The organism is Myceligenerans cantabricum, assembly GCF_054777735.1.
The window spans coordinates 1-57671 of record NZ_BAAHAJ010000012.1 but is presented as its reverse complement, the minus strand read 5'-3'; the positions used below and the strand labels follow the sequence as shown (position 1 = coordinate 57671).

Sequence of the window (57671 nt, the reverse complement as noted above, 5' to 3'; positions counted from 1 at the left end):
ACACGGCACACGGTACGCCCAGCGGACGGCGTCGGGCCCTCGTGCGATCGGCACCTTCAGGACGACACGGCACAATGTTCCTCATGGCAGCAGACCCCCGTCGCTCTCCGCGACCCCGCATGACCGCGAGCCAGCGCCGGGAGCAGCTGTTGTCCGTGGCTCGCGAGCTCTTCGCCGAGAAAGGTTTCGACGGCACGAGCGTCGAGGAGATCGCGGCACGCGCCAAGGTGTCCAAGCCGGTGGTCTACGAGCACTTCGGGGGCAAGGAAGGCGTGTACGCGGTCATCGTCGACCGGGAGGTGCAGGAGCTGACGACAGCGCTCACCGGCGCGCTCGACGCCGGCGGGCACCCGAAGGTCCTGCTGGAGCGGACGGCGCTGGCGCTGCTCGACTACATCGAGGACAGCGAGGACGGGTTCCGGATCCTCGTGCGGGACTCACCGGTGGCGCAGGCGACGGGAACGTTCTCCAGCCTCATCGGCGACGTCGCCACGCAGGTGGAGGGGATCCTGGTCGAGCAGTTCCGGATCAACCGCCTGGACCCCCGCACCGCGCCGCTGTACGCGAACATGCTCGTCGGGATGATCGCGCTGACGGGGCAGTACTGGCTGGACAACCGCGCGACGAAGAAGTCGGAGGTCGCGGCGCACCTGGTGAACCTGGCGTGGAACGGGCTGAGCCAGATGGAGAAGAATCCCGCGCTGATGAAGTCGGGGTAGGCGGACCGAGCACCGGCCTGTCCGTGCGCGTGATGCTCACGCGCGACCACGCTCGGCTCGAGAATCCGGCGGCGGCCCGCGCGACGCCGAACCACCTGGCGCCGATGCGGCAGACGTCGCCACCACCCCGCACCGGTCAAGACTCTTGACGTCAAGACACTTCGGGTAGTCTCACGCCATGGAGGAGTCCACCAGCGGACCGCCGGCCGAGGCTCTCGGTGACGGGCCGCACGACGCCGGGCCGCACGACGAGGTCGACCGGATCGTCGCCGCCTGGCTGCAGGAGCGGCCGGATCTCGACCTGGAGCCGCTGACCGTGTTCAGCCGGATCTCGCGGCTCGCCCGGCACCTCGACCTCGCCCGCCGCCGCGCGTTCGCCCGGCGCGACCTGGAGACCTGGGAGTTCGACGTGCTCTCCGCGCTCCGGCGGGCCGGCGAGCCCTACCGCCTCTCCCCCGGCGCGCTGGTCCAGCAGACGCTCGTCACCAGCGGCACGATGACGAACCGCATCGACCGTCTCGCCGACCGCGGGTTCGTGGAGCGCCACCGCTCCCCCGACGACCGCCGCGGCGTCCAGGTCGAGCTCACCCCCGCCGGGCGGAAGCAGGTCGACGCCGCGATGGCCGATCTCCTGGCCGTCGAGGCGGAAGTCCTGTCCGCCCTGACCAAGGACGACCGTCCCCGCCTGGCAGCCCTCCTGCGCACCCTGTCCACCCAGTTCGAGGGCTGACGACTCCCCCTCCCGCCCCGGGCGGCCGCACCCTCGGCGACACGGTCGGCACGGTGGCGGGCCCGGAGCGTCGGAGCAGGAGACCGGGGCAGAGAGCTCGCGTGGGGTCAGCGGGTCGTGGTGGGTGACGTCCGGGGCCGGCGGGTGGCGATGGCGAGCGCTACCCCCATCCCCGTCAGCACGACCAGCACCACGGTCAGGGGCAGGTCCCAGCCGCCGACGGCGTCGTGCACCGCGAACAGGGTCGACGGCCCCGTGAACGCGATGACGTAGCCGCACGACTGGATGGTCGCCGCCATCCGCCGGGCCGCGACCGGGCCGCCGGCCCGCTGCGCGACCAGCGTGAAGATCACCGCGAAGTTCCCGCCCTGCGCCAGGCCGGCCAGGGAGCACCAGAGCGCCCACCAGCCGGGTGCGAGCAGCAGCCCGAGCGGCAGCGACAGCCAGCACGCGCTCACCACCGCCGACGCCACCCCGATCGGGAGCCGGAGCGCGTGGGTCGCGGGCAGCACGAGCGACCCGAGGATCGCCAGGCCCTGGAACAGCGAGGCCGCGACCCCGGCCTCGGCGGGCGTGAACCCGATCTTGTCGCCGAGCAGCTCGGGCAGCACCCCGGTCATCGCGAAGTAGGAGAAGGACTGCCCGACGAACGCCACGGACAGCACCCAGGTGATCGGCCGCCGCAGCACCCGGTCACCCGCATCGGACGCCCCGTCGGCGCGGTCGGACCTCGCACGCCGGTCCCCACGCATCCCGTCGCTGCCGCCCCTGACCACCCATGCCCAGCTGACCAGCGCGACCACGGCCAGGACCGACCAGGCCGCGAGCGCCGCCTGCCAGCCGAGCCAGGCGGCGAGCGGGACGGTCAGGGTGGTGGTGAAGACGGAGCCGAGGTTCATCGACGCCGTGTAGAGCCCGGTGGCGACGGGGGCGCGGCCGGTGAAGTCGCGGGAGACGATCACGGGCGCGGCGACGTTACCGATGGTGATCGAGGCGCCGATGACGGCGGTCCCGGCGACGGCCGTCCACACGCCTGCCGGGCCCGTGAGCGCGGAGCGCAGGAGGGTCCCGAGGAGCACGCCGCCGACGGCGATCGTCATCGCCCGGTACGGGCCCACCCGGCCGATGAGCCACGAGGCCACCGGCGCGAGCGCCGCGAAGCACAGGATGGGCAAGCCGGTCAGCAGCCCGGCGGCGACGGACGACATCCCCAGCCCGGCGGCGACGTCCGACAGGACGGGCGGCACCGCGGTGATCGGCGCGCGGAAGTTCAGTCCGACGACCAGCAGGGCCACGAGCAGCGCGCCGGTGGAGACCGCACGGCGCGAGGAGGTCAGGGAGGTGGTGGTGATCACGATGCGCCCCATTGTGTCCGACGAGGGCACCCGCACGCCCTGCTGTCCACCGGGTGCGGCCGCGCGGGCGTGCTCAACTCGCGACGCGGGGCGTGAAGACCTGGCCGAGCTCCGTGTGGGTGGCGAGCCACCGCTGGTAGGTGTGCTGGCGGGCCGCCGGGTCGGAGCCGTCCATGACGCGTTCGACGACGTCGGGGGGCGTCGCACCCGAGAGCTCCGCCACGATCTGCGCCGAGTGCGCACCCCAGGCCGCGAAGACCTCCGGCGCGCCGGCACCGGGCCCGAGCAGCACCGGCGACGACGCGCGGCGCGCGAACGCCCGGAGCGCGGGCGCGTGCGGTCCGTCGAGCGGCGCCTCGACGATCACGCAGGCGACGTCCGGCAGCAGCCCCGCGGTGGCCACGGCGGCGGCGCCCGCCCCGGACCTGCCCAGCACGGCGACGCGCGACGGGTCCACGCCCGGCAGGGAACGCACCTCCTGGACGGCGCGGACGGCGTCGGCGGAGATCTCGCGGTTGTACGGGTCCGCGGGATCGCCGGCGTGCCGCATCTCGATCAGGAGGTGCACGTAGCCGGCCGACGCCGGCCAGGCGTGGTCACGCGCCTTGCCGCCGCCTCCGGCAGGGACGAGCTCGACGACGCCCGGCAGCGCGCCCGAGCCCTCGGCCGGCGTGAGGAACCAGCCCTGCAGCGGGTGGTCGCCGAAGCCCGACAGGGTCACCGCGTCGGTCGTCAGGCCGCGCGCGGCCGGCTTGGCCGGCTCGAGCCGCGCGGCGTCCCTGCTGCGCGACCGGACGAGCAGGCCGGACCAGAAGTCGTCGAAGGCCGGCGGTTCGTCGACGGCGGGTGGCGCGGCGGGCGCGAGCGCGACCGGGGGGATGTCGAACTCGGACACGGTGAGAGTCCTTCTGTCGGTGTGCGATGGTGCGCCTGGCAGCGTACTGCCCGGCGATGACCTGCCCCTACCCAGGCCGTTGCTCCCCCAGGTGCTCGCGCAGGAACTCCAGGTGCCGCGCGAAGCGGTACTCCGCCCCGCCCTCGTGCCCGTTGTACGGGTAGACGTCGATCTGCGGCGGCTCCGTCGACGCGCTCCCGGCCGACGCGCCCCAGGCGTTCCGCGCCGCGTACACCGTGGACGGCGGGCAGGTCTGGTCCATCAGCGCGGTGGAGAACAGCGCCGGCGCGGTCGCCCGGCGCGCGAAGGAGACGCCGTCCAGGTACGAGAACGTGCGCCAGGTGCGTGCCTCGACCTCCGGGGCGCGGTGCACGTGCAGGTACTGCGTGATCTCGCCGTACGGCATGTTGTCGGAGATCTCCACGGCACGCCGGTAGTGGCAGAGGAAGGGGACGTCGGGCAGCGCGGCGGCGACGTCGTCCCTGAGGCCGGCGACGGCGATCGTGATGCCGCCGCCCTGGCTCGTGCCCGCGACGGCGACACGCGACGGGTCGACGCCGTCGATCGCACGCACCGCGTCCACGGCGCGCACCCCGTCGGTGAAGACGCGGCGGTAGAAGTGCTGCCGCGGGTCCTCGACGCCGCGGGTCATGTATCCGGGAGCGGTGGGGCCCGCGCCGACGGGGTCCGGGGTCGCGCCACCACCGCCCCAGCCGGATCCCTGGCCGCGCGTGTCCATCATGAGGTGCGCATAGCCTGCCGCGGCGAACCCGAGGTGCTCGTGCGGGAGCCCGCGGCCGCCGTTGTAGCCCTGGTACTGGACGACGGCGGGCAAGGGGCCCTCGGCGTGCGCCGGCCGGGTGAGCCAGGCCTTGATCGGGTGACCACCGAATCCGGGGAAGGTCACGTCGTCGACCGTCACCTGGGTCAGGCCGGCGTCGACACGCTCGAGGCGCGGGGAGCCGCCGCCGGGCAGCGCGGCACCGGCCGCGCGGGACTCCGCGATCGTCGTGGACCAGAACTCGTCGAAGTCCTCGGGCTCGTCGATCTCGGGCCGGTACTGCTCGAGATCGTGGACGGGCATGTCGAACTGCGCCACTGCTACCTCCTGCGCCGGTGCGAAAGCGTCGGTCGGGACCGGGTCTGCGGTGAGCATAGGCGGTGCGGGCGACCGGGCGGCGCCGCGCAGCCTCTAACCTTGCGGGGTGGCACATCTCCTCGGCGCCGACGGCATCTCCCTCCGGATCGCGACCCGCACCCTGCTCTCCGACGTCTCCCTCGGGCTCGACGACGGCGACCGGGTCGGCGTCGTCGGCCCCAACGGCGCCGGGAAGTCCACGCTGCTGCGGATCCTGGCCGGCCTGTCCGAGGCCGACGACGGCCGCGTCACCCGGGTGGGCGGCTCCACGCTCCGCATGCTCGACCAGCGCGACGAGGTGCCCGAGGACGTCACCGTGCTCGACCTGGTGCACGGCTCCGCCGACACGCACGAGTGGGCGGCCGACGCGCGCATCCGCTCCCTCCACGAGGGCCTGCTCGCCGACCTGGACCTGGGCGCCCCCGTCACGACGCTGTCCGGCGGCCAGCGCCGCCGCGTCGCGCTCGCGGCCCTCCTCGCCGACGACCCGGACGTCCTCCTGCTCGACGAGCCCACCAACCACCTCGACGTCGAGGGCGTGGCCTGGCTCGCCGAGCACCTCGCCACCAGGTACGGCCGCCCGGGCGCGCGCGGCGCGCTCGTCGTCGTGACCCACGACCGGTGGTTCCTCGACGCCGTCTGCACCCGGATGTGGGAGGTGCGCGGTGACGGGTCCGGCGCCGTCGACGGGTACGAGGGCGGCTACGGCGCCTACATCCTGGCCCGCGCCGAGCGCGCCCGGCTGGCCGCCGTGACCGCCGAGAAGCGCAACAACCTGCTGCGCAAGGAGCTCGCCTGGCTGCACCGCGGCGCCAAGGCCCGCAGCTCGAAGCCCAAGTTCCGGCTCGACGCCGCCGCCGCGCTGATCGACGACGAGCCGCCGCCGCGCGACACCCTGGAGCTCACCCGGATGGCGACGAGGCGCCTCGGCAAGGACGTGCTCGACCTGGAGGACGTGACGGTCCGCGTCGGCGGCCGCGGCCCGGGGTCCGACGGCGCCACCCCGGTGCGCACCCTGTTCGACGGTGTCACCTGGCGGCTGGGGCCCGGCGACCGGTACGGCGTCGTCGGCGTGAACGGCGCCGGCAAGACGACGCTCCTCGCGCTGCTCGCGGGCCGTCGCCAGCCGGACTCCGGACGGGTGCGGCGCGGCAAGACCATCGAGGTCGCCGAGCTGAGCCAGGAGATCCGCGAGCTCGACGACGTGGGGCACCTGACGGCCGTCCAGGTGGTCGAGCGCGAGCGCGGGCGGATCGAGATCGATGGCAAGGAGCTCACCGCCGCGCAGCTCACCGAACGCCTCGGGTTCACGCGCGAGCGCGCGTACACGGTGGTGGACAGCCTGTCGGGCGGTGAACGACGCCGGCTCCAGCTGCTGCGCCTGCTCGTCGCCGAGCCCAACGTGCTGCTGCTCGACGAGCCCACGAACGACCTGGACACCGACACCCTGGCGGCGCTGGAGGACCTGCTCGACGGGTGGCCGGGGACGTTGATCGTCGTGTCGCACGACCGGTACCTGCTGGAGCGGGTCGCGGATCGGCAGGTGGCGCTGCTGGGGGACGGGACCATCCGGGACATGCCCGGGGGTGTGGAGGAGTACCTGGCGCTGCGCCGGGCGGCCGGGGCCGCGGGACCGGGGGCGGCGGCGTCCGGGGGGTCGGGGGCCGAGCCCGCCGGCAGCGCGGTGGGTTCTCACGACCAGGCGGAGATCCGGGCGGCGCGGAAGACGATTTCCCGGATCGAGCGGCGGTTGGGGAAGATTGCCGAGGAAGAGGCCCGGCTGCACGACGAGATGGCTGCGCAGGCCACGGACTTCACGGCGGTCGGGCGCCTGGACTCACGAGCGAAGGAGCTGGCCACGGAGAAGGACGAGCTCGAGATGGCTTGGCTCGAGGCTGCGGAGGTGGCCGGATGACCCTGGAAGACGACGTCGACCGCACGATCGTCAGTGCCCTGCGGGCGGACGGACGCACCACCCTCGCCGCGCTCTCCGAGGCCACCGGACTGTCGCTGTCGGCCGTGCAGGTCCGCGTCCGCAAGCTGGAGTCGCGCGGAGTGATCTCCGGGTACCGCGCCGTGGTGGACCCCGAGGCGATCGGGCTGCCGCTGACCGCGTTCATCGAGATCACCCCGCTGGACCAGGCCCAGGAGGACGACGCCCCCGAGCACCTGAGGAACCTGCCCGGCATCGAGGCCTGCTACTCGGTGGCCGGAAACTCGAACTATCTGCTGCTGGTGCGCGTCGCCGCGCCCCGCGACCTGGAGCGCCTGCTGGGCCAGATCCGGCGTACGGCCCAGGTCAGCACCCGCAGCACGGTCGTGCTCCAGACCTACTTCGAGGGGCGCCCGGTCGAGTCGGCCTGACCGGGCCCCGCACTCCTCGACGCGCCGTCCAGCGCGGCGCTTCCTCCTGATCCAGGGAGATTGCTAGTCTCGGCGCGACAAATCGGCATTTTTGAGGAAGCCTCCCATGGTGAGCACGAAGACCTGGCTGCAGGTCGCGGGTGGTGTCGTGATGGTCGCGCTGGTCACTGCCGCGTTCCTGCAGGGGCGCGCCGCGGGGGACGCGTGGACCGCCAACGATCCCGTGGGTGAGTGCGGTACCGGCGCGCTGGGCGGCGCCGTCGGTCACGACAGCGGCGGCGAGGTGCTCGCGGTACAGAACGTGCTGTCCGCGACGCATGCGCTCAGCACGGCGGACAGCACCTGGGACGCGGACTCCGAGCAGGCTGCCAGGGCCTTCCAGGCCTGGACCGGCCTCCCCTCCGACGGCTGCGTCAACACGAACACGTGGGTGACGATGCGCGCGATGGTCATCCCGGTGTGCGCGCCCGAGTACAGCTGCCTGGGCCCGGACCAGGTGCTGCGCTGGGGGCCGGCGCGCGACGCGCGGGACGCCTGGTTCCTCGACGCGAACTGCGACTGGGCGACGTGGGTCCTGCCCGGCGTGGCCGCGAGCCCGGTCGCCTCCAAGGAGCCGTACGAGTTCGGCGGCGACCCGCTGGAGAGGCTCGGGTGCGAGGGATGACGAGGTCCGCGGCATGACGATGATCACCGACTACCGCAAGGCGACCCGGCGCAACGAGCTGATCCTGGGTGGTGCCGTGGGGCTCGTCGTCGTGCTCGCCGTCATCGCCGTGACGTTCGCGGTCACCATGCGCGACGACCAGGACCCGCAGGCCGAGGAGACCGCGGACGCCCGGCGGCTCACCGAGGAGACCTGCGCGGCCGACCTGCGCCAGCCCACCTGGGTGCCGGACGGCGTGATGCGCGCCGTCGTCTCCTGCCCCGAGGACATCTCGAGCCGGCTGGACGACAGCACGTCGCCGGACCGGCTGGGCACCTGGATCGTCTACGACCTGCACGGCGCGCAGAACGAGGAGACCGTGCCCGGTGCCGCGCCCGGCTCGTGGCCCGAGGACGAGGTCGCGTCCGGCGCGATCCACCCGGCCACGACGATCACGTACGTCGCGTACCCGGGGTCGGAGGCGCTCACCGGCGAGCTGAGCGGCGACACGGTCGAGATCGAGTGGCTGGAGTTCCCCGAGGGCGGCGGCGATGCCCGTGTGACCCGCGTCGAGAACAACGGCTTCGGACCGGTGCGCGTCGAGTGGACGGACGAGGGCGGCTCGTACGTGCTCCTCACGGTCCTGGGCCGCACGCCCGAGGGCCGGTCCGGCGTCCCGGTCGACGACCTGCTGCAGATGGCAGGCAGTCTCGCCGGTTGAGGATCGTCGCTTCGCACAAAAAATCTCCCGATCAAGCCTGTACTGACAGAATTTTCTCCCGTAGCGTGGCGAGCATGACTGAGACGATCCTCTCTCCTTCCGGGGCGCTCCCCACCCTTCGCGAGCACCTCCTGGTCGACGGGTTCGACCTTGTCCTCGACCTCGAGAAGTCCCACGGCTCCACGCTCGTCGACGCGCGTGACGGCCGTGAGTGGACGGACCTGTTCACGTTCTTCGCGTCGTCGGCGCTGGGCATGAACCACCCCGCCCTGTCCGAGGACCCGGAGTTCCTCTCCGACCTGACCCGTGCCGCCCTCAACAAGCCCTCCAACTCCGACATCTACAGCGTCGAGATGGCGCGGTTCGTCGAGACCTTCGCGCGCGTCGTCGGCGACCCGGCGCTCCCGCACCTGTTCTTCGTCGACGGCGGAGCGCTGGCGGTCGAGAACGCCCTGAAGACCGCCTTCGACTGGAAGTCCCGGCACAACGAGGCCCACGGCCGCCCGGCCGGGCTCGGCACCAAGGTGCTGCACCTCGAGCACGCCTTCCACGGCAGGTCCGGCTACACGATGTCCCTCACGAACACCGAGCCGGGCAAGGTCGCCCGCTTCCCGAAGTTCGACTGGCCGCGCATCCCCTCGCCCTACCTCGCCGAGGGCAGGGACATGGACGCCGCCGAGGCCGGAGCGCTCGGCGCCGCCCGCGCCGCCTTCGAGGCCAACCCGCACGACATCGCCTGCTTCATCATGGAGCCCATCCAGGGCGAGGGCGGCGACCACCACTTCCGCACCTCGTTCCTGCGGGGCATGCAGGCCCTGTGCCGCGAGTTCGACGCCCTGTTCATCCTCGACGAGGTGCAGACCGGCGTCGGAATGACCGGCACCGCGTGGGCTTACCAGCAGCTCGACGTGCAGCCCGACGTCGTCGCGTTCGGCAAGAAGGCCCAGGTGTGCGGGATCATGGCCGGCGGCCGGGTCGACGACGTGCCGGACAACGTGTTCGCGGTCTCCAGCCGCATCAACTCCACCTGGGGCGGCAGCCTCACGGACATGGTGCGCTCGCGCCGCATCCTCGAGGTCGTCGAGTCCGACGGGCTCGTCGAGCGCGCCGCCCGGATGGGCGAGTCGCTGGTGACCAGGCTGCGGGAGCTGGCCCGCCGCCACCCGGACCTCGTGTCGGACGTCCGCGGCCGCGGCCTGATGTGTGCGCTGAGCCTGCCGTCGCGCGAGGTGCGCGACGCCGTGCTCGCGGCTGTCGCTGACGACGACGTCCTGCTCCTGGGGTGCGGCACCCGCTCGGTCCGCTTCCGCCCGGCACTCACGGTGGACGAGACGACCCTGGCCCGCGGCGTCGAGGTGCTGGACAAGGCACTGGCGGCGCAGCCGGTCTGAGGCCGGCCGACCGCTTGTCGGGGACGGGCGGACCCCAGAGCCGCCCGGCCCTGACAAGCCTCTCCGCCGCTCGCGGGCGGCGGGCGGCGGCAGGAAGCCCCGCACCGTCTCACGCGACGCCGTGCGGCGGAACTCGGGCCGGCCCCGCAGAGCGCCGGGATCAGGCGATGATGCGAGCCCCCGGCGCCGGGCCCGTGGCCGTCCAGACCGAGTCGACGACGCCCGCCGCCGTCCAGACCGCCGCGATCGCCAGGGCATGCCGGCGGGAGCGCGCCAGCGCCGCGACCGTCGGGCCCGATCCCGAGACCACGGCGCCGAGCGTCCCCGCGTCCCGCGCGATCTCCAGCACCCGGCCCAGCTCGGGACGCAGGTCAAGCGCGGCGGCCTGCAGGTCGTTGCGCAGGGCGGCGCCCAGCGCGGTGGGGTCGCCCGCCCGCAGGGCGGCCAGGAGCCCGGCGTCGTCCCCCGGGTCCGGGCCGCGGGCGACGTCACCGGGGTCACCGGGTTCCGCCGCCCCGCCGTTCCACCAGTCCTCCCCGGGAAGGTCGTGGCCCCCGTCCGGCATCGTGCGCGACAGCTCGTCGAAGCGGCCGAAGACCGACGGCGTGGACAGGCCCTCGGCCTGGACCGCGAACGCCCAGTGAAACTCGCCGCGGGTCAGGACCGGGGTGAGGATGTCGCCGCGGCCCGTACCGACCGCCGTGTGGCCGAGCAGCGAGAACGGCACGTCCGCGCCGAGCTGCGCGCCCAGCGCCGTCAGCTCCTGGCGGGACAGGCCCGCGTCCCAGAGCGCGTCGCAGGCCACGAGCGCGGCGGCCGCGTCCGCGGACCCGCCGGCCATCCCGCCCGCGACGGGCACACCCTTGGTGATGTGGAGCGACACGTCGGCGTCGAGCCCGGTGTGGTCCGCCACGGCGCGGGCCGCACGCCACGCGAGGTTGGTCTCGTCCCGGGGGACGGCGTCGGCCTGGGAGCCGCTCACCGTCAGCGAGATCCCCGACCCGGGCTGCACCTGGGTCGCCGTGACCTCCTCGAACAGGGCCACCGCCTGGAAGACCGTCGACAGGGGGTGGTACCCGTCGTCGCGCACGGCGCCCGACCGGAGCACGAGGTTCACCTTGCCGGGCGTCCGCACGGTCACCGCAGGTTCCGGCGCCGCGTGCAGGTGCCCGCTCACGTGAGGTGCTCCGCGATCCGGGCGAACTCCTCGACGGTGAGGGTCTCGCCGCGCGCACCCGGGTCCACGCCCGCCGCACGCAGGGCCGTCTCGGCCGCGACGCCCGAGCCCGCGAGGCCGCTCAGCGCCGCGCGCAAGGTCTTGCGGCGTTGCGCGAAGGCGGTGTCCACCACCCGGAACACGTCCTCGCGCCGCGCCGTGGTCGACGGCGGCTCCCGGCGCTCCAGCGCGACGAGGGCCGAGTCCACGTTCGGCACCGGCCAGAAGACGTTCCGGCTGATCGCGAGCGAGCGGCGGGCGTCCGCGTACCAGGCGGCCTTCACCGAGGGGATGCCGTAGACCTTGGACCCCGGCCGCGCCGCGATCCGGTCCGCGACCTCGGCCTGCACCATGACGAGCACGTGCTCCAAGGACGTGACGCGCTCCAGGAAGCTCAGGAGGATCGGGACCGCCACGTTGTACGGCAGGTTCGCGACGAGCGCCGTCGGCGGGTCGCCGGGCAGCTCGGTGACATCCATGGCGTCGGCGCGGACGACGTCGAGCACGGCGTCCGGGAAGTGCTCGCCCGCCGTGAGGGGAAGCTGCGCCGCGAGCACCGGGTCGATCTCGACGGCCACCACCGAGGCGCCCGCTTCCAGCAGGCCGAGGGTGAGGGATCCGAGCCCGGGGCCGATCTCCACGACCCGCTCCCCCGGGCCGAGACCCGCCGCGCGCACGATCTTGCGGACGGTCCCGCCGTCGTGCACGAAGTTCTGCCCGAGGGTCTTCGTCGGGCGGACACCAAGGCGCCCTGCCAGGTCGCGGATCTCCGCGGGCCCCAGCAGGGCGCCTTGACGTGTCTTCACGTGGCCGAGCCTAGTCGAGTCGGTACTCAGTACCAGCCGACGGACGAGGAGTGGCTCCAGGCAGCGCACGGGCTGCCGTAGCGGTCCGCGATGTACCCGAGGCCCCACGCGATCTGGGTGGCCGGGTTGCTCGCCCAGTCGGAGCCCGCGCTGACCATCTTCGACCCGGGGAGGGCCTGCGGGATGCCGTAGGCACCCGAAGACGGGTTCGACGCCGTGTGGCTCCAGTTGGACTCCTTGGTCCACAGCGCCTCGAGACAGGTCCACTCGGAGCCGGACCAGCCCTTCGCCGCGGCCATCTGCTGCCCGACCTGACGGTTGGAACCGGCCGGGACGGCCTTCGTCGTCACGCTCTGCTCGGACGTCGAGGACGACGAGGACGGCGAGCTCGGGGACGAGGACGACGTGTCGTCGCTCGTGGTCGCGGGCTCCACCGGCTCCTCGGGCTCCTCGACCGGGCGCGCCTTGGTGCCCTCGGCGACGACGCGGGTGACCGACTTGGTGGTCACCTCGTTCGACAGCAGCTCGCGGTCCACCACGACACCGTCGACGGTGGTCACCCGGTACCTCTTGGTGCGCTCACCGTCCTTGCCCGCGGTCCTGACCACGGGGTCGAGGTCCTCGAAGCGCGACGCGTCGGTCACGGTCCTCGAGTCGTGGTCGATGTCGATGGTCTTGGTGACCTTCTTGGTCTCGACGCGCTCCACCTGGAGGGCGACCTCGGCGTCGGACTTCTTCGTGGCCTTGACGACCTTGGCTTCCTCGACGACGTCGCCACCGTTCTCGGTCAGGTCGTCCACGGAGACGACGCTCACGCGGTCGTCCTCGTCGAGCTCGACGTCGAGGCGGTCGAGGATCGCCGCCACGCCGTCGCCGTTCCCGTCGACCACGCGGGTCGAACCGTCGGCGACGACCGCGACGGGTCCGTCGTCCTGCAGCCGGAGCGGGAACTCGGCCCGCTCTCCGCTGCGGGAGGCGACGAGCCGCACGTCGGAGCCACGCGAGGCGAGGGTGTCCAGCGCCTCTGCCGAGTCTGTGACGTTGAGCCAGACGTCGGACTCCTTGCCGTCGGCCGCGACCGTCACCTGACGGCCGTAGCGGACGACGACGTCGGAGCCGTCACGCAGGTTCGTGTCAAGAGCTGGTGCGACCTCGTCCTGGTCGTCGAGCCGGACGCCCTGGGCGGCGAGGAGTCCCTCGACGTCGCCGGCGAACGTGCTCACGGAAGTGGTCGTGCCGTCCACGTCGAGCGTGACGGTCTTGTGCGCCTTGGCGAACGCGACCGATCCTGACGCGGCGATCGCGGCGGCCGCGAGGCCTGCCACGATCGGCCAACGGCGACGGCGACCATGGGTTCTGGGGTTGCTGGGGAGGGCCGAGCCGGAGCTCAGTTCAGAAACGGTGTTCACTCGCGTCCAGTCTTCGGACTTCCCGGGCACGAACGGTGAGAACAGGCTGCCGCGCGTACGCGAGAGCCCTCCACGACAGCCGCAGCTACGGCCACTCGGGGCCTGCGGTCCACCCGCGGACCTCACGGGTGGGCGTCGGGGTCTCGACCGGCCGATCCGGCGGTCTGGACGCCGTCCCTGCTCCTGTGGGAGCGAGCCGGGGCCGGCGCCATCCTGCCAGTGGAGCGAACCGGACACATATACCCATCCGGTACGCCGCCGCAAGCGAGGACACTAGACCGTAACCGATCCGTTATCGCTATCCCTAATCGGAGAGGCTGTGTTTCCGGTCACGGCCCTGGATCGTGCGCGGCCCGTGCGTTCCCGTTGCGGCGGGGGAAGCTCTCCGTGCCTCAGAGCAGGAGGCCGGTCCCGAGCACCGTGCGCCCGGGAAGGGGCGCGCGACAGCGCCGTGGTGCGGCGGTCCGGTGGCCGCCTGCGCCGCGCTGCCGTTCTCGTCACCACGGACATCTACGACCATGCCCTGAGAGGGGTGCCGTCGAGCGCGCGCCGACTGCGCGGACCCCGCCCCGCCCGAGCGAGGCACCGGTGCGCGACCGCTCCCCCGCGGCGCCCGGGAGGACGCGGGACTCAGTACCAGCCGACGGACTCCGAGTGCGACCAGGCGGCGCACGGGCTGCCGTAGCGTCCCGAGATGTACTCCAGACCCCAGGCGATCTGGGTGGCGGGGTTGGTCTCCCAGTCCGAGCCGTGGGTGGCCATCTTCGACCCGGGCAGGGCCTGCGGGATGCCGTAGGCGCTCGACGACGGGTTGTCGGCGTTCCAGCGCCAGCCGGACTCGCGGTCCCAGAGCGCCTCGAGGCACGACCACTCCTCGCCGGTCCAGCCGCGCTCGGCCGCCATCGACTGACCGAGCGCCTTCGCCGCGCTGGGGTCGGCCTGCGCGGTCGCGATCTGCATGGTCCCGACGGCGACCACCTGGGTGACCGGCTCGCGCGTGACCGTGCGCTCCAGCACCGACTTCTCGACGACGGCACCGCCGAGCTCGGTGATGGCGTACTTGACCTGCGCCTCGCCCGCCACGCCGGCGGTCTGCACGATCTCCTCGCCCTCAAGGAGGTCCGGGGCCGCGATCGTCTTGGTCTCGAACGGGATCGTCTCCGTGACGGTGGTCTTCGACGACGCGTCCCGGTTGATCATGACGACCATCCCGTCCACGGCGGCGGCGCCGAGCGGGACCGACGACACGTCCTTGTCCTTCAGGACGATCCCCGCCTCGGCGAGCATGCCGCCGACGGTGGGCTGCGTGGACTTGACCGGCAGGGTCTCCCCGTCCACGGAGACGTGGACGGTCTTCATGGTCGAGATGCGGATGGGCTCGCGGCCGAGGGGGTCCGAGCGCGACGCCGAGGCCACCGCGCCCCGGCCGCGCTCGCCGATCAGCGCGAGCAGCTCGCCGACGTTGCCCGCTGTCGTGTCCATCGTGGTGGTCTGGCCGTCAATCTCGACGTCCACCGTACGCATGGAGCGCACCACGATCAGGGAGCCGTCCTTGGCGTCCGCGTCGACGGCCGGTGTGACGACGTCCGCGCGGCCCGGGGTGATGTGCTGGGACTTGAGGATCTCCGCGACCGAGGTGCCGTAGGCGTCCACGGTCTTCACCTCGCCGTTGTAGTCGATCGTCACGGTCTTGGCCTGCGCCGCGTAGGTGCCGGTGACAGCCACGAGGCTGCCGAGCACGGCGGTCTGGACACCGATGCGGACGGGCGCCTTCGCCAGCCACTCCGGCGGCCTGATGCTCAGCGGCTCCGCGGGTGCGGTGTGCGCCCCCCGGGAGCGGCGGGGACTCTCCGCCTGGCGCGGTGTCTCGGTCGACCGGGGACCACCGGCTTCGCCGGAGGAGCGCCTGGGGGACGCGGTGCGGGAGTCCGCGAAGCGCGCCGCGCCGAGCTCTCGCCGCGATCTCACGGTCGTATGGTCTGCCACGAACACAAGACGGTAACGGAACGCAGGCCGTCTGGAAAGCCCGCGGAGGGAGACTTGTCCCCCTGTCACCAATTGCCGTAGACGGCCTCCGAGTTGGCACTGATCGCCGAGCAGAGTTCCTCCAGGTCAGCCCCAAGAAACTCGGCCATGGAACGCGCCGTGTGCGCTGCCGCGAACGGAGCGTTCGGCTGGCCTCGAAACGGGTGCGGAGTGAGGTACGGGGCGTCGGTCTCCAGCAGCACGAGCTCACGAGGGGCCACGGCCAGCGCCGTGCGGAGACCGTCGTTCGGCCGGAAGGTGACCGGCCCGGCGAACGAGAGGTACCAGCCGTGCTCGGAGCAGGTCCGGGCCATCTCGGCGTCGCCCGAGAAGCAGTGGAAGACCGTGCGCTCGGGGGCCCCGTCGGCCAGCAGGACCTCGATGACCTGTGCGTGCGCGTCGCGGTCGTGGATCTGCAGGGCCAGCCCCAGCTCCTTCGCCAGCGCGATGTGCGCCCGGAACGACGCGCGCTGCACCTCCTCGCCGCGGGGCCCGGTGCGGAACAGGTCCATCCCCGTCTCGCCGACCGCGCGGATCCGCTCGTTCCCCCGGGCAAGGTCCGCGATCTCGGCGATCGCGTCGTCGAGCGACACCGCGTGCCGCGCCTCGGGCTGGGGCACCAGCCCGTCGGGCCCGGTCTCGTCGACACCGCCGTGCAGCGTCGCCTCGTTCGGATGAATCGCCACGGCCCCGAGCACCCTGACCACATCCGCCCCGAGCCGGGGGGCGGAGCTCGGAGCGGAGCCGGGGGGCGCGAGGAGGGTGGCCGTCCAGCGGGCCGAGTCGAGGTCGCAGCCGACCTGGACCACCCGGTCCACGCCCGCGGCCGCCGCGCGAGCGAGGTGTTCGGCCGGAGCCGGCGCGCGCACGCCGTCCGGCAGCACCGCGCCGATGTGGTCCAGGTGCGTGTGGTTGTCGACGACGGGCACGGGCAGCGGCTCGGGATCCTCCGGGAATCCCCGGTCACGCTTGCGGGCCATGGTTCTCCTCGCTCTGCGGTGTCGCGGGGCCGGAGGCCCGCGACACCGGACGGTCAGCTCGCGTCCGCGCCGCCGAAACGCTCGACGAACCCGGCCAGGTCGTCGTCGGACACCTTGGCGAACAGGACCGGCGGGACCGTCACGCCGACGCCGGCGGGCACCGCGTCCAGGGCGCGCGCGGACTCCGGGGCCACCCAGGTGGCGTCGTCGTCCATCGCGAACACGTTGCGCAGCGTCGCCGCGGTGGCGGGGATGAACGGCTCGGAGACGACCGCGTAGAGCCGGATCAGGTTCATCGCGGTGCGCAACGACAGCGCGGCGGCCTCCGGGTCGGTCTTGACCTGCTTCCAGGGCTCCTTCTCGACCAGGTAGGCGTTGCCGGCCGACCACAGGGCACGCAGCGCGGAGGCCGCCTTGCGGTACTCGAGCGCCTCCATGTGCTCCTCGAGCTCCGCGAGCAGCCGGGACACCTCGGCGCCCAGCCCGTCCTCCGCCTCGCCCGGCGTCCCGCCCGCCGGCACCGTGTCGCCGAACTTCTTGGCGGAGAACGTCAGCACGCGGTTGACGAAGTTGCCGAGGGTGTCGGCCAGGTCCTTGTTCACCGTGGAGGCGAAGTGCTCCCAGGTGAACGAGGAGTCGTCCGACTCCGGCGCGTTGGCGACCAGGAAGTACCGCCAGTAGTCGCTGGGCAGGATCTCCAGGGCGGCGTCGGTGAAGACGCCGCGCTGCTGCGAGGTGGAGAACTTCCCGCCGTAGTACGTCAGCCAGGAGAAGCCCTTGACGAAGTCGGTCATGGTCCACGGCTCGCGGACGCCGAGCTGCGTCGCGGGGAACATCACCGTGTGGAACGGGACGTTGTCCTTGGCCATGAACTGCGTGTAGCGGACGTCGCCGGCCTCGTACCACCACGACCTCCAGTCGCGCGCCTCGCCCTCGGGAGCGGCGTCGGACCACTCCTTGGTGGCACCGATGTACTCGATCGGGGCGTCGAACCAGACGTAGAAGACCTTGCCCTCGGCCGCCAGCTCGGGCCAGGTGTCCGCGGGTACGGGCACGCCCCACTCCAGGTCGCGGGTGATCGCGCGGTCCTGCAGGCCCTCGGCGAGCCACTTGCGGGCGATCGACGTCGACAGCAGCGGCCACTCCTTGCTGTTCCCGTCGAGCCAGGCCTCGACCTCGCCCTGCAGCTTCGACTGCAGGAGGAAGAGGTGCGTGGTCTCGCGGATCTCGAGGTCGGTGGAGCCGCTGATCGCCGAGCGCGGCTCGATCAGGTCGGTCGGGTCGAGCACGCGCGTGCAGTTCTCGCACTGGTCGCCGCGCGCCCTGTCGTAGCCGCAGTGGGGGCAGGTGCCCTCGACGTAGCGGTCCGGCAGGAACCGGCCGTCCTGCGGGGAGTACACCTGACGGATGGCGCGCTCCTCGATGAACCCGTTCTCGTGCAGCTTGCGGGCGAAGTGCTGCGTGATCTCCGCGTTCTGCTCGGACGAGCTGCGGCCGAAGTAGTCGAACCGCAGGCTGAAGCCCTCGTAGATCGCCTTCTGTGTCTCGTGCGCCTGCGCGCAGAACTCCGCGACCGGCGTGTTCGCCTTCGCCGCGGCCAGCTCGGCGGGCGTGCCGTGCTCGTCGGTGGCGCAGATGTACAGGACGTCGTGACCGCGCTGGCGGAGGTACCTGGCGTACACGTCCGCCGGGAGCATCGAGCCGACCATGTTCCCCAGATGCTTGACGCCGTTGATGTACGGAAGCGCACTGGTCACAAGGTGGCGAGCCATCGCTGGATGCTCCATTTCATAGGGTCGGACGGCCAGAAAAGGCCTCGCCCAATCCTATGGCCTGCGTCGCGCCAGAGCTCACACCGGTCAGATGAACGACCACCGTGTCCGGACCCGGAGCTCCGCGAAGTGGGACTCCCACTCCTGGCGGCACTCCTGCGGCAGGTTGAGCACGGGCCACATGCGGATCAGGACCTCCTTGTTCAGGAGCTCCCGCTGGTCTCGCACGGTGCCGTCGCGCACGGTGACGGAGTACAGGTCCCAGAGCTGGGACTCGTCGTCGACGTCGAACGACAGGTATCGGGTGCCGGTGATGTGCGAGCCGGCCTTGACGGTGCCTGACACCGGCCCGGCGAGCTCGTCCAACGAGCCGGGCCGCACATAGGGCGACTGGTAGGAGAAGCCCGCTGAGGCGAGGGAGTATCCGGGGTGACCGTCCATGCGTCGACATTAAGACCGAGATGGCACGAAGCATACGTCTGGCTGTGATATAACCTGCTACTCCACCTCATCGCGCCTGGAGCGCCGCCGCGTAGAGGTCACGCTTGGGCAGTCCTGCCGCCTCCGCGACCTCGGCGACCACCGTCTTCAGCCGCTCGCCGCCCGCCACCCGGTCGAGGACCTCTCCGACGACGTCGTCCACGCTCGCGGGCGGCGCGGGCGGGGCACCGGCGACCACCACGCAGATCTCCCCGCGCAGCCGTCCGTCGGCGGCCCGGGCGGCGAGCTCCCCGAGGCCGCCCCGCAGCACCTCCTCGTACGTCTTGGTGAGCTCCCGGCAGACCGCTCCCGGACGGTCCGCACCGAACGCCCGAGCCATCGCACCGAGCGTGTCGGCGATCCGGTGCGGCGCCTCGAAGAAGACCATGGTGCGCGGCTCGGCCGCGAGCGCCGCGAGGGTCCGGTCCCGCTCGCCGGGCTTGCGGGGCGGGAAGCCCTCGAAGGTGAAGCGGTCCGTCGGCAGGCCGGACAGCGCGAGCGCGGTCAGGACCGCGGACGGGCCGGGGGCCGCGGTGACGCGCAGTCCGCGTTCGATGGCACGGGCGACCACCCGGTAGCCCGGGTCGCTGACGGAGGGCATGCCGGCGTCGGTCACGACGGCGACGGTGCCGCCGGACTCGACGGTGTCGAGCAGGTCGTCGGCACGGGCGGTCTCGTTGTGCTCGTGGTAGCTCACGACGCGGCCGCCGATCGTGGCCCCGACCCGGGCGGCGAGGGCGTGCAGGCGGCGGGTGTCCTCGGCGGCGACGACGTCGGCGTCGGCGAGCAGGCGCAGCAGGTGGCCGGAGGCGTCGTCGGCGTTGCCGATCGGGGTGGCGGCGAGGACGAGCGCGCCGCCGCCGGACGGCGTTCCCGCTGGACCTGTCGAAGTTGTCACGGTTCCCACGATCCCACGCCCTATGCTGTCCCGGTGCCTCAGCACGACGAGAACATGGCCGCCGGCGCCATGCACCACGACACCGCTCCCGAGGTGGCGACGGAGGTTGCGCTCGCCCCGGCGCCGGTCGGCGACGACCGGCCCGCCCGGGAGCGCCTCCTGACCACGCTCCTCGGTGCCCGGCGCATGCGCCTGGACACGACGTTCCGGGTGCGGTTCTGGGGGTGGGCCGGCACGGTGGCGGTCGTGCTCGTGGCCGCGGTCGCGCGGCTGTGGGACCTGGGGCGTCCGGCACGGCTGGTGTTCGACGAGACGTACTACGTCAAGGAGGGCTGGTCGCTCGCGAGCCTCGGCTACGAGGCGTCCTGGCCGGAGGAGCCGAACCCGGCGTTCGAGGCGGGCGACGTCAGCTCCTACCTGACGGACAAGGCCGAGTACGTGGTCCATCCGCCGATCGGCAAGTGGATGATCGCGCTGGGGATGCGGCTGGCGGGCGGCGCCGACGCGTCGTGGCAGTGGCGGGTCGCGAGCGCGGTGGTCGGCATCCTGGCGGTGCTGCTGCTGGTGCGGATCGCCCGCCGGCTGTTCGCGTCGACGGCGCTCGGGGTGCTGGCGGGGCTGCTGTTCGCCGTCGACGGCGAGGCGATCGTGCATTCCCGCACGGGGCTGCTGGACCAGTTCCTCATGTTCTGGGTGCTGGTGGCGTTCGGCTGCCTGGTGCTGGACCGGGAGTGGGGGCGACGGCGGCTCGCCGAGCGGGTGGCTCATCTCGTGGACGCGGGCAGCGAGGTCGGGCTGTACGGGCCGCGGATCGGGTTCCGCTGGTGGCGGCTCGCGGCCGCGGTGTCGCTGGGCCTGGCGTGCGGGGTGAAGTGGTCGGGGCTGTGGTTCGTCGTGGCGTTCGCGCTGCTCATCATCTTCTGGGACCTGGGGGCGCGGCGCGCCGCCGGGATCCGCCGGTGGTGGGAGGACGCCTTCCTGGCCGACGTGCTCCCGACGGCGCTGATCATGCTGCCCACCATCGTGGTCGTGTACGTCGCGTCGTGGACGGGCTGGTTCGTGAACCGGATGTCGTACATGCGCGACTGGGCGGAGTCGAACGGGCACGCGGCGCCGGGCTGGTGGCCGGGCTGGGCGGACGGGGTCTGGCAGTCGGGGCGGTCGCTGTGGCAGTACCACCGCCAGATGTGGGACTTCCACACATCGCTCGACTCCGACCACAACTACGCGGCGCACCCGCTGGGGTGGATCGTGCAGTCACGGCCGACGTCGTTCTTCTGGGAGAGGTTCTCCCCCGGTCAGGGGCCGTGCCCGGCGGACGCGGCGCACGACTGCGCGACCGCGGTGACCTCGCTCGGCAACCCGATCATCTGGTGGCTGGGGGCGGTGGCCCTGCTCGTGTCGCTGGTGCTGGCGATCATGCAGCGGGACTGGCGGGCGTCCGGCCCGCTGGCAGCCGTCGCGGCGGGCTGGCTGCCGTGGTTCCTGTACTCGTGGCCGGTCGCGGAGGCGCTCGGCGGGGTGTCCCGGACGATCTTCACGTTCTACACGATCGTGTTCGCCCCGTTCCTGATGCTCGTGATCGTGCACGTGGTGGCGGTGCTGCTGGACATGACGCACGACGACCGGCCCGCGCGGCGGGCCATCGGCTGGGTGACGGGCGTGGTGACGGCAGTGATCGTGGGCGTGAGCGTGCTCTTCTACCCGATCTGGACGGCGATGCCGGTCCCGTACGACTACTGGCACAGCCTGATGTGGCTGCCGAGCTGGATCTGACGCCTGGCGGTTCGTCGACCGGGGCTACCGCACCGGGTCCCTGCGGTGGCAGGCTAGGTGCATGGACGACATACGGCCTCAGACCAGCCGCTTCGTGACGAGTCGCCCCAGGCGGGCCCTCGTCGTGGTGGACGTGCAGCCCACCTTCTGCGAGGGCGGCGAGCTCGGCGTCGAGGGCGGGAACGCGGTCGCGGAGCGGGTGGCCGCCTACGCCAGGCAGCATCGCGACCGGTACGACGCGATCATCACCACCCAGGACTGGCACATCGACCCGGGTGAGCACTTCAGCGAGACTCCCGACTACGTCGGCTCGTGGCCCCCGCACGGGATCGCGAACACGCCGAACGCGGAGCTGCACCCCGCTCTGACCGGCGTCGACGCGGACGCGCACGTGAAGAAGGGCCAGTACGACCACGGGTACTCCGGGTTCGACGGCGCCGACGACGAGGGGCGCTCCCTCGAGGCCATCCTCACCGAGGCGGGCGTCGGCGCGATCGACCTGGTGGGCCTGGCCGAGTCGCACTGTGTGAAGCACACCGCGCTCGACGCGCGCCTCGCGGGCCTCGCGACCCGCGTGATCACCGACCTGACCGCGCCGGTCTCGCCCGGACAGGGCGAGCAGGCGCGCGCGGAGATGCGGGCCGCGGGGGTCCAGCTGCTGCAGACCGGCGATTTGTAAAGACACTTTCAGTATTCGCCGCTATGCTCGCCGCCCATGACGGCCAACGACGTCGCCGCGGCGATCATCCCAGCCCCTGTCCGCATCGAGCCGGGTCCGGGGGTGGTGGACCTACGGCGCGTGCGCGTCGCCGTGCCCCACGACGTCCCCGGTGCCGGCCGCACCGCCACCGGCCTCGCCGAGCTCGCCGCCGAGCTGCTCGGGCCCGCGGGTGTCACGGTCGTGGAGACCCCGCAGGACGGTCCGTCCGACGGCACGCCGGTGGAGCTGCGCGTCGACGCCGACGCCGGCCCCGGGCCGTCGTCGCACCCCGAGCGGTACACGCTGACCGTGGCCGCGGACGGCGTGGTCGTGGCCGCCCCCGAGCGGTCCGGGCTGCTCCACGGTCTGCGGACGCTGGGCCAGCTCGCCGGCGCGGCGCAGGCGGCGGGACGGCCGGGCGAGGTGGCCGCCGCCGTCGTGCACGACGAGCCGCGGTACGGGTGGCGCGGACTGTCCCTCGACATCGCACGGCACTTCTTCGAGCCCGCGGACCTGCGGGCCGTCGTCGACCTGCTGGGGCGGTACAAGCTGAACCGCCTCGGCCTGCACCTCACCGACGACCAGGGCTGGCGCCTGGACATCCCCTCGCGGCCCGACCTCGTGACGCACTCGTCGAAGTCCGCCGTGAACGGTGACCCCGGCGGGTACCTCACCGTGGACGACTACGCGGAGCTGCAGGAGTACGCGGCCGCGCGCGAGATCGTCGTCGTCCCCGAGATCGACCTGCCGGGGCACATCAACGCCGCGACGCACGCCTACGGCGAGCTGACCCCGGACGGGCGGCCGACCGACGCGTACGAGGGCATCGAGGTCGGGTTCTCCCGGCTGTACCTCGACCTGCCCGCCACCGAACCGTTCCTGCGGGACGTGCTGGGCGACGTCGCGCGGATGACCCGCGGCGCGTGGCTGCACTTCGGCGGCGACGAGGTGCACCGGATGCCGGCCGAGGAGTACGCCGGGTTCGTGGCGCTGTGCCAGGAGATCGTCACGGCGTCGGGCAAGACGCCGGCCGCCTGGCAGGAGGCCGCCGGAGCGAGGCACGGCGACGCGGAGTCCGCCGCGGCCGCGATGGCGACGGTCGGGAGCACGGCCGGGGGCGGCGCGACCGCGGGCGGCACGCCCGGTCCGACGACGGACGCCGGCTCCACCACCGCCACGGCCGTCATGCCCGACGACGACGCGGACTCGCCCGTGCGGCCCGGGACCGTGCTGCACTACTGGGACTCGCGCGCCGACGCGGGCGTGTTCCGGAAGGCCGCCGCGGCGGGCGGCCGGTTCGTCATGGCCCCGGCCGAGCACACCTACCTGGACATGAAGTACACGCCCGAGCACCCGCTGGGCCTGCAGTGGGCCGGGTTCGTGGAGCTGCGCGACTCGTACGAGTGGGACCCGGGCACCGTCATCGACGGGCTGCCGGCCGACGCGATCGAGGGCGTGTCCGCGTGCGTGTGGACAGAGACCCTGGTGACCCGCGACGACCTGTTCTCCATGCTCCTGCCCCGCCTCACGGCCGTGGCCGAGGCTGCCTGGACGCCGCAGGACGGCCGCGACTGGGAGGCGTACCGGGCACGGGTCGCCGTCGAGGCGGCCTCCTGGCGCCGCGACGGCGCGGCGTACCACCCGACCCCGCAGGTGGACTGGTAGGCGGCGCGCGGTCCGGCTAGTCCGTCGTGATCAGGAGCGGTGCCGTCGGCTCCGCCGGGGGGATCCCTCCGGCGGCCGGGCCCGTCCAGCCCGTCCTGGCGCCCGCCGGGATGTCGGTGGCGACGTCGTCCCACACGCCGTTCATCGTGGTCTCGCCGCTCGCCGGGCCTGCCGCGGTGAACACCGTGGCGACCTCCGGGCGCGGCCGCAGCGTCGCCCGGTCCGTGACCGAGGCCGCCGTCGACTGGTGCACCACGACCATGGCCTGCGGCAGCCGCCGCTCGGACACGATCCCGGCGACGCGGTCCACGGCACCCTGCAGCTCCGTGACGGTGACCTGCCCGTCGATCGCCGCGCCGTTGCCCGCCCTGCGGAACTCGGGGTGCAGCGCGAGGCCGACCCCCGGCTTCCCGAGCAGCGGCTCCAGCGGGGCGATCTGGTCCCCGAGCGGCCGGTTGCCCGGCGCGACGTCGAGCAGCACCACGACCCCGGCCTGGCGCAGGCCCTCCACCGCGGCCGTGAGGTCCTCGATCGGCTGCGGGTCCACGTAGTCGCCGTCGTCCCCCGGGCTCCCGGACTTGACGCTCGCGACGACCGAGACGACCGGCACACCGCCGTAGCCGTCCGCGGTCGCGCGGGCGTCGGCGGCCGCCTCGGCGGTCACGGCAGGATCGGCGCCGGCGGGCACCGTGAACGACGTCGCGACGTAGGTCTCCCCGGCCAGACGCTGCGTGCCGTGCGGGTAGGTGATCTGCTGCCGCGCGGCGCCGACCTGCCAGGCGAGGTGGTCGTCGTCGGTGAACCCGGGGCCGATGGCGACGACACCGAGCGGGTCGGCGGTCGCGATCCGGCTGATCACCGCTTTCTGCGCACCAGGATCACCACCGGGCACGACGAGCGGGACCGCGCCCGCCGCGCGCGCGGTGCCGATGGCTGCCTCCTGGCCGGCCGCCGGGTCGATCAGGAGCATGACCTCGGAGAGCTGGTCCGGCTCCTCCACGTCGGGGACGCTCTCCCGCAGGGTGCGCAGCCTGGTGGCGTCGATCATCCCGGCCTCGGGGACCCGGGCCTCGGTGCCGGCCGACCGGTCGGCGGAATGCTCCACGCTCGCCCCGACGGACGCCCCCTTCCCGCCCGGCTGCACGGCCTCCTCGGCCGCCTCGCTCACCGCGTCCGGGTCGAAGCGCACGACGTCCACGTCACCGGCCAGGCCGGCGACGTCGGCGACGTCCTCCTCGTCGCCGACGACGACGATCGACTCGGTGCCCAGCCGCTCGAGCTCCTTGCGCAGGCCGGCGTCGTCGATCACGCCGTCGTCGAGCAGCACGGGTGCGGCGAGCGCCTCGCCGGTCGCGCCGGCGGTCAGGCGGTCGCGCGGGTCGTCGACGTCGGCGATCACGGTCACGGGCGAGCGGTCGAAGAGGGCCTGGCTGGCATGGAGGGCGAGCTCGGCGGGGTTGTCCGAGACGAGCGTGAGGACGCCGTCCTCGGGCGCGCGCACCGCGGGCGGGGTCTCGTCCGCCGCGGCGTCGTCACCTTCCGCAGCGGGAACGGAGCAACCGGCGAGCGTGGTCGCTGCCAGACCGGTGACCAGGGCGGAGACCGCGACGCGAGCAATGACGAATCGGGCGTTCCGGAGATCCACGCGTCACATCCTCGCGTACTCCACGCGGGGGTGATCCCCGGTGACGTGAATGGTGAGTGAAAGTTCGCTCGCAGGTCCCGGCGCCCAGCGTGAACGGCACGATGTGCGGCGGCTCCTCGCCCCACCAGCCCACCGGCCAGGGTCCCACTGCCCGCGGCCGGGGCTGAACACGTTGCGACCCGGGACGAACGCTCCGGCACGGACGTTCTTGCAGTCCCGAAAGACCTCGTGACCGGAGGGTCTCGCGCGGCTACCGTCGAGCGATGCGACTCTTGGTGGGCACGGAGCATCCTGGCCGTCGCGATCCGGGCAACGATCCACCGGCCGGCCCGGAGCCGGGCAACGTCGTCGGGAAGGAAGCAGAGATGAGCACCGAGCAGGCAGAGGTCGTCGTCGTCGGGCTGGGCGTGGCCGGAGAAGCGGTCGGGGGCGCGCTCGCCAGGGCGGGCATGGACGTGGTCGGGATCGAGGCCGAGCTGGTCGGCGGCGAGTGCCCCTACTGGGGCTGCATCCCGTCCAAGATGATGATCCGTGCGGGGAACCTGCTCGCCGAGGCGCGGCGGGTCCCCGGCACGGCGGGGGACTCCACCGTGACGCCGGACTGGGCGCCGGTGGCCCGGCGGATCCGCGAGGAGGCCACCACCTCGTGGGACGACACGATCGCCGTCGACCGCTTCACCGACGCCGGCGCACGGTTCGTCCGGGGCCGCGCGGAGATCCTCGGCCCGGACCGGGTACGCGTCGGCGACACCGAGTACGTGGCGTCCCGGGGCCTGGTGGTCACCACGGGCACCGAACCGGTGGCGCCGCCGATCGACGGGCTCGCGGGCACGCCGTACTGGACGAACCGCGGTGCGATCGAGGCGGAGACCCTCCCGGAATCCCTGCTCGTGCTCGGCGGCGGCGCGATCGGCCTGGAGGTCGCGCAGGCCTGGGCCCGGTTCGGGGTGGCGGTCACGGTGGTCGAGGCCGCGCCCCGCATCCTGCCCCTGGACGAGCCCGAGTCCTCGGAGCTGATCGCCGGCGTCCTCGAGAAGGAGGGGGTCACCGTGCACGCCGGTGCGCCCGTCACCCACGTCGCGCACGACGGCGAGACGTTCGCCGTCACGGCGAGCGGCGTCCCCGACGCCCTGCGGGCCGAGAGGCTCCTGGTCGCCACCGGTCGCCGGCCGCGCCTGTCCCCCGGGACCCGCGCCGCGCTCGGCGCCGCGCCCGACGGCGAGCTGGTGGACGACCGGCTCCGCGTGGCCGACCGCGTGTGGGCGGCCGGCGACGTCGCCGGCAAGGGCGCGTTCACCCACGTGGCCACCTATCACGCCGAGATCGTGGTGCGAGAGATCCTCGGTGAGGACGGCCCGGCCGCCGACCACCACGCCCTTCCCCGGGTGACGTTCACGGACCCGGAGGTCGGCGCGGTCGGCCTCACCGAGGCCGCCGCCCGCGACGCGGGGATCACGGTGGCGACCGGCATCCAGCAGGCCTCGTCCACCACGCGCGGCTGGATCCACGGGCCGGGCAACGAGGGCTTCGTCAAGCTGGTCGCCGACGCCGACGCCGGTCACCTGGTCGGTGCCACCTCCGCCGGCCCGCACGGTGGCGAGGTGCTCGGGATGCTGGCGCTGGCTGTCCACGCCCGGGTCCCGATCACCGAGCTGGAGTCCATGATCTACGCCTACCCGACGTTCCACCGCGGCGTCCGGGAAGCCCTCACGGACCTGCGCTCGGCCCGCTGAGCCCCGGTCCCGGCACGCGCGGCCGGAAGGTCCGTGGTGCCGGGCAGGCGCCCACCCGATCACCCGGGCCCCGGACCAGGCCGGTCAGAGACGTCATCAGGCTGTAAGGCGCTCTCCCCGGGAGAACGCCGGTTTCCGGCGGACACTGGTCTCATGCGCCGCATACTCGTACCGCTGATCGCCAGTGCCCTCCTCGTCGCGGGCTGCGCCTCCGGGACCACCGAGACGGAGCCCGACGACGTCGGCGCCGGTCCCGAGACCCGCTCGGAGGCCCCGGCCGACGCCGACGCCTCGACCGACCCTGCCGACCCGGAGTCCGGCGACGCCGCCGAAGCCGGCTCGGGGAGCGACATCGACACGGCCGCCTGGGACTTCTCCGCCGAGACGCTGGAGGGCGGCACCTTCGAGGGTGCCTCCATCGCGGGCACCCCCACCGTGCTGTGGTTCTGGGCGCCGTGGTGCCCGACCTGCCGGGCCCAGATCCCGGCCGTGACCGGCCTCGCCGAGGAGTACGACGGCGAGGTCGAGTTCGTCGGCGCCGGCGGGCTCGCCTCCGGTGACGAGATCCGTGCGCTCGCCGAGGAGATCCCGCACGTCACCCACCTGGTCGACGTCGACGGCGTCGTCTGGCAGAAGTTCGGCATGACCGAGCAGTCGACGTTCGCGGTGATCGACGAGAGCGGGACGGTCGTCGAGGAGGGCTACCTGGACGACGGCTCGCTCGAGCAGGCCGTCGCGGGCCTGGTGGGCTGATGCCCGGCGCCGACGCCTTCGCGGTGGCGTTCGGGGCGGGGGTGGTGGCCGCCGTCAACCCGTGCGGGTTCGCGCTGCTGCCCGCGTACCTCTCGCTGTTCGTCCTCGACGAGCAGCGCTCCCGGTCCGCCGCCGTCGGCCGGGCACTGCGCGCGACGGCGGCGCTCACGCTCGGTTTCGCCGGGGTGTTCCTCGTGTTCGGTCTGGCGGTCGCGCCGGTCGCGGCGGCGGTACAGGCCTACCTGCCCGCGTTCACCGTGGTGCTCGGCCTGGTCGTCGCGGCGGCCGGGGGCTGGCTGCTGGCGGGCCGGAGCCTGCCGTCCTTCACCGTGGGGCGGGCGGGCAAGCAGGGCGCGCCGACGGCGGGCTTCGGGTCGATGACGGGGTTCGGTGCCTCGTACGCGATCGCCTCGCTGGGGTGCACGATCGCACCGTTCCTGGCGGTCGTGGTGACGGCGTTCCGCGTCGAGTCGCCGCTGGCGGGAGTGCTGCTCTTCCTGACCTACGCGGGAGCGATGGGCCTGATGGTGGGCACCGCGGCCGTCGCGGTCGCGCTGGCCCGGGGCGGCCTGATCAACCGGGCGCGCCAGGCCGGAAGCTGGCTGCCGCGGGCGGGCGGCGTGCTGCTCCTGCTCGCGGGCGTGTACGTCGCCTGGTACGGCGTCTGGGAGCTCCGCGTGCTGCACGCGGGCGCGGGTACCGATCCGGTCGTCCAGGTGGCGGCTTCCGTCCAGCGCGTCTTCGTGGACATCGCCCCGTGGATCGCCTGGGCGGGCCTCCCCCTCCTGGCCGCGGCCCTGGCCTACCTGGCGCTCCGCCGGGTGCGCCGCACCCGCGACGCCCGCCGGGACACCGCGTCCGGGGACACCGCGTCCGAGGGCGCCGCGTCCGGGGACACCGCGTCCGAGGGCGCCGCGTCCGAGGGTGCCGCGCACCCCGGGCCGGACCAGCGCCCCAGGGTGGACCGCTGAGCGCGGAGCATCGGCGGGCCCGTGCGCGTCCGGGCCACCGATGCTCCGCGCCCAACGGCGTTCAGGGGGTCACGGGAACTCGGTGACCTTCGACGGGACCGTGTCGGTGCCCGAGGTGGGCGCTCCCGTCTCGTTGATGACGTGCGCGAACTGGCCCACACCGCCCAGCGACACGGTCTGGACGTGGTGGAACTTCACGTCCGGGTGCACCGGTGTCTGGAAGCCGTGGTCCTGCACGATCGACGGGTCGGCCGAGAAGTTGCAGTAGGAGCCCAGGGCCCACGCCTCGTGCGAGGTGACGTGGTCGGCGACCTTGTACGCCGCCCACCCCACGATGCCGTCGTGCGTGATCGCCTCGGCGCTGGGGGCGTCGTAGGCCTTCTCGTTCTGCAGGAAGATCGTCCGCCCGCCGTTGCCGTTCCAGAGCACGTCGTACGTGTTGAAGTGCTCCACGAACAGCCCCGTCGCGAGGACGTCGTCGCCGTTCACGATGAAACCGACGTCCGACCGGTTGGTCTCCCAGCCGACGCCGGCCCCGTGGTCGGCACGCCAGATCCACGTGTGGTCCACGAGGACGTCGTCGCTGTTGACGACGACGGCGTTGGTCGCCAGCCCCGGACCGGCACCGCCGACGCGGGCGAACACGTCCTGCACCGTGGTGCGGTTCGCGCTGTGGTCCGCGGACGAGCCGGGCTCGCCGACCTGGAGCAGGTTCTCGGAGTTCTGCGCGCCGGCGTCGATGAGGAACCCGGCCAGCCGGACGCCGTCGACGTCGGCCACGTGCATGGCGTCGACCCCGCCGTCCGGGATGATCGTGGCCAGGCCGAGGCCGAGCACGATCGTGTCCGGGTTGCCGACCTCGATGGTCTCGTCGACGTGGTAGACGCCCGGCGTGATCAGGAGGTTGAGGCCCTGGTCGAGAGCCGCGTTGACCTCCGCGGCGGTGTGCCCTTCCCGCATCACGAAGAACTCGTCGAGCGGGATCGACTCCCCGCCCGCGTTCTCCGGCCAGGTCACGCCCCGGCTGTCGGTGCGCTCCGCGGGGTTCCAGACCGCGTAGTCGTCGCCGTCCAGGTAGAGGAACGGCTTCTCCCGGGAGATCGGCGTCGTCTCGAGCGTGGTGTACGGGCCGCCGTTCCCGAAGTCGGTCGCCGGGGCGCCCTCGACACCGGTGAACGTCATGTTCCACACGCCGTTCGTCCAGCCACCGACGGACGAGTCGCGGGTGTACCACTGCTGCTGCGAGTACGGGCCGACCTCGCCGTCGATCCGGCTGTCCGCGATGTACCCGCCCGACGCCCACCCGTAGCCGTTCGGCGCGAGGTTGAGACCGCCGGTCACGTGCATGCGGCGGAACGGTGCCGCCTGCGCGACGGCCCAGCGGTTGGTCCCGCTGACCGGGTTGACCGAGAGGTTCTCGGCAGACCGCCAGAAGTTCTGCGTGGCGTTCCCCTCGAACCAGCCGGCGTCGACCGTGAGGTCGCCGTTGAGCCGCACGTCGTCCGGGTTCAGGCCGAGGCCGGAGACCGACGTGTAGAACCCGATCTGCGCGTTGATGTCGTTGTAGGTACCCGGCTTCAGCAGGAACTGATAACGCTCCGTGCCGAACTGGTTGGACTCCATCTGCTCGAACGCCGCGTCGAACTGCGCCTGGACGTCACTCATGGAGGGGTCCAGGACGTGGACGTTCGGCCCGAGGTCGCCGCCGCCCTCGACGGGCGGCTGGGTCGAGGTGCCGTCGCCGGTGTGCACCGTGACCTCCCACAGGGACACGCCCCACTCGGTGCTGCGCTCGAGCCCGGCCACCCGTACGTACCGGCCGGTGCCCGACACGGCGTGCGTGACGTCGCCACCCGTGCCGTCCTCGACCCGCTCGATCGTGGTCCAGGACGCACCGTCGTCGGACACCTGCAGCTCGTACACGCTGGCGGCCGCGGCCTCCCAGCTCAGGTCGATGCCACAGACGTCCTGCGACTCGCCGAGGTCCACCTGCACCCACTGGTCGTCGGCGAACTCCGACGACCAGCGCGTGCCCGGGTCCCCGTCGAACGCGGCGGACGCCGGGTAGGCCGCGCTCTCGGTGGACGACGCGTCGGCGGGCCGGTCGAGCGCCGAGTTCGTGCTGGAGCAGTCGGCCGCGGCGACGCCGGCGTCCTCGGACGGCGACGCCGCCGTACCGGACGTCTCCGCCCCGGCGAGCGGCCCGGCCGTGGCGACCGGGACCAGGAGAGCGGGTGCGGAGACCAGCGCTGCCGCCAGGGCGAGCGCGATCCCCCGTGATCTGTACCTCATGGCAACTCCTCCAGCCCGCGACACTGCGAGCAATAGGTTACTTACCTGTCAGTTTGTTCACTGTAGCGGAACACTCCCCCGAGCAACACCCCCGGTCCGGGCAGGGCAAGGCCGGCGGGCAGGGCAAGGCCGGCGGGCAGGGCAAGGCCGGCGGGCAGGGCAAGGCCGGCGGGCAGGGCAAGGCCGGCGGGCAGGGCAAGGCCGGCGGGCAGGGCAAGGCCGGCGGTCATGGGCCTCGGGTCCGGCGACTGCCGCTACAGCCGGTCGTCCTGCTCCTCGCTGCGGGCGTCCGGCGGGCCGGCGGGCCGGCGCACGGCGCCGATGCGTTCCGCGAGGGCCGGGAACAGCAGCACCGACAGCACGCCCGAGAAGACCAGGGCCGCCGCCTGCGCCTCGTCGAGCGCGCCGCTCGACACCCCCGCCGTCGTGATCACCACGATGAGGGGGAGCGCGGTCGAGGCCATGGTGGACAGGGCGAGCGCCTCGCGGCGCGGGAGGTCCCGGCGGTGGAAGAGGAACGTCGGGACGCCGCGGACCACCAGGAGGAGCAGGAGAAAGATCGGCACGCCGGCCAGGACCGCCGGGTCGGAGAACAGCGACACCACGTCGAGGCCGACCCCGGTGACGACGTAGAAGATCGGGATCAGGAAACCGAACCCGATGCCCTCGAGGCGGGACCCGACGACCCGCGCCTCGGCGGGATCGCTCGACTCGAGGAAGATGTGCACCAGCAGGCCGGCCGTGAACGCACCGAGCACGGGATCGAGACCGAGCCACTCGGTGATCGCGAACAGGACGATCACCAGGAAGACGCAGAGCCGCACGGCGACCTGCGAGCTCGTGCCCAGCGTGGCCGCGACGAGGCGGCCCAGCCGGGGATGGCGGGGCTTGCGGGCGAGCCACGCCCCGGCCAGGGCGAGCGCGGTGAACGCGACGAGCACGGCGAGGGTGTGGGCCGGACGCTGGCCGCTGAGGACGAAGGCGATGGCGAGGATCGGGCCGAACTCCCCGATGGTCCCCACCGCGAGCACGCCGTCACCGAAGCGCGTGCCGGCGAGGCCGGCGTCGCGGACGAGCGGGAGGACCACGCCGAGCGCGGTGGTGGTCAGCGCGAGCCCCACCACCAGGCCCGTGTCGGTCCCGCCCACCACGAGCCCGACGGCGAGCCCCATCCCGAGCGAGACCAGCCAGCTCCAGGTCGCCCGCCGCAGGGGCCCGCCGACGACGCGCCCCACCTCGATCTCGTACCCGGCCAGGAACATGAGGAACGCCAGCCCGAGGTCGCTCAGCGCGTCGACGACGTCGGTCCTGGCCACCAGCCCGAGGAGCGCCGGGCCGAGGAGAACTCCCAGCATGATCTCGAAGACCACCGACGGCACCCGGAGCCACTTCTCGACCCGGTCCGCGAAGAACGGTGCGGCCACCGCGGCGAACGTGATCAGCGCCAGCATCATCAGACTCTGCTCGTCCACCGTCCACCCCCGTCGGCCCGCCCGTGCTCCCAGGATGCTGGCCGCGACGCCTCCCTGCCATCGCAGCGCAGCCCGGCACCCGGGCGCCGGGCTGCTGCCGTGAGCCGGGCCGAACCTTCCGGAGGGCCCCGGCTCACGGCACGGCGTGCTCCTCGCCCGCGACCTCGGCCGCGCGCAACCGGAGCGCGTGCTCGACCTGGAAGATGCGGATCGTCATCGCCTCCTGCTCGGCGAGGACCGTCTCCGCGATGGGCACCACCTCAGGGTGGTCGACACGATAGGTGCGCCCGTCGAACCGGAGGACGGCGGAGCCGGCGGCGCGGAGGTTGCGCATCCAGTCGGTGTCCGGCCCGTACGGCAGGACGACGGCGAACCCGCCGGGTACCGGGCTGGGCCCGATCGGCGTGACGTACTCGCGCCCGCTGCTGCGCCCGCGGTGGTGCAGCAGGCCCATGGTGGCGCCCGCGCTGCCCGCCGTGCGCACCTGGGCCCGGTTGGTGACGGAACGGTTGAAGCGGCGCACCACGCCCAGCATCCAGGGGTTCTGCGTGCGGATGCCGACCACGACGAAGCCCATCGCCAGGGCGAGCACGAGCAGGATCGCCGCGACGGCCGCGCCGAGGGCCGTGAGGACCCCGCTCATCGCGACCGCTCCTCGCGCACGCGGGACCCGGGCAGCACCGGGCCGTCGGTGACGCGGCCGGGCGTGCCGTCCGGGCCGGGGCCCGCGGGCCTCCGGCAGGTGGTGGGGGGCGGTGGGGCAGTACTGGTCATCGGGGCGTCCCTCGAGTCGATGTTTATCTTGTAAACATGTTTACCTTGTAAACGGGGGGCGCCGCAAGCCCCGTGAGGGTGAACCGCCGGGAGAGAATGCGAACGTGACCGAGACACAGAACCGGCGTCGTCCCCTGAACCGCGGCCGCGTCCAGGCTGCCGCCGTCGAGGTCGCCGACCGGGACGGACTGAAGGGCATCACCATGCGGTCCGTCGCCGACCTGCTCGGGGTCGAGGCGATGGCGCTGTACCGGCACGTCTCCGGCAAGAACGATCTGCTCGACTCCCTCGTGGAGGTCGTCGTCGCCGAGATCAACGACGCCTGCGACGCCCTGCCCGCGCCCGAGGACCCCGCCGACTGGCGCACCAACCTGCGCCGCCGCGTCCTGACCGCCCGGTCCACCCTGCTCACCCACCGGTGGGCACCGGCCCTCATCAGCTCCCACGGCACGATGGGGCCCGCGATGATGCGCTACTTCGACGAGTTCGGCACGATCCTGGCCGACGGCGGGTTCACGCTCGACACCATCCACCACGCCCTGCACGCGTTCGGCCCGCGGGCCCTCGGTTTCTCGCCCGAGCTCTTCGAGCCCGAGGCCCCCGCGGTGACCGAGACCGACGTGGACGAGGAGGCAGCGCTCGCCGACCTGGCCGCGCTGGCCGACGCCTTCCCCTTCCTCGCGCAGATGGCACAGCACCTCTCGCACGACGCGTCCACGACCCTCGGCTGGTGCGACGACCGGGCCGAGTTCGAGTTCGGCCTGGACGTCATGCTCGACGGCCTGGCCCGACGCCGGGACGCCTGACCCACGGAGAGACGGCGGATCCGCCCGGGCCCGCCACCGGCGGCGTTGTTAGGGTTTCTGACCATGGACGAGATCGTGGCCGAGGTCCCCGCAGCACCCACACCACGACAGACGGCCCGGGCGCTCGCCCGCGCCGAGCGGGGCGCCGCGCTGGACGTCGAGGAGACCGCGGCGCTGCTCGCCGCCACCGGCGACGAGCTGGACCGGCTGTGCGCCGTCGCGGCGCGCGTCCGCGACGCCGGCCTGGTGGAGACGGGGCGGCCGGGCACGACGACGTACTCCCCGAAGGTCTTCATCCCCGTCACCCGCCTGTGCCGCGACCGGTGCCACTACTGCACGTTCGTGGAGACGCCCGGGCAGGCCGCCCGCGAGGGCCGCGAGCCGTTCCTGTCGCCGGACGAGATCGTCGCGATCGCCGCCGAGGGCGCGGAGCTCGGCTGCCTCGAGGCGCTCTTCACCCTCGGCGACCGGCCCGAGGACCGCTGGCCGGAGGCACGCCGGTGGCTCGACGAGCGCGGCTACGACTCCACGCTCGCCTACGTGCGGGCGATGGCGGTCCGCGTCCTGGAGGAGACCGGCCTCCTCCCCCACCTGAACCCCGGCGTCATGAGCTGGGAGGAGCTGAACCGGCTCAAGCCCGTGGCCCCGTCCCTGGGGATGATGCTGGAGACGACGTCGCGCCGGCTGTACGAGACGAAGGGCCTGGCCCACCACGGCTCGCCCGACAAGGACCCCGAGGTCCGGCTGCGGGTGCTGGAGGACGCCGGGCGCCTCTCGATCCCCTTCACGTCCGGCCTGCTGGTCGGCATCGGCGAGAACCTCACCGAGCGCGCCGAGACGATCTTCGCGCTGCGCGCCACCGCCCGCCGCTACGGCGCGCTCCAGGAGATCATCGTCCAGAACTTCCGCGCCAAGCCCGACACCGCGATGCGGCACACCGACGACCTCCCGCTCGACGAGTACCGCGCGGCCATCGCGGTCACCCGAATCGTGCTGGGCCCGAAGGCCCGTGTCCAGGCCCCGCCGAACCTGGTCGACCTCGCCGAGTGCACCGCCCTGCTGGACGCCGGGATCGACGACTGGGGCGGTGTCTCGCCCCTCACCCCCGACCATGTGAACCCCGAGCGCCCGTGGCCCTCCCTGGACCGGCTGCGCGAGACCGTCGAGGAGCACGGCTTCACGCTGCGCCCGCGGCTCACGGTCCACCCGCGGTACGTCCTGCAGGGCGAGCCGTGGCTCGACCCGCGCATCAGCGCCCACGTCGCCGCCCTCGCCGACGACGACGGCCTGGCGCGGCCCGGCGTCATCCCGTCAGGGCTCCCGTGGCAGGAGCCGGACGGCGGATTCACCGCCGTCGGCCGCACGGACCTGCACGAGACGGTCGACACGGAGGGCCGCACCCACGACCGCCGGGCGGACTTCGACTCCGTCTACGGCGACTGGCAGGGCCTGCGGGACGAGGTAGCACACCGCAACGAGGCCACCTCTGCCGACCACGCCGTCGTGCGCGGCGATCGCGCTGCCACCCCGCGGGATGGCGTGGTCGACCAGGATGGCGGGGCTGCGGCAGAGGTCACGACGGCTACTGCGACGGCTGCTGCGGCAGCGGTGGCGGTGACTTCTGCGATCGGTGCCGAGGGGATGGCCGCGCTGGCGGCTGCCGAGCGGGATCCGGGCGGTTTGTCCGACGAGCACGCGCTGACGCTGATGACCGCCGAGGGCGAGCTGCTGGACCGGGTGTGCGGGCTCGCCGACTCGCTGCGGCGCGAGACCGTCGGCGACGACGTCACCTACGTGGTGAACCGGAACATCAACTTCACCAACGTCTGCTACGTGGGCTGCCGGTTCTGCGCGTTCGCGCAGCGCCGCACCGACGCCGACGCCTACTCGCTGTCCCTGGACCAGGTCGCGGACCGGGCCGAGGAGGCCTGGGGGCTCGGCGCCACCGAGGTGTGCATGCAGGGCGGCATCGACCCGCAGCTTCCGGCGACCGGATACTTCGACCTGGTCCAGGCGATCAAGCAGCGGGTGCCGGACATGCACGTGCACGCGTTCAGCCCGATGGAGATCGTGAACGGCGCCTCGCGCACGGGGCTGAGCTTCGAGGACTTCCTGATCAAGGCGCGCGAGTCGGGCCTCGACACCATCCCCGGCACGGCGGCGGAGATCCTGGACGACGACGTGCGATGGATCCTCACGAAGGGCAAGCTGCCCACGAGCACGTGGGTCGACGTCGTCTCCACGGCGCACCGGGTCGGGCTGCGGTCGAGCTCGACGATGATGTACGGGCACGTCGACCACCCGCGGCACTGGGTGAAGCACCTGCGCGTGATCTCCCGCGTCCAGGACGAGACGGGCGGGTTCACCGAGTTCGTGCCGCTGCCGTTCGTGCACAACAGCTCACCGATCTATCTCGCCGGCGTCGCCCGCCCCGGACCGACCCTGCGGGACAACCTCGCGGTCCACGCGATGGCCCGGATCATGCTGCACGGCCGCATCGACAACATCCAGACGAGCTGGGTGAAGCTGGGGGTCGACGGGACGCGGGCGATGCTCCGGGCCGGGGTCAACGACGTGGGCGGGACGCTGATGGAGGAGACGATCTCCCGGATGGCGGGCTCGGAGCACGGCTCGGCCAAGACGGTCGCGGAGCTCGAGGAGATCGCTGCCGGCATCGGCCGCCCCGTGCGCGAGCGGACGACGACGTACGGGCGGACGTCAGACCGCCCTGTCCCACGGGGCGCGGGCCGAGCCTGACGTCCGCGCGCCGTCGACCGCCTACGGCCTGCCGACCCGCTCACCGTCGACGTACAGCTCCATGTCGGCGCTCTTCTCCGGCCAGAAGCAGACCAGCCCGGTGAGCCGCGTCGACTCGGGCAGCGGCGTGTCGTACCCCCAGACCACGTCGGAGAGCTCCGTGCCCCCGGCGTCGACGGTCCAGTACGACGCCTCGCCCTTGTACGGGCAGTGGCTCGTGGTCTCCGTGGGGGTCAGCAGGTCCATCCGCACGTCGACCCGCGGCAGGTAGTAGCGGGGAGCCAGCCCGGTCTCGGTCAGGACGACCGGCCGCCGCGACTCGGCGACCACCTCGCCGCCCACCACGACACGGACGTGCCGGCTGGACGGCAGCGCGTCGGTCCGCACGTACGGGCTGCGCGGGTGGGTGTGCATCACCTCGTCCTCCTCCAGCCAGGTGTCGAAGGACGACCAGGTCAGGGCGTACGCCTCGCGCATCGCCTCGACGGGGGCCTCCGGGTACCGGCGTGCCGCCGCCGGCAGCGTGCGCTCCCCGACGACGACGTCGAACAGCTCGCTGGGCCCCAGCGCCTTGGACCGCGGGCCCTTCGTCCCGGAGGGGCGCACCTCGACCTCCAGGTCCTGCGGCGCGAAGAAGTGCTGCGGGTAGTAGGGGTGCTCCCAGACCAGCAGGGGCTCCACGGCGTCGACCACGAGGTCGCCCTCGGAGAAGGCGCGGATCCTGGTGCGGCCTCGCTGCACCGTTCCCGGGGTGATGGCGAACGGGTTCTCGACGATCTCGGACATCTGGAGGTCACCTCTCGCTGCGAACTGGCTACCGGGAGCCCGGAGTGCCCGGACCCTTCACCATCAGAACCCGGCGGGCCCGTGCGGTTGTTCCTGCCACGTCGGCAGGTAAGCACCTCGTAAGAGCCGCCTGGTCACGCCAGGCCCCGCCCAGCCCTGCCGCCGCGCTCACCGGCGAGGCTCCCAGCGGAACATCCGGGACGCGAGCGCGACGGACACGACCACCCAGCCGAGCGTGGGCCCCAGCAGGAACAGCGAGTCGGCGAGCGGGACGCCGCCGTTCCAGGCGTTGACGACCAGCTCGGTGGCCGAGCCGCCCGGCAGCAGGCGCTTGAGCAGCGCGAGGTCCTCGGTCCCGGTGAGACCGATCCAGCTGGCCACGACCACGACTCCCAGACTCAGCGGCAGGGCCGTGACCTGGGCGTGCTCAGGAGAGTTCGTGACGCCTGCCGTGGCGATCCCCAGGGCGAGCATCATCGCGAACGTCGCCGGCACGGCGACGACGAGGAGCGCGGGGTCGGCGGGCCCGCCGCTGAGCGCCCCGAGGACCGCCAGGACGAGACCCACCTGGACCAGCGAGATGACGCTGACCGGGAGCACCAGGCCGGACAGGATCGCCGCGTCCCCGGCGGCGGTGGACCGCAGCCGCTTGAGGAACAGGTTCTGGCGGCGTGCGGCCAGGGTCGTCACGGTCGTGGAGTACAGGCTGAACGCGGCGATGGTGAACACGATGATCGCGCCGATGTAGCCGAGGCTGCCGAGGCTCTCGAACGTGTCGCGCCGGTAGATGAAGAAGGCGCTGGCCGCCACCGGCATGACGAGGCTGGTGACGAGCACGGCCCGGTTGCGGAGGATCTGGGTCAGCTCGCTGCGTGCGATGGACAGCATGGTCGCGGGTTCCCTTTCTCGGGAGGGCCGGGGACCGGCCCGTGCGGATGGTGCGGAGAGTGGTTCAGAGCGCCGGCTCGGCGTGCGCCGGCGGGGCGTCGATGGAGCGGAAGACGTCGTCGAGCCGCGTGGGCGCCGCGGACAGGCCGCGCAGCTCGACCTGGTGGGCGGCCGCCCAGTCGAGCAGGTGCTTGAGGTCGGCCTGGAGGTCGAAGGTCTCGATGACGTAGGACCCGTCGGCGACCGGTGCGGACTGCACCGGCGGAGCCGGGGACCGGGCCGGCAGGGAGAACCGGATGGCGGCGGGCAGGGTCCGGGTCAGCTCGGACACCGTGCCCTGCAGGTGGAACTCCCCCTGGTGCATCAGCCCGACGCGGTCGGCGCGCTGCTGCGCCTCCTCCAGGTAGTGGGTGGTCAGCACGATGGTGGACCCGTCGCCGCGCAGCTGCTCGACCGCGTCCCAGAGGGCGTCGCGGGACTGGATGTCCAGCCCCGTGGTGGGCTCGTCCAGGAAGACCAGCTCGGGCCGTCCGTGGACGGCGGTGGCGAAGTCGAGCCGCCGCTTCTCCCCTCCGGAGAGCTGCGCCACGCGGGTGCCGGCCTTGCCGGCGAGGCCGGCGACGGCCAGCAGGCGGTCCACGGTGTCGGTACGGCCGGTGAGCCCGCCGATCAGCCGGACGGACTCGGCGACGGTGAGGTCCGGCGCGAACCCGCTCTCCTGGAGCATGATGCCCACCCGGGGCCGGACCGTGCGCCGGTCGGTGGGGCTCGCGCCGAACACGCGGACGGTGCCGGCCGAGGCCGTCCGGTGGCCTTCCACCACCTCCAGCGTGGAGGTCTTGCCCGCCCCGTTCGTGCCCAGGAGGGCGTACAGCTCCCCCTGTTCCACCTGGAACGAGAGGTCCTTCACGGCGTGGAAGTCGCCGTAGGTGACGTTGAGTCCGGCGACGTCGATGACAGGTGTCGTGGTCATGCCTCCCATCACACGTCGCGCGGCCCGTACCGCCCAGTGCGACCGCGTCACCTCCCGGCGGTGACTTCCGGACGGGCCGACCCATGACGTGGCGTCACTGGTGGGCGGAGCCGCGGCGGCAATACTGGGGAAGGACACCACCGCCGACCCGGAGCCCTCTCCATGAACGCTGGAACCGCCCGCCGGTCACCCGCTCCGCTGCCCGTGGCGCCCTGGGCGACCCCCGCGGTCCAGCGGTCACGCCGCCGGTTCCGGGCGATCAACCTGGCCACGACGCTGCCGCTGTTCATCGCCGTCGGCGCCGTCGCGGTGGTCCGGCAGGCCCAGTCCTGGCAGGACGGTCTCGTGCTGGGACTGGGCATCGTGGCCGTGGTCGTGGCGTTCGAGCGCTGGACCGTGGGCGAGATCGGGCGGGTGGCGGTGCCGTGCCTGGCCGTCGGCGCCGTCGTCTGGCCGTACGGGGCGCTCCTGGCCGGCAGCGAGGCCCAGGCCGCGTACTACGCGCTCGCCGTCGTCGGCGGCCTGGCCGTGCCTCAGATGCCACGCCGTCGCGCCGTCGCCGCGGGCGCCCTCGTGGGCTACGTCGCGGCGATCGGCACGCTGGGGCTGGTCCTCTCGGACGACGTCGGGACCACCGAGGTGATCACCGCGCTCGTCGTGCCGACGGGGGTCACCGCGGTGCTGATCGGCGTCATGTTCCCCAACCAGCGGTTCTACGACGTCGTCGCCGAGGTGGAGGAGGCGCGGGAGCGGGAGGCAGAGCTCGCCGTCGTGCGCGAGCGGGTGCGGTTCGCCGGGGACCTGCACGACATCCAGGGGCACACCCTGCACGTGGTGAAGCTGAAGATCGCGCTGGCCCAGAAGCTCCTGCACAGCGACACCGCCCGGGTGGAGAAGGAGCTGCGCGAGATGTATGCGCTGGTGGGCGACACCATCGCCCAGACCAAGGACCTCGCCTACGGACAGCGCACGCTCAACCTCACCGCCGAGCTGGAGAACGCCCGCAACCTCCTCGAGGCGGCGGGCATCCGCGTCCGCGTCGAACGCCACGTCGAAGGCCGCCCCGGCGAGTCCGCGACACCGGACGTCGCCCTCCTGGCCCAGGCCCTGCGGGAGACGACGACGAACATCCTGCGCCACTCGCGCGCGACACTGGTCCGCGTCGAGGTGTCCACCCACGGCATCACCGTGGTCAACGACGGGGTCGCCGACGACTCCCCGCCCGAGCTGCGCGGCCTCGCCGCCCTCGCGCGCCGGGTGTCGGACAGCGGCGGCGAGCTCACCGCGCGGCTCACCGACGCGCGGTTCGTGACCTCGGTGACCTTCCCACCGGCACCAGGAGAGGCGGACCGATGACGACGAGGGTCGTGCTGGCCGACGACGAGGCGCTGCTCCGCTCCGCGCTCGCGGCCCTGCTGCCCCTCGAAGGGGACATCACCGTGCTGGCGGAGGCGGTGGACGGGGCGGACGCGGTCCGGGCCACGCTGGCCCACCATCCGGACGTCCTGGTCATCGACCTGGAGATGCCGGGTCTCGACGGCCTCGACGCCGTCGCCGAGATCCGCCGGGCGCTCCCCGGCCAGGTCGTCCTCATGCTCACCCGGCACGCCCGCCCCGGGGTGCTGCGCCGGGCGCTGCGGCTCGGTGTCCAGGGCTTCGCCAGCAAGTCGGCCGAGCCCGCCCACATCGCCGAGGTGATCGGCACCCTGCGGGCGGGCAGGCGCTGGATCGACCAGGAGGTCTCGGCGGCGGCGATCGTCGACGACAACCCGCTGACCGAGCGGGAGGCGGACGTGCTGCGCGTCACCGGCGAGGGCTACTCGGTCGCCGAGATCGCCGCCCGCCTCCACCTCGCCCAGGGCACCGTGCGCAACTACCTCTCCAACGCCATGCAGAAGACGCAGACCCGCACCCGGCACGAGGCCGCCCGCTACGCCCGTGAGCACGACTGGCTGTGACCCGCCGGCTCGCTCCTGGTCCGTGAGCCGACGCCCTCCGCTCACCGCCGCTACCGCGGCGTGGCCGCTCGGATCACGAGCGGTCACGCCGCGGGCGTCCCGGCCGCGTCAGAGACGCGGATCCTCCAGGACCGCGAGGGAGCTGAGGATCGGGTGACGTCTGCCGGTCTCGCCGATCAGCTCGACCGTCAGGTCACCTCCCGGGTGCTCGACCGTGGCCGAGTGCTCGTCGGCCGTCAGCACGCCCGCCTCGGCCCGGACATCGTGCTCGTAGAGCACGACCTCGCCGTCCACCAGCACGTCGAAGCTCCGTGTCCCGAGATCGAGCCTGCTGAGCTCCGCGAAGCCGAGGTCGACGCGGTAACCGCCCTCAGGGACGTCCTCGAACACGTAGCGGAACGTGCGGCCGGTCCGCTGGGTGCGGAACAGGTCGTCGTCCTCCGTGCCGTCGATGGCGGCCCAGGTGGATCGCTTCGTGCCGCCGACGTGACCCCAGGCGCCGGTACCCGGCCGGAGCGCCCGGTCCGCCGACCACGTGAAGCCGTCGGACCCGACGTGCCCGCGTCCGCCGACGTCGACCCCCAGCCAGTACGCCGACGTCGCCATCCGGGCCCGCTCGTACTGCTCCGGTTCCCGGCCGGTGCCGGCCGACACCAGCACGTCGCCGACGAGCAGGCCGGGACCGGCCTCGGCGTTGTCCACGGACACGGTGACCGTGGTGGAGTCCCCGACGGCCAGCTCGACGACGCCGTCCGCCGCGGCACCGGCCATCGTGAGCCAGGGCAGGTCGGCGGGCACCGGGTCCCCCTCCTCGTCCCGCGCGTGCTCGGCCAGCTCCACCGCCATCGACGCCGACCCCGTGTTGGTCACGGTCAGCTCCGAGGAGGCGTTCCCGTCCGGTCCGAGGAACCACTCCAGCTCGTCGCCGGAGATCTCGGCGACCCCCGTGGCGAGCGCCGTGTCGAACACCTCGGCGCGGCCCGGCCCGGCGACCCCGACCGTGTCGCTCACCGTCTCGTAGTGCGGCGACCGGACCTCCACGGTGTGGTCCCCCACCAGGGCCTGGGCCTTCCAGAGGCCCTGCGCGTTCGTGGTGATCGTGCGGGAGCTGCCGTCGCCGGCAGTGAGCGTGACGGCCGCCCCCGCGACCGGCTCACCGTCGTTCGCGTCGGTGACCTCGCCCTCGATCGTGCCCGACGCCGGCAGCACGTACTCCAGCCCCGTCCCGGCCGTCAGGACCGGCTCGTCGAACGAGTACTGCTGCGCCCGCAGGCCGTCGAGCCGTTCGACACCCACCGTGGCCGACGCCCCGTGGGTCCGGGGGTTCTCGCCGCCGAAGCCCTCGCCGTAGCCGAGCTGGATGCGCCCGTCCTGCACGAGCGTGACCGAGAAGCTCACGCGCTCGGACCGCTCGTCGTTGAACGTGACGTCGCGGTACTCGATGATCTGCGCGTCGAGCCCGTCCACCTCGGTCACGCCGACGTAGATGCCCGCCTCGTCGTCGACCACCAGGTCGTCCCAGAACGGATAGACCGCGTCGGCGGGCGACCGGGTCGGCAGCGCCGTGTTGACCGCGCTGGTCCGGCTCCGGTCGAACGTGAGCATCCCGTTCATCGCGACGCACACACCGTCCCACGACGTGTCGTAGAAGGGCAGGTCGAACCCGAACCACAGCACACCGCAGCCGAACCGGCCGGACCACCCGGTGTCCGTGGTGCCCTGGCGGTACAGGCCCGTCGTCTCCGTGACCGTGTAGGAACGGTCGGCGGGGGCCACCGGCACCTCCTCCGGCTCCGGCTGCCCGGGTCCGGGTGCCGGGTCCTCCTCGGCCCGCGGGTCGAGGGTCACCCGGAGCGCCGCGAGGCTCGGCGGACGCATCCCCAGGGAGCCCCGGAGCTCCACGGTCAGTGGCCCCCCGGCATGCCGGACGACGGCGGTGCGCCAGTCCGCGGTGTCGCGGCCCGCCGTCCGCGCCGCGTCGTACGCGTAGTGCTCGAGCGAGTCGTCGACGAGCACGTCGAACACCCGCCGGCCCGGTGCCACGTGCCCCGTCTCGGCGAAGCCGAGCTCCACCAGATAGGTGCCCTCCGGGGCGTCGTCGAGCTCGTAGTGCAGGTCCTGGCGCCACGTGCTGCGCTGGACCTGGAACAGGGCGTCGTCCGTGGTGCCGTCGACCGCACGGCGGGTGGAGACCTGCCGCGTGCGGCCCCGGTATCCCCAGGAACCGTCGTCGAAGGCCTGGTCGGCCGCCCAGGTGAAGCCGTCCCCGTCGGTGAACGCCGGCCCGCCCGCGTTGACTCCCACCTGGAACCCGGTGGTCGTGAGCGTGACGGGGACGTACTCCTTGGACTGGCGGCCAGCGTCGGAGGTCACGACGATGTTCGCACCGAGGACACCCGGCTCGACGTCGTCGGCCGACACGGTCACGTCCACGGTGACCGACTCGCCCGGCGCGAGCGTGCCACCGGTCGCGGACAGCGACAGCCACGGCAGGTCCGTGGTCAGGTCGTCCTCGACGTCGACGAGCAGCACCTCGTCGGCGATCTGGTCGGTCGCCCACAGGGCGCCCGTGGCGTCGGTGGCGAGGCCCCCGCCCTGACGCTGCAGCTGACCGGGGAACCACCACGCGTTCACCAGCGAGCAGTCTGCCGGGTCCACCTGCAGCAGCCGGCTCGGACGGTTCACGGCCTGGTCGGTGTACCAGATCGTGTCCGAGGCGTCGTTGTAGGCCAGACCCATCACCTCGGGCAGCGGCGGGGAGCAGTAGGAGAGGAACTCCCCCGGTGTCCCGTGCGACGTGCCCGCCACGGTACCGATCGCGCCGATCCCGCGGCCACCCACGTAGAACACGTCCCGGCCGGCGTCGTACGCGAGGCCGGTCAGCTGGGTGTTCGACCACGCCCCGGCGATCTCGCGGGTCTTCTCCCCCGTGTCACGGTCGAAGCAGTGGATGCGGCTGGCAGGGCTGTCCTCGATCTGGCACATGTCCCCCGTCCGGGAGTCGAAGGCCAGGTCGAACGCCCGGTAGTCGGGGTTCCACTCCGCCGCGAACTCCTTGCCGGTCTTCCGGCCCGACACCGTGTACGCGGTGTTGGTGCGCGCGTCGTAGTCGTGGACCCACACGTCCCCGTCGTAGCCGAGCCCGGTGGGCTCCTTCTCGTCGAGGTCGCCCGGGATCGGGATGCGGGCGATGACGTCGCCGCCGGAGTGCGTGCCGACCTCGTCGGCCTCCTCGACCGCGGCGCCGTCCGCGTCCTGCTTCGTGGCGCCGTCGGCGTCCGAGGGCTGCTGTCCGCGGGCCGCGGCCGCCGCCTCGTCCCACGCGGTGAGATCGATCGTGCTGTCCTCCCCCGTGCTGGTGCGCGACGTGACGTCGTCCGCGTCCAGCTCGGGGTGGCGCGCCACCTCCCCCAGGTCATACGTGACGGGCGCGGAGCCGGTGTTGGTCAGCCGCAGCGAGCCGGCACCGCGCTGGTCCGTGCCGAGCACCGCGTCCAGGCCCTCACCGACGACGTCCGCGACGCCGGTCGCCAGCCGAGCGTCGACCTCGTCCTCCGCGTAGAGCTCGCCGAGCGAGAACTCGTGGCTCTCGGTCACGTAGTCCGGGGCGGTGATCGTCATGGTGTACCCACCAACGGGGAGCTGCCGCCGCAGCGTGCCGGTCGAGGTCGTGATGAGGCTCTCGACCAGGCCGTCGTCGTCGGAGATCGCCACGGTGGCACCCTCCACGGGCAGCCCGTCGTTCCGGTCGGCGACGGTCGCGTCGACGTACCCGAAGTCCGGGAGGTCGTAGGTGACGACCAGCCCGTCGTACAGCACCGGGGCGTTCTCCGAGAACCGGATGCCGTCCACGCCCTCCCACCCCTGGATGCCGGTCGTCGTGACGAGACCGGCCGTGAGCGGGTCGCTGCCGCCGACACCGTCGCCGTAGGCGACGATCACCGTCCCGGAGCGGGTGAAGGTCGTGGAGAAGCTGACCGTCCCCTCCGACTCGCGGGGCCAGCTGCTCCCGCCCCAGACGACCATGTCGCGGTACTCGACGACGAACGCGTCCTCACCGTCCACCGTGGTCGACGCCGTGTACACCCCGCTGCCGTCGCCGTGCGGCCGCAGCGGGCTCTGGGTGTAGAACGGGAAGACCCCAGCACCGCCCGTGCCGGGCCCCGCCGATCCGTCGCCGACGGCGATCGTCCCGCGCAGGCCGATGCCGAGCGTGTCATGGGTCCCGTTGTAGAGCGCGACCGGGGACGGCAGCGGCACCTGCGCCCACACGCCGCTCGGGAACTCCACCTTGTCGGTGCCGCGGCGGTACCCGCCCTCGGACACCGCGCACGTGTAGCCACCCTCGTCCACGACACGCGGGACCGGGACCTGCACCGGCTCGGTGTCGGGCCCCACGGTCAGCGCGACGGAGACGGGCGAGAAGCAGGCGTTCGGCCGGACGTCGAGCACGTACTCGCCCTCGGGCACGTCGGCGACGGTGAACCCGCCGTCGTCGCCGGTACGCACGGAGTCCAGCGGCGTCCCGCCGACCGACACCTGCGCCTCCGGGACCGGCTGCCCGCCCTCGCCGAGCACCGTCCCGCTCACGTCGTGCGTCGGCGCGACCGCGAGCGCGATCTCGACGGCCGTGTCCTCGCCGACCGTCACCGTGGCGCTCGCCGACGACGTCCGGTAGCCGAAGGCGGTCGTGGTGAGCTCGTAGCCGCCGCCAGGCAGGTGCACGGAGAAGCTGCCGTCCCGCGCCGTCCCGACGGTCCGGTGGAACGGGCCGTCGATCGTCACCTCGGCCTGGGCCACGGGCTCGCCGTCGCTGGTCACGACGCCGCTCAGGGTGCCGCCGTCGCGGGGTGCGAGCTGGACGAGGCGGGCCAGGTCGAGGCGCCCCTCGCCGTACTTGTTGTTGAGCTCCGCAGTACCTCCGCACGAGGTGTCGTCGACGTCGACGGCCGACTCCGCGAGCAGGCGGCGCGTCTCCTCGATCTGCCCGACAAGGGTCGGGTCGTAGCTCCACAGGGCGGCGACGGCGCCCGCGACGTGCGGCGCCGCCATCGACGTCCCGCTGATCGTGTGGTAGCCGTCGCCCGGCCAGGACGACCGGACGCTGACACCGGGAGCGGAGATCTCGGGCTTGATCACACCGTCCTCCCCCTCTCCCTTGCGGGAGAACGCACCCAGCACGCCGTTCGAGGCGAACGCTCCCACCGAGTAGGCGTCCGCATGAGCCCCCGGCGAGGAGACGGTGTCGCAGGCGGCAGCCGGGGACGTGTTCCCGGACGACCAGACGCTGAAGATCCCGGCCGCGGTCCACGCCTCGTCGATCGCCGTGAAGAAGTCGGAGAAGGCGTGCTCCCCCGAGGAGCCCCACGAGTTGTTCACCACGTGCGGGCGCTTCGACACGTCCGGGTTCTCCCCGTCGAGGTCGGTGGGAGCCAGCAGCCACCAGCCCGAGTCGAGCAACGTCTGGAACCCGGTCGCCTGGCAGCAGCCGTTCGTCGCGATCCACTGCGCGTCCGGCGCCACACCCACCTGGTTCCCGGCACCGTCGTCGCCCACCATCGTGCCCATGGTGTGCGTACCGTGGCCGTTGTCGTCGCACGGGGCGTCGCCGCAGTCGCCGCGCGTGGTGAACCAGTTGTAGTCGTGGTCGAACGTCCCGTCGGCCTTCGTGCCGCGATAGCCCTCGACCAGCGCGGGGTGGTCGAACTGGACGCCCGAGTCGAGGTTGGACACCGTGATGCCCGCCCCCGTGGCACCCAGCTCCCACGCCTCGGGCGCGTTGATGTAGTCCAGACCCCATTCGACGTCAGCCTCCGCGGCACGGACGGCGGGTGCGTCCGGCTCGGGCTGCACGGGCTCGACCAGCCCGACCTCCGGCGTCTCGTGGACCTCGGTGACCTCCTGGTTCGCCGCAAGCTCCAGCGCGAGGCCCTCGGTGCCGTCCTCGACCAGCACGGCGTTGGCGATGGGGAACGACTCGTAGTCGACGCCCGCGGCGTCCAGCTCGGCGGACACCGTCGCGAGCGACGTCTCCGCAGTCCGGGTCAGCGCGTCGTAGACGAACTGACCGCGCTCGGTCCAGGAGGTGATGGCCTCGGCGGGCTCCAGGTCCGCGCGGTCCTCGAACCGGAGCCAGAACTCGGTGGTCCGGTCCTCGCGCAGGGACTCCCGCAGCTCCGGCTCGATCTTGTCGACGGGTGCGGTCGGCTCGGCCGCGGGCTCGGGCGGTGGTGGCTCGGCGGCCGGCATCGACAGGGGGGCGCTCACGCTGAGGCCCGCCGTGAGGGCCAGCGACGCCACGACGGCAGTGAGTTTCATCGGGGTCCTTTCCTGCGGCACCGTGCGGCGGACCTGCGGAACGCAGGTCCCCCGGCAGGGTCGTCAAGAGTGGTCGGGGGCCGCCGCTCTCGCGATCAAGGACGTCGTCGTCGTTGGCGTCGCGCACGGGGCGCGACCGGCCGGGAGATGACCAGGGACCGGCACCCGAGCCGTCACCGGGGTGAATGACTCAGGCGGGGACGATCCCTGGGGCTGGATCGTGGTCTCATGGTCCGGTGCGCGGGCCCGCCGCCGCTATCCTGCGTATACGTCAATCTTCACGACAGGTGGGAGCCGGACGGCTCCGCCGGGAGCAGGCCCGCCTCGACCGCGGTGACCGCGAGCGCCGTCCGGGAGCCCGCCTTCAGCTTGCGCATGGCGGCCCGGAGCTGTTGGTCCACGGTGGCCGGTGACTTCGCCAGGATCCGGCTGATCTCCCGGTTGGTCTTGCCGGTGGCGACGAGGCGAACCACCTCGAGCTCGCGCGGGGAGAGGTTGTCGCCGTAGCCGCGCCTGCCGCCGCGCCACAGGCGCGGCACGTCCGCGCCGAGCTCGCGCAGCCGCCGTGCGATGCGATCCGCGTCGCCCCGGGCACCGAGGCGGAACAGGCCCTCGTACTGGTCTGCCAGGAGCTGCCGGCCCTCGGCCGCCCTCCCCTCCGCGAGGAGCGCCTCGGCCTGGCGCCCCCGGGCGAGCATGGCGTCGTACGGCCGCGGCAGCGCGGCCCAGGCGCGAGCCGCTCGCGCGTAGGCGGCCGCCGCGCGGGGGTGCTCCCTGGCCGCGGCAGCCAGGTGGGCACGGCACGTGGCGAGAGCAGCCCGGGGCCCCGGCGCGGCCCGGCCGCGCAGCCCTCTGGCGAACTGCCCGGTCAGCCGCTGCGCCGCACGGAGATCGCCCGCGGCGAGGTACGCCTCGATCCGGACCGGGACGATGTCGGTACCCCAGACCCAGACGCCCTTGCGGCGCAGCGTCTCCATCGGCCGGTCGGTCACCCGCAGGGCCTGGGCGTCGTCGCCGGCGGTGAGCCGCAGGCGGGCCAGCGCGGCGGCGGGCTCCATGGTGTCGTCGATGGCGCCGAGCCGCACGGCCTCGTCGAGGACCAGCCGGAACTGCTCCTCCGCCTCGCGCCGTCGTCCGGCCGCGGCAGCGAGCCGGGCCGCGAGCCGGATGCCGGCCAGGTACGTCGTCGGCCGGTCCCGGTCGGCGTCCGCGAGGTCGGCGCTGCGTTCGGCCACCCCGTCCCACCGGCCGGTGTGCCAGTCCAGGTTGGCCCGCTCGATCTCGACGTTGTACCGGAGCCGGGAGGCCTGCTCGGCGTCGGCGAGGTGCGCCGCCAGCGTGAGGTGCCGTTCCGCGTCGGCGTGCCGGCCCCAGATGAGGGCACCGGTCCCGACGTTCGTGTGGATGCGGGCCAGGTCGAGCCGCTCCGCGGAGGTCACGCCCTCCAGCGGAAGCTCCGCGATGATCTCCCAGGCTTCCTCCTCGCCGAGCATGAGCAGTGCGGCGGCTCGGTTCCCGGCAAGGTTCAGCCGGTCGGCGGGCGCCGCGACCTGGCTCGTGATCGCGGCGGCGCGCTGGAGCCATCGCAGGTGGGTCCGGGCGGGCCAGGGGCCCGCGTAGGCCCAGCCGAGATAGGTCATCGCCCGGGCGGCCTCGGTCGGGTCGTGGTCGAGGCCGGCCACGGCCTGCTCGAGCTCGGCGAGCGCGGCCGTCGCCTCGCCGCCGAGGATCAGGAGCCGTCCGAGCGGGTTGCGGATCTCGGCCTTCTGGTGGTCGGACAGTCCCGGGGCGTCGAGCACCGCGCGGAGAGTGGCGATCAGCCGGTGGTGGACGGCATCCACCGGCTCGCGACGGCTCAGGGCGGCGATCCCGGCGGTGCGCGCGATCCGCGCCCGGTCGGGCGGCGGGAGCTGGGCGTTCGACAGCAGGTCGTCGAGCTGGACGACCGCCGTGGTGTGGTCGCCCGAGCGCATGGCGTGCTCCGCGGCCTCTTCGGCGTAGCGCGCCCACCTCTCGGTGTCGCCGGCCTCACGGAAGTGACGGGCGAGGCGCGCCGCGGGCGGGGGCCGGTCGCCCTCGAGCGCTCTGCCGGCACGCCGGTGCAGGACCCTGCGGTCGCTCGGTGCGACGGCCTCGTAGACCGCCGCCGCGGCCAGCCGGTGCCGGTACTGCCACTGGCCCCGGTCGTCGCTGACGAGGACCGCGGCGTCGACGGCTTCCGCGAGGCCGGCCCGGGACTCCGGCGGCGCCAGGCCGGCGGTGACGGCGACCGCGACCTCCGAGGACGGTTCCGCCAGCGTCGCCACGGCACGCAGGACGTGCTGCGCCTCCGGAGACAGCCGGCTCACCCGCTCCCGGGTGCAGTCCCGCACCGTGGGCGGGACGAGGAGCTCGCTGAGCCGCGTCCTCGTCCACTCCCCGTCGCGGAAGGCGATGTCCCGCCGGTCGCACATGAGGCGCACCGACTCCTCCACCGCGACCGGAAGACCGTCCGTGCGGTCGTGCAGGAAGGCGGCGAACTCCTCCGACACGGGGCTCCCGTCCAGCATCGACGACACCAGCGATGCCGTCTCCTCCTGGTCCAGCGGCGCGAGGACCACCCGGGACTGCATGACACCGGCGGGCAGTCGCGACGTCAGCCGCAGCAGCAGCGATCCGGAGTCCACCTCGTCGAGCCGGTAGGAGACCACCAGGCTCGGTCCACCGGCACCGAGGCGCGAGGCGATGAAGAGGAGGAACTCCAGGGTCACCTCGTCGGCCCAGTGCGCGTCCTCCAGCACGAGGAGTCCGACGTCGAGCGCCCCGATCAGCTCGTCCAGGGCACGGAACAGCCGGTGCCGCGCCGCCCGCGCGTCCCCCAGGGGCTCGGGGGCCGGCGGGAGCCCGTCGGACCATTCGGGGAACACAGGGCGCAGGGCGCCGGCGAGCGCGGTGAGGGGCAGGTCCGCGACGGGCGTGCCGATCCCCCGGAACGCGTCCACGACGGGGCCGAGGGTCTGGGACTCGCGCAGGGGCGGGCACACCGAGGTCAGGATCCGGCCGCCGCGCGGTGCCGCCGTGGCGAGCCAGTGCTGCAGCAGCCGGCTCTTCCCGATCCCCGCCTCGCCCTCCAGGAGGACGATCGCCGGCGGCCGGGACATCGCGTCCCCGATCGCCGCGAGCTCCCGGCCGCGGCCCACGAAGTCCGGCGTGGAGACGACGGGCGGGATCCCGTCGTCGACGGGCAGGGAGCGAGGCATGCGTGATGATCTCGCCGCAGGCTCGCGCGATGCAAGTACGCGCTGCCCGCAGGGCGACGGGCGAGTCACCAGCCCGCACGCGGAGCCGGCCGGAACCGGAGAGCGGACGAGGACGTCTTAGGCTGTCCTCACCAAGCGTTCGCCACCCCAGGATCGGCAGGTCCCCATGATCAGAACCGCGGTGTCGGACGACGTCGCCGGCTGGCTCGACGCGCTCGGGCCGGTCGCGTTCTACCTCGTCGTGTGGGGCCTCGTGTTCGTCGGGACCGCGTTCCTCGTCGGTGTCTTCATCCCGTTCCTCACCGGGGACGGGCTGCTGTTCGGCGCGGGCATCGTGGCCGGGACCGCCGACGGCGTCGACATCTGGGTGCTGGCGATCGGCGTCGGCGTCGCGGCCGTGGCCGGCGACCAGGTCGCGTTCCTGCTGGGACGCCGGTACGGGCGGCCCTACCTGAGCTCCCGCAAGGGCCGCTGGGTGCAGGCAGCGGTACTGCGCACCGAGCGGTTCTACGACCTGTTCGGCTGGTGGTCCGTGGTGATCGGTCGCTACATGCCCTGGGCGCGCGTGTTCGTACCGGTCATCGCGGGGATCGCGGGGATGCCCTACCTGCGGTTCCTGGCCGCGAACGTCTTCGGGGCGCTGAGCTGGGCCGTGCTCATCACGGTGATCGGCTACTTCGCCGCGTCGAACCCCGCGGTGCGGCCCGTGGCGTACGCCGTGGCCGGGGTGGTGATCGCGGCGTCCGTGGTCGCGGGGGTCCGCGCGTGGCGGCAGGACCGGGCGGCACGCACCCCGGAGGCCTGACCCGGGGCCGAGCGGCGGGCCACCTCCAGCGCTCACCCCCTCGGGGGCGGTAACGTACCGGTGCGTGGACAGGATCGCGATCATCGGCTGCGGCGGGTCAGGCAAGACCCGCCTCGCCAATCAGCTCACCGAAATTCTCGACCTGCCGCTCACCCACCTCGACAGCGTCTACTACGACACCGAGTGGAACCCGCTGCCGCGGGAGGAGTTCGCGGACCTCCAGCGCACGCTGGTGGCCGAGCCCCGGTGGCTGGTGGAGGGCAACTACGCGGACACGATGCTGATCCGCCTGGCTGCGGCCGACACCGTGATCCTCCTCGACCTGGGCGCGATCACGTGCCTCCTGGGCATCCTCCAGCGCAGGTGGCGCTACGGCGGCGGCCAGCACACCAGCGACGGCGTCTACGACCGCGTCACCTGGAGCTTCGTCCGGTACATCTGGAGCTACCGCAAGATCACGCGTCCCCGGGTGCACCGTCTGCTGGAGGAGCACGGCTCCCACGCCCGGCAGATCACCGTGACCAGCCGCCGTCAGGCCACCGAGCTCGTCCACCAGTTCCAGGCGCAGGCCGTCGGCCGAGGCGTCAGCCGCAGCCAGCCGGACGAGTCACGCCGGGCGCGGGGAGCCGTCAGGCCTCGATGAGGGAGATCACGTTCCCGGACGGGTCCGCGACCCAGGCGACCGTCGGCCCCTCGGACGGGTCGGCCGAACGCATGACGCCCCGGTCGTCCTGGTCGAAGTCCGGGTACCGGATCAGGTCCGCGCCGGACCCGGCGAGCTCGTCCGCGGCCTGGTCGATGTCGGGTACCACGAGGTTCAGCACGGTGAAGCTCGCCGGCTCGTGGGCCTCACCCTTGACGTAGAGGAAGACGGGCGAGCCGCCGGTGGCGTCGACCTCGAGGCCCATCGGCGTCTCGCGCACGGTGAGGCCGAGGACGTCGCGGTAGAAGCGCTCCGCCTCGGCGGCGTCGCGCACCGAGAAGCTGCTGAAGCCGCGCTGGATGGTAGGCATGTCGATCTCCTTCGTAGGGCGTGCCGCACCGGGCCTGACGAAGGGTTGACGCTGCCGGGACGCGGAACTCATCGGTCGGCCGGGCGCCGAGGCGGGTCGAGGAGACCTCCTCCCGGAGGGAGGCCTCCTACCAGATGGCCACCTCGGCGCCGAGCTCCAGGCCGTCGGCGGTCGCCCGGGCCGACGAGATCGCCACCCGGCCCTCGTCCTGCGGAAAGGTCACGCCGTCGGACAGCCGGTCCAGCCGAGGGTTGTCGATCATGCCGGCCAGCTCGGCGAGCGGAAGGCTCAACCCGCCGAACCTCACCGTGTCCGCGCGGAGCACCGCACGGTCGTCCTCGGCGGCGACGGAGAGCAGCAGGTCGACGGTCTGCTCCTGGCCCCCGACGGGCAGCGGCACCTGTGCGACCAGGCGGCCCTGCTCCGACGTGACCTGCAGCTCCTCCAGCTCGGTGGCGGACCGTGCCAGGTCGGTCATGGCCTCGGGCGACACCTCGACCCGCAGCCTGGCCTGCCCGGTCGCCACCTGCCAGAGCGCCGGCGTCTCGTCCCGCGTCACGGTGACCCCCGCAGGCATGTCCGCCGCGGCGGCCTCGATCCGGTCGTCGATGACGCTCCGCAGGGCGAGCTCACCGACCACTGCGAGGGCGACCAGCCCGACCGTCGTCACGAGGGCGCCGACGGCCCGACGGCGACGACGGGAACGGCGACGGGAGCGAGAACTGGACGGAGCGCTCTGAGACATGGGGGCGATTCCACAGGACGGACCTGCTCAGTGGTTGAGGATCCGCTGAGCGTCCGATGAGGAGCCGCCCAGCATGCCGCCCTCGACCGCGGGCGGCCCGCGCCGGCCGAGGGGCCGGGACCGGATGCCCGGGCGGCTCTTACCGGCCGAGGATCCGCGACAGGAAGCCGCCGTTCGAAGGTGCCTCCTCGTGACCGGCGCACCACTGCGCCGCGGGCACGTCGCGCCTGACGTCCTCGACGTGCTCGCCGCAGCCGGCCCAGGTGGTCTTGCCGCACGTCGTACAGGTCACTGCCTGGCACATCTGTGTTCTCCTCGTGAGTCTCGGGATGGGAGTGGGAATGGGAAGCGAGGTCTCGGTCAGGCGAGAGCGAGGAAGAGCTTCTCGAGCTCCTCGGTGGTGAGCCCGTCCTTGGCCCTGGCGGCCTCCGGATCGTCGAGGCAGTCCTTCATCGCGGTCGAGATCACCGCGAAGCCCGCCCGGTCCAGGGCGCTGGAGACGGCAGCGAGCTGCATGACGACGTCGCGGCACGAGCCGCCGTTCTCGACCGCGTCGATGACCGCGTCGAGCTGGCCGCGTGCGCGACGCAGCCGGTTGCGGATACGCCGCTGGGCGTCGAGGTCGGTGGGCATGAAGAGGTCCTCTCGTCGGACGGTCCGGAGATGTCGGTGGGCAGGCGCTCGGAAGCGTCGAGCCGGGGCACGCACGAGGCGCTCGTCCCGCAGGCCGCGCCTCCGGTGGCGGCCCGCCTCACTCCGTCCCGGCCTGGCCGTCCTGCGCGGCGATCTCCGCGTGCACCTGCTCCATGTCGAGCTCCTGCACGGCGGTGACGACCTGCTCGAGCTGGGGCGGGGCGAGCGCCCCCGGCTGGGCGAACACGACGACGCCGTCGCGGACGGCCATCAGCGTGGGGATGGAGGTGATGCCGAAGCCTGCCGCGAGCTCCTGCTGCGCCTCGGTGTCGACCTTGCCGAACACCACGTCCGGGTGGGTGTCGGAGGCGCCCTCGAAGACCGGGGCGAAGCTGCGGCACGGGCCGCACCAGTCGGCCCAGAAGTCCAGCATGACGATGTCGTTGGCGGTCACCGTCTCGCGCAGGTTCTCGTGCGTGATCTCTTGTGTAGCCATGCTCGCAAAGATACCCCTGGGGGTATCGTTCCGCAAGCAGCGCCCCTGGCACAGGAGAAGCGGTGCGGTACCGGAGTCCTACCAGGACCGGCCGTGCGAACCGTGCCCCGGCTCCTCCCGCAGCCGCTCGCCGTCCGCCGCCGGCTCGTGGGCGCGCAGGGGCTCGGCTCTGGTCGGCACCCCTGCGAGGCGGCACGGGTCCGCGCCTCCGGGACCGTCGGCCCTGGTGCGGCCACGCCGGAGAGCGGATATTTTGCCAGGAGGCAGCGTCGGTCCGTTCCCGGAGGTGTGCCGTGCCCGTCACACGCAGGGTCGTTCGCAGACTGGTCGCGTTCGGCGGCAGTCTGGTCATCCTTCTCGTCGGGCTGGCCGCCCCCGCGGCCGCCGCGCCCGAGACGCCGGTCGCCTACCCGTCCGGCTCGACGGTGACGCGCGCCAACGGCCTCGCCTTCGACACCTGTACGGCGCCGTCGCTCGCGGCGCTGCGGGCATGGCGGGGGACGTCGCCGTACACGACCGTGAACATCTACTTCGGCGGCAACAACCGCGGCTGCGCGCAACCGAACCTGACCAGGGCGTGGGTGCACGCGGCGACCGCGGCGCGCTGGAAGCTGCTGCCCACCTACTTCGGGTACCAGCCGTACTGCGTGTTCGGCCCCAAGCCGAACCGCTACACCACCGCCGCCGCCAGGTCCCGGGGGGTCTCGGACGCCGACGACGCGGTGACGCGGGCGAAGGCCCTGGGCCTCCGGCCGGGCAGCGCCCTGTACGCCGACGTCGAGCACTACGACCGCACCGACCCGACGTGCCGGACCGCGGTACGCCGCTACGTCTCGGCATGGACGAAGACCCTGCACTCGGCGGGATACCTGGCGGGCGTGTACGTCCATCAGAACTCGGGCCTGCGGGACCTCTCCGACTCCTACGGCTCCACCGCCCACGCCCGCCCGGACGCGGTGTGGATGGCTCGCTGGGACGGCGACACGTCGCTGACCGGCTGGCCGACCGCGCCGGACTCGCACTGGTCGGCCTTCCAGCGCGCGAAGCAGTACCGCGGCGACCACGACGAGACCTGGGGCGGGGTGCGGCTCAACATCGACTCCGACGCCATCCGGGCGCCCGTGGCCAGCGTCACGCGCACCTACGCCGTGACGAGCACGACGCGCCTGAACGCCCGCAAGGGACCGTCCACCTCCACCTCCGTCAGGCGCAGCCACGCGCCGGGCGCCTCGCTGTCCGTCGTGTGCCAGGGCACCGGGCAGCGGGTCGGCACGACCAAGGTGTGGGACCGGCTGGCCGGCGGGGCGTGGGTCAGCGACCACTACGTCTCGACGCCGTCGCACACGGGATTCACCTCGGCGCTGCCCCGGTGCACCTACTCCGGGCAGGTGACCAGGGACTCGCTCAACGCCCGCACGGGCCCGGGAACGTCGTACCCGACCACGGGCGGCCGGCTGCACCGCGGCGCCCTGGCCCACGTGGTGTGCCAGAGGTCAGGCAGCAGGGTCGGCACCACGTCCGTGTGGAACAAGCTGCGCGACGGGCGCTGGGTCACCGACCACTACGTCGCGAACCGCTCCAGCACCACGTGGAGCACGCCGGTCCCCCGCTGCCGGTGACGGTCCTCGTGACGGTCACCGGCCCGCGGCGGCGCGGGCCCGGTGCCGGCGTACCGCTGCCCGGTTCGCGCAGCGGACGGAACAGTACTGCTGCCGCCCGTTGCGGGTGACGTCGACGACCACCGCCGAGCACGGGTCCTGCGGCGCCTTCCCGGCCGCGCACCGGCCGAGGCGGTGCATCCCCCGGGTGGTCAGGTGCAGCGCCGTGCCCACGCTGATGACCGCGCCGAGCACCTCGGGCAGTGACTGCTCCCAGTCGCGGTAGTGCAGGTGCCAGCCCTCGCCGTCGTGGTCGATCAGCCGGGGGTAGGCCGTCGCGGCGGCCATCTGGGCGTTCAGGAGCCGTGCGCGGTCGGGCGGGTCGGCGGCGTCGACGACGCGCAGCCAGTCGTCGACGACGCGCCGGGTGCGCTCGTGGTCGTCCGGCAGCACGGGGAAGTCCATCGTCATGCCGAAGTCCCGGGTCCGCGCCTCGATCCCGGCACGGGTGCCGGGCCAGTCGTCGGCGAGCGACGCGGCGAGCAGGACCGCGTACTGGCCGTAAGGGTTGAGATGCATAAGGGCATTACAGCACGGTGGTGCGCATGACGATCCTCGAAGCGCACGACGAGTACCGCCGCACCGGTCCGCACGGGTCCCACGAGCATGCGTGGGTCACCGAGTCGAGCCACCGGACCTCCGAGGGCCGGGTGCGCTACGTGCGCTGCCGGTGCGGCAGCCGGCGCGTCGACCTCCAGCCGCACCCCCACCTCCCGCCGTCGCCCCTCAGCACCACCCTCGGCGCGCCGGCCTCGCGGGCACACCTCACCTCCTAGCCGGTCGGGCCGCGGGCGACGGGGCAGGTCACGGCGTGCCCAACATCCGGACCCATCCGGATCGGGCACCGTTCCGAACCTCTGGTGCACCAACACGGGCGACACCTTGTCGCCACTACAGGAGGAACCCGTATGCGTACGACACGACTTGCGATGGCTGCGACGGCTGCGGCCCTGGTGGGCCTGCCGCTGGCGGCAGGATCTGCCGTCGCGGACGACCACGGCAGCCACGAGCTCACCGCCGAGCTCACCCAGCTCAACGACTCGGGAGCCTCGGGCACCGCCTGGGCCCTGGTCGAGGGCACCCAGGTCCAGGTCAAGGTCGAGACCCAGGGACTGCTGGACGGCGCCCCGCACGCCCAGCACATCCACATCGGCGGGCAGAACGTGTGCCCCGACAACGGCCAGGAAGGCAGCGGCTTCCAGGGCGCGCTCCAGGTCAGCGATGCAGCCGACCAGTACGGCGGCGTCGCGGTCTCACTGACCACCGACCCGGG

The 57671-nt window shown here is 73.1% G+C and carries 49 protein-coding genes; 22 read left to right on the top strand and 27 right to left on the bottom strand.

Annotated elements, in window-relative coordinates; all coding sequences use genetic code 11:
- Positions 1–119 precede the first annotated feature (119 nt).
- Together ACYU96_RS16820 and ACYU96_RS16815 are read left to right on the top strand one after the other, a co-directional pair.
- A complete protein-coding gene (locus ACYU96_RS16820; protein ID WP_460756256.1) occupies positions 120–719 on the top strand; it encodes a TetR/AcrR family transcriptional regulator in 600 nt (199 codons plus the stop codon).
- A gap of 178 nt (positions 720–897) precedes the next feature.
- Complete coding sequence (locus ACYU96_RS16815; RefSeq protein ID WP_460756044.1) at positions 898–1449, top strand: MarR family winged helix-turn-helix transcriptional regulator; 552 nt, start codon at positions 898–900, stop codon at positions 1447–1449.
- A 107-nt stretch (positions 1450–1556) separates the two neighbouring features.
- On the opposite strand, the gene ACYU96_RS16810 is transcribed toward ACYU96_RS16815, so the two are convergent.
- The 3 genes from ACYU96_RS16810 to ACYU96_RS16800 all read right to left on the bottom strand — a co-directional run bounded on the left by ACYU96_RS16810 (position 1557) and on the right by ACYU96_RS16800 (position 4798).
- Positions 1557–2804, bottom strand: a complete 1248-nt coding sequence (locus ACYU96_RS16810; protein ID WP_460756042.1) for an MFS transporter — start codon at positions 2802–2804, stop codon at positions 1557–1559.
- Positions 2805–2877: 73 nt separating this feature from the next.
- Positions 2878–3699 (bottom strand): acetylxylan esterase, encoded by an 822-nt coding sequence (locus ACYU96_RS16805; RefSeq protein WP_460756039.1) that lies wholly within the window; start codon positions 3697–3699, stop codon positions 2878–2880.
- A 67-nt stretch (positions 3700–3766) separates the two neighbouring features.
- Entirely contained in the window at positions 3767–4798 is a 1032-nt protein-coding gene (locus tag ACYU96_RS16800) for an acetylxylan esterase (protein ID WP_460756036.1), read from the bottom strand.
- A gap of 106 nt (positions 4799–4904) precedes the next feature.
- Between ACYU96_RS16800 and ACYU96_RS16795 the strand changes: the two genes are divergently transcribed.
- The 5 genes from ACYU96_RS16795 to lat all read left to right on the top strand — a co-directional run bounded on the left by ACYU96_RS16795 (position 4905) and on the right by lat (position 9956).
- Positions 4905–6752, top strand: a complete 1848-nt coding sequence (locus ACYU96_RS16795; RefSeq protein WP_460756033.1) for an ABC-F family ATP-binding cassette domain-containing protein — start codon at positions 4905–4907, stop codon at positions 6750–6752.
- A complete protein-coding gene (locus ACYU96_RS16790) occupies positions 6749–7201 on the top strand; it encodes an Lrp/AsnC family transcriptional regulator (RefSeq protein ID WP_460756031.1) in 453 nt (150 codons plus the stop codon). Before ACYU96_RS16795 ends, ACYU96_RS16790 begins: the two co-directional genes overlap by 4 nt.
- A 106-nt stretch (positions 7202–7307) precedes the next feature.
- The gene (locus ACYU96_RS16785) at positions 7308–7865 is read left to right on the top strand and encodes a peptidoglycan-binding domain-containing protein (protein WP_460756028.1); all 558 of its coding nucleotides are present in this window, start codon (positions 7308–7310) and stop codon (positions 7863–7865) included.
- A gap of 13 nt (positions 7866–7878) precedes the next feature.
- Complete coding sequence (locus ACYU96_RS16780) at positions 7879–8565, top strand: hypothetical protein (RefSeq protein ID WP_460756025.1); 687 nt, start codon at positions 7879–7881, stop codon at positions 8563–8565.
- A gap of 74 nt (positions 8566–8639) precedes the next feature.
- A complete protein-coding gene (gene lat, locus ACYU96_RS16775) occupies positions 8640–9956 on the top strand; it encodes an L-lysine 6-transaminase (RefSeq protein WP_460756024.1) in 1317 nt (438 codons plus the stop codon).
- 160 nt (positions 9957–10116) lie between these two features.
- On the opposite strand, the gene ACYU96_RS16770 is transcribed toward lat, so the two are convergent.
- The 8 genes from ACYU96_RS16770 to rsmI form a co-directional block, all read right to left on the bottom strand.
- Entirely contained in the window at positions 10117–11133 is a 1017-nt protein-coding gene (locus ACYU96_RS16770; protein ID WP_460756022.1) for a 4-(cytidine 5'-diphospho)-2-C-methyl-D-erythritol kinase, read from the bottom strand.
- Positions 11130–11978: a 16S rRNA (adenine(1518)-N(6)/adenine(1519)-N(6))-dimethyltransferase RsmA gene (gene rsmA / locus ACYU96_RS16765; protein WP_460756018.1), complete on the bottom strand. Its 849-nt coding sequence runs from the start codon at positions 11976–11978 to the stop codon at positions 11130–11132. The genes ACYU96_RS16770 and rsmA overlap by 4 nt, the downstream gene beginning before the upstream one ends.
- 26 nt (positions 11979–12004) lie before the next feature.
- Positions 12005–13303 (bottom strand): aggregation-promoting factor C-terminal-like domain-containing protein, encoded by a 1299-nt coding sequence (locus ACYU96_RS16760; RefSeq protein ID WP_460756015.1) that lies wholly within the window; start codon positions 13301–13303, stop codon positions 12005–12007.
- Positions 13304–14017: 714 nt separating this feature from the next.
- Entirely contained in the window at positions 14018–15355 is a 1338-nt protein-coding gene (locus ACYU96_RS16755) for an aggregation-promoting factor C-terminal-like domain-containing protein (RefSeq protein ID WP_460756012.1), read from the bottom strand.
- Between the two features lie 83 nt (positions 15356–15438).
- Positions 15439–16392 (bottom strand): TatD family hydrolase, encoded by a 954-nt coding sequence (locus ACYU96_RS16750; protein ID WP_460756009.1) that lies wholly within the window; start codon positions 16390–16392, stop codon positions 15439–15441.
- 53 nt (positions 16393–16445) lie between these two features.
- Positions 16446–18164, bottom strand: a complete 1719-nt coding sequence (metG, locus tag ACYU96_RS16745; protein WP_460756007.1) for a methionine--tRNA ligase — start codon at positions 18162–18164, stop codon at positions 16446–16448.
- 87 nt (positions 18165–18251) lie between these two features.
- Positions 18252–18605, bottom strand: coding sequence for a hypothetical protein (locus tag ACYU96_RS16740; RefSeq protein WP_460756004.1), 354 nt, complete (start codon positions 18603–18605; stop codon positions 18252–18254).
- Positions 18606–18672: 67 nt separating this feature from the next.
- Positions 18673–19542, bottom strand: a complete 870-nt coding sequence (rsmI, locus tag ACYU96_RS16735) for a 16S rRNA (cytidine(1402)-2'-O)-methyltransferase (protein WP_460756001.1) — start codon at positions 19540–19542, stop codon at positions 18673–18675.
- Between the two features lie 33 nt (positions 19543–19575).
- Here rsmI and ACYU96_RS16730 point away from each other — a divergent pair, with 33 nt between their 5' ends.
- The 3 genes from ACYU96_RS16730 to ACYU96_RS16720 all read left to right on the top strand — a co-directional run bounded on the left by ACYU96_RS16730 (position 19576) and on the right by ACYU96_RS16720 (position 23683).
- Entirely contained in the window at positions 19576–21318 is a 1743-nt protein-coding gene (locus ACYU96_RS16730) for a dolichyl-phosphate-mannose--protein mannosyltransferase (RefSeq protein WP_460755998.1), read from the top strand.
- Positions 21319–21379: 61 nt separating this feature from the next.
- Positions 21380–21997 (top strand): isochorismatase family protein, encoded by a 618-nt coding sequence (locus ACYU96_RS16725; RefSeq protein ID WP_460755996.1) that lies wholly within the window; start codon positions 21380–21382, stop codon positions 21995–21997.
- A 36-nt stretch (positions 21998–22033) separates the two neighbouring features.
- On the top strand, positions 22034–23683 hold the full coding sequence (locus ACYU96_RS16720; RefSeq protein ID WP_460755993.1) for a family 20 glycosylhydrolase: 1650 nt from the start codon (positions 22034–22036) through the stop codon (positions 23681–23683).
- A gap of 16 nt (positions 23684–23699) precedes the next feature.
- Here the strand turns inward: ACYU96_RS16720 and ACYU96_RS16715 are convergent, their stop codons facing one another.
- On the bottom strand, positions 23700–25328 hold the full coding sequence (locus ACYU96_RS16715) for a hypothetical protein (RefSeq protein WP_460755990.1): 1629 nt from the start codon (positions 25326–25328) through the stop codon (positions 23700–23702).
- Between the two features lie 263 nt (positions 25329–25591).
- Here ACYU96_RS16715 and ACYU96_RS16710 point away from each other — a divergent pair, with 263 nt between their 5' ends.
- The 3 genes from ACYU96_RS16710 to ACYU96_RS16700 all read left to right on the top strand — a co-directional run bounded on the left by ACYU96_RS16710 (position 25592) and on the right by ACYU96_RS16700 (position 28785).
- Positions 25592–27061, top strand: coding sequence for a dihydrolipoyl dehydrogenase family protein (locus ACYU96_RS16710; RefSeq protein ID WP_460755987.1), 1470 nt, complete (start codon positions 25592–25594; stop codon positions 27059–27061).
- 153 nt (positions 27062–27214) lie between these two features.
- On the top strand, positions 27215–27814 hold the full coding sequence (locus ACYU96_RS16705) for a TlpA family protein disulfide reductase (RefSeq protein WP_460755984.1): 600 nt from the start codon (positions 27215–27217) through the stop codon (positions 27812–27814).
- Entirely contained in the window at positions 27814–28785 is a 972-nt protein-coding gene (locus tag ACYU96_RS16700) for a cytochrome c biogenesis CcdA family protein (protein WP_460755981.1), read from the top strand. The genes ACYU96_RS16705 and ACYU96_RS16700 overlap by 1 nt, the downstream gene beginning before the upstream one ends.
- Positions 28786–28854: 69 nt before the next feature.
- On the opposite strand, the gene ACYU96_RS16695 is transcribed toward ACYU96_RS16700, so the two are convergent.
- The 4 genes from ACYU96_RS16695 to ACYU96_RS16680 all read right to left on the bottom strand — a co-directional run bounded on the left by ACYU96_RS16695 (position 28855) and on the right by ACYU96_RS16680 (position 33323).
- The gene (locus ACYU96_RS16695) at positions 28855–31077 is read right to left on the bottom strand and encodes a discoidin domain-containing protein (RefSeq protein ID WP_460755977.1); all 2223 of its coding nucleotides are present in this window, start codon (positions 31075–31077) and stop codon (positions 28855–28857) included.
- 254 nt (positions 31078–31331) lie between these two features.
- Positions 31332–32549, bottom strand: coding sequence for a cation:proton antiporter (locus tag ACYU96_RS16690; RefSeq protein WP_460755974.1), 1218 nt, complete (start codon positions 32547–32549; stop codon positions 31332–31334).
- 133 nt (positions 32550–32682) lie between these two features.
- Complete coding sequence (locus ACYU96_RS16685) at positions 32683–33192, bottom strand: nitroreductase family deazaflavin-dependent oxidoreductase (RefSeq protein WP_460755972.1); 510 nt, start codon at positions 33190–33192, stop codon at positions 32683–32685.
- Positions 33189–33323, bottom strand: coding sequence for a hypothetical protein (locus ACYU96_RS16680; protein WP_460755969.1), 135 nt, complete (start codon positions 33321–33323; stop codon positions 33189–33191). The genes ACYU96_RS16685 and ACYU96_RS16680 overlap by 4 nt, the downstream gene beginning before the upstream one ends.
- A 104-nt stretch (positions 33324–33427) precedes the next feature.
- Between ACYU96_RS16680 and ACYU96_RS16675 the strand changes: the two genes are divergently transcribed.
- Both ACYU96_RS16675 and ACYU96_RS16670 read left to right on the top strand, forming a co-directional pair.
- Positions 33428–34129: a TetR/AcrR family transcriptional regulator C-terminal domain-containing protein gene (locus ACYU96_RS16675; RefSeq protein WP_460755966.1), complete on the top strand. Its 702-nt coding sequence runs from the start codon at positions 33428–33430 to the stop codon at positions 34127–34129.
- A 63-nt stretch (positions 34130–34192) separates the two neighbouring features.
- A complete protein-coding gene (locus ACYU96_RS16670) occupies positions 34193–36886 on the top strand; it encodes a bifunctional FO biosynthesis protein CofGH (protein WP_460755963.1) in 2694 nt (897 codons plus the stop codon).
- Between the two features lie 21 nt (positions 36887–36907).
- Here ACYU96_RS16670 and ACYU96_RS16665 read toward each other — a convergent pair whose 3' ends face one another.
- The 3 genes from ACYU96_RS16665 to ACYU96_RS16655 all read right to left on the bottom strand — a co-directional run bounded on the left by ACYU96_RS16665 (position 36908) and on the right by ACYU96_RS16655 (position 39533).
- Complete coding sequence (locus ACYU96_RS16665; RefSeq protein ID WP_460755961.1) at positions 36908–37672, bottom strand: DUF427 domain-containing protein; 765 nt, start codon at positions 37670–37672, stop codon at positions 36908–36910.
- Between the two features lie 168 nt (positions 37673–37840).
- Entirely contained in the window at positions 37841–38560 is a 720-nt protein-coding gene (locus ACYU96_RS16660) for an ABC transporter permease (RefSeq protein ID WP_460755958.1), read from the bottom strand.
- Between the two features lie 64 nt (positions 38561–38624).
- Complete coding sequence (locus tag ACYU96_RS16655; RefSeq protein ID WP_460755956.1) at positions 38625–39533, bottom strand: ABC transporter ATP-binding protein; 909 nt, start codon at positions 39531–39533, stop codon at positions 38625–38627.
- 162 nt (positions 39534–39695) lie between these two features.
- On the opposite strand from ACYU96_RS16655, the gene ACYU96_RS16650 reads away from it, so the two are divergent.
- Positions 39696–40889 carry a sensor histidine kinase gene (locus tag ACYU96_RS16650; protein ID WP_460755953.1) on the top strand — a complete coding sequence of 398 codons (1194 nt, stop codon included), beginning with the start codon at positions 39696–39698 and terminating at the stop codon, positions 40887–40889.
- Entirely contained in the window at positions 40886–41491 is a 606-nt protein-coding gene (locus ACYU96_RS16645; protein ID WP_460755951.1) for a response regulator transcription factor, read from the top strand. Before ACYU96_RS16650 ends, ACYU96_RS16645 begins: the two co-directional genes overlap by 4 nt.
- A 108-nt stretch (positions 41492–41599) precedes the next feature.
- On the opposite strand, the gene ACYU96_RS16640 is transcribed toward ACYU96_RS16645, so the two are convergent.
- Positions 41600–47809 (bottom strand): S8 family serine peptidase, encoded by a 6210-nt coding sequence (locus ACYU96_RS16640; RefSeq protein WP_460755948.1) that lies wholly within the window; start codon positions 47807–47809, stop codon positions 41600–41602.
- 278 nt (positions 47810–48087) lie between these two features.
- A complete protein-coding gene (locus tag ACYU96_RS16635; RefSeq protein ID WP_460755945.1) occupies positions 48088–51048 on the bottom strand; it encodes an ATP-binding protein in 2961 nt (986 codons plus the stop codon).
- 166 nt (positions 51049–51214) lie between these two features.
- Between ACYU96_RS16635 and ACYU96_RS16630 the strand changes: the two genes are divergently transcribed.
- Both ACYU96_RS16630 and ACYU96_RS16625 read left to right on the top strand, forming a co-directional pair.
- Positions 51215–51853 (top strand): DedA family protein, encoded by a 639-nt coding sequence (locus ACYU96_RS16630; RefSeq protein WP_460755942.1) that lies wholly within the window; start codon positions 51215–51217, stop codon positions 51851–51853.
- Between the two features lie 64 nt (positions 51854–51917).
- Positions 51918–52496: a P-loop NTPase family protein gene (locus tag ACYU96_RS16625; RefSeq protein ID WP_460755940.1), complete on the top strand. Its 579-nt coding sequence runs from the start codon at positions 51918–51920 to the stop codon at positions 52494–52496.
- Here the strand turns inward: ACYU96_RS16625 and ACYU96_RS16620 are convergent.
- The 5 genes from ACYU96_RS16620 to trxA all read right to left on the bottom strand — a co-directional run bounded on the left by ACYU96_RS16620 (position 52483) and on the right by trxA (position 54740).
- Entirely contained in the window at positions 52483–52866 is a 384-nt protein-coding gene (locus ACYU96_RS16620; protein WP_460755937.1) for a VOC family protein, read from the bottom strand. The genes ACYU96_RS16625 and ACYU96_RS16620 overlap by 14 nt on opposite strands.
- Before the next feature lie 127 nt (positions 52867–52993).
- Complete coding sequence (locus tag ACYU96_RS16615; RefSeq protein WP_460755934.1) at positions 52994–53611, bottom strand: hypothetical protein; 618 nt, start codon at positions 53609–53611, stop codon at positions 52994–52996.
- A 139-nt stretch (positions 53612–53750) separates the two neighbouring features.
- The gene (locus tag ACYU96_RS16610; RefSeq protein ID WP_460755931.1) at positions 53751–53915 is read right to left on the bottom strand and encodes a hypothetical protein; all 165 of its coding nucleotides are present in this window, start codon (positions 53913–53915) and stop codon (positions 53751–53753) included.
- 56 nt (positions 53916–53971) lie between these two features.
- Positions 53972–54244, bottom strand: coding sequence for a metal-sensitive transcriptional regulator (locus ACYU96_RS16605; RefSeq protein WP_460755928.1), 273 nt, complete (start codon positions 54242–54244; stop codon positions 53972–53974).
- A 118-nt stretch (positions 54245–54362) separates the two neighbouring features.
- On the bottom strand, positions 54363–54740 hold the full coding sequence (gene trxA, locus ACYU96_RS16600; protein WP_460755925.1) for a thioredoxin: 378 nt from the start codon (positions 54738–54740) through the stop codon (positions 54363–54365).
- A 293-nt stretch (positions 54741–55033) separates the two neighbouring features.
- Here trxA and ACYU96_RS16595 point away from each other — a divergent pair, with 293 nt between their 5' ends.
- The gene (locus ACYU96_RS16595) at positions 55034–56359 is read left to right on the top strand and encodes a glycoside hydrolase domain-containing protein (protein ID WP_460755923.1); all 1326 of its coding nucleotides are present in this window, start codon (positions 55034–55036) and stop codon (positions 56357–56359) included.
- Positions 56360–56374: 15 nt separating this feature from the next.
- On the opposite strand, the gene ACYU96_RS16590 is transcribed toward ACYU96_RS16595, so the two are convergent.
- Positions 56375–56917, bottom strand: coding sequence for a CGNR zinc finger domain-containing protein (locus ACYU96_RS16590; RefSeq protein WP_460755919.1), 543 nt, complete (start codon positions 56915–56917; stop codon positions 56375–56377).
- A 26-nt stretch (positions 56918–56943) separates the two neighbouring features.
- Between ACYU96_RS16590 and ACYU96_RS16585 the strand changes: the two genes are divergently transcribed.
- Both ACYU96_RS16585 and ACYU96_RS16580 read left to right on the top strand, forming a co-directional pair.
- Positions 56944–57174 (top strand): hypothetical protein, encoded by a 231-nt coding sequence (locus tag ACYU96_RS16585; protein ID WP_460755916.1) that lies wholly within the window; start codon positions 56944–56946, stop codon positions 57172–57174.
- A gap of 132 nt (positions 57175–57306) precedes the next feature.
- The coding region (locus ACYU96_RS16580) for a CHRD domain-containing protein (RefSeq protein ID WP_460755914.1) at positions 57307–57671 on the top strand (365 nt) is incomplete at its 3' end.

What these genes read in the sequence shown, in the direction of transcription:
- ACYU96_RS16720 (WP_460755993.1), top strand. Translation starts at nt 22,034, where the DNA reads ATGACGGCCAACGACGTCGCCGCGGCGATCATCCCAGCCCCTGTCCGC.
- ACYU96_RS16640 (WP_460755948.1), bottom strand. Translation starts at nt 47,809, where the DNA reads ATGAAACTCACTGCCGTCGTGGCGTCGCTGGCCCTCACGGCGGGCCTC.
- metG (WP_460756007.1), bottom strand. Translation starts at nt 18,164, where the DNA reads ATGGCTCGCCACCTTGTGACCAGTGCGCTTCCGTACATCAACGGCGTC.
- ACYU96_RS16590 (WP_460755919.1), bottom strand. Translation starts at nt 56,917, where the DNA reads ATGCATCTCAACCCTTACGGCCAGTACGCGGTCCTGCTCGCCGCGTCG.
- ACYU96_RS16820 (WP_460756256.1), top strand. Translation starts at nt 120, where the DNA reads ATGACCGCGAGCCAGCGCCGGGAGCAGCTGTTGTCCGTGGCTCGCGAG.
- ACYU96_RS16670 (WP_460755963.1), top strand. Translation starts at nt 34,193, where the DNA reads ATGGACGAGATCGTGGCCGAGGTCCCCGCAGCACCCACACCACGACAG.
- ACYU96_RS16610 (WP_460755931.1), bottom strand. Translation starts at nt 53,915, where the DNA reads ATGTGCCAGGCAGTGACCTGTACGACGTGCGGCAAGACCACCTGGGCC.
- ACYU96_RS16650 (WP_460755953.1), top strand. Translation starts at nt 39,696, where the DNA reads ATGAACGCTGGAACCGCCCGCCGGTCACCCGCTCCGCTGCCCGTGGCG.
- ACYU96_RS16620 (WP_460755937.1), bottom strand. Translation starts at nt 52,866, where the DNA reads ATGCCTACCATCCAGCGCGGCTTCAGCAGCTTCTCGGTGCGCGACGCC.
- ACYU96_RS16635 (WP_460755945.1), bottom strand. Translation starts at nt 51,048, where the DNA reads ATGCCTCGCTCCCTGCCCGTCGACGACGGGATCCCGCCCGTCGTCTCC.
- ACYU96_RS16605 (WP_460755928.1), bottom strand. Translation starts at nt 54,244, where the DNA reads ATGCCCACCGACCTCGACGCCCAGCGGCGTATCCGCAACCGGCTGCGT.
- ACYU96_RS16655 (WP_460755956.1), bottom strand. Translation starts at nt 39,533, where the DNA reads ATGACCACGACACCTGTCATCGACGTCGCCGGACTCAACGTCACCTAC.
- ACYU96_RS16700 (WP_460755981.1), top strand. Translation starts at nt 27,814, where the DNA reads ATGCCCGGCGCCGACGCCTTCGCGGTGGCGTTCGGGGCGGGGGTGGTG.
- ACYU96_RS16815 (WP_460756044.1), top strand. Translation starts at nt 898, where the DNA reads ATGGAGGAGTCCACCAGCGGACCGCCGGCCGAGGCTCTCGGTGACGGG.
- ACYU96_RS16780 (WP_460756025.1), top strand. Translation starts at nt 7,879, where the DNA reads ATGACGATGATCACCGACTACCGCAAGGCGACCCGGCGCAACGAGCTG.
- ACYU96_RS16740 (WP_460756004.1), bottom strand. Translation starts at nt 18,605, where the DNA reads ATGGACGGTCACCCCGGATACTCCCTCGCCTCAGCGGGCTTCTCCTAC.
- ACYU96_RS16695 (WP_460755977.1), bottom strand. Translation starts at nt 31,077, where the DNA reads ATGAGGTACAGATCACGGGGGATCGCGCTCGCCCTGGCGGCAGCGCTG.
- ACYU96_RS16685 (WP_460755972.1), bottom strand. Translation starts at nt 33,192, where the DNA reads ATGAGCGGGGTCCTCACGGCCCTCGGCGCGGCCGTCGCGGCGATCCTG.
- ACYU96_RS16785 (WP_460756028.1), top strand. Translation starts at nt 7,308, where the DNA reads ATGGTGAGCACGAAGACCTGGCTGCAGGTCGCGGGTGGTGTCGTGATG.
- ACYU96_RS16630 (WP_460755942.1), top strand. Translation starts at nt 51,215, where the DNA reads ATGATCAGAACCGCGGTGTCGGACGACGTCGCCGGCTGGCTCGACGCG.
- ACYU96_RS16585 (WP_460755916.1), top strand. Translation starts at nt 56,944, where the DNA reads ATGACGATCCTCGAAGCGCACGACGAGTACCGCCGCACCGGTCCGCAC.
- trxA (WP_460755925.1), bottom strand. Translation starts at nt 54,740, where the DNA reads ATGGCTACACAAGAGATCACGCACGAGAACCTGCGCGAGACGGTGACC.
- ACYU96_RS16645 (WP_460755951.1), top strand. Translation starts at nt 40,886, where the DNA reads ATGACGACGAGGGTCGTGCTGGCCGACGACGAGGCGCTGCTCCGCTCC.
- ACYU96_RS16725 (WP_460755996.1), top strand. Translation starts at nt 21,380, where the DNA reads ATGGACGACATACGGCCTCAGACCAGCCGCTTCGTGACGAGTCGCCCC.
- lat (WP_460756024.1), top strand. Translation starts at nt 8,640, where the DNA reads ATGACTGAGACGATCCTCTCTCCTTCCGGGGCGCTCCCCACCCTTCGC.
- ACYU96_RS16710 (WP_460755987.1), top strand. Translation starts at nt 25,592, where the DNA reads ATGCGACTCTTGGTGGGCACGGAGCATCCTGGCCGTCGCGATCCGGGC.
- ACYU96_RS16790 (WP_460756031.1), top strand. Translation starts at nt 6,749, where the DNA reads ATGACCCTGGAAGACGACGTCGACCGCACGATCGTCAGTGCCCTGCGG.
- ACYU96_RS16660 (WP_460755958.1), bottom strand. Translation starts at nt 38,560, where the DNA reads ATGCTGTCCATCGCACGCAGCGAGCTGACCCAGATCCTCCGCAACCGG.
- ACYU96_RS16665 (WP_460755961.1), bottom strand. Translation starts at nt 37,672, where the DNA reads ATGTCCGAGATCGTCGAGAACCCGTTCGCCATCACCCCGGGAACGGTG.
- ACYU96_RS16750 (WP_460756009.1), bottom strand. Translation starts at nt 16,392, where the DNA reads ATGGCCCGCAAGCGTGACCGGGGATTCCCGGAGGATCCCGAGCCGCTG.
- ACYU96_RS16680 (WP_460755969.1), bottom strand. Translation starts at nt 33,323, where the DNA reads ATGACCAGTACTGCCCCACCGCCCCCCACCACCTGCCGGAGGCCCGCG.
- ACYU96_RS16705 (WP_460755984.1), top strand. Translation starts at nt 27,215, where the DNA reads ATGCGCCGCATACTCGTACCGCTGATCGCCAGTGCCCTCCTCGTCGCG.
- ACYU96_RS16615 (WP_460755934.1), bottom strand. Translation starts at nt 53,611, where the DNA reads ATGTCTCAGAGCGCTCCGTCCAGTTCTCGCTCCCGTCGCCGTTCCCGT.